41 protein-coding genes (2 of these 41 only partly in view) are annotated in these 57,671 nt (G+C 34.0%); 23 read left to right on the top strand and 18 right to left on the bottom strand.

From position 1 onward, the window contains the following. The 11 genes from QLS65_RS07045 to corA form a co-directional block, all read right to left on the bottom strand. On the bottom strand, positions 1-952 hold the 5' portion of the coding sequence (locus QLS65_RS07045) for a M28 family peptidase (RefSeq protein WP_121342377.1). Its footprint begins 428 nt before the window's first position; 952 of the gene's 1,380 nt are visible here — the first part of the coding sequence; its start codon is at positions 950-952; its stop codon lies beyond the left edge, outside the window. 236 nt (positions 953-1,188) lie between these two features. Next, positions 1,189-3,489 carry a beta-glucosidase BglX gene (gene bglX, locus QLS65_RS07040; RefSeq protein WP_282716195.1) on the bottom strand — a complete coding sequence of 767 codons (2,301 nt, stop codon included), beginning with the start codon at positions 3,487-3,489 and terminating at the stop codon, positions 1,189-1,191. Then, positions 3,479-4,192, bottom strand: coding sequence for a carboxylesterase family protein (locus tag QLS65_RS07035; protein ID WP_282716193.1), 714 nt, complete (start codon positions 4,190-4,192; stop codon positions 3,479-3,481). Before QLS65_RS07035 ends, bglX begins: the two co-directional genes overlap by 11 nt. A 12-nt stretch (positions 4,193-4,204) precedes the next feature. After that, the gene (locus QLS65_RS07030; RefSeq protein ID WP_282716191.1) at positions 4,205-5,590 is read right to left on the bottom strand and encodes a glucoamylase family protein; all 1,386 of its coding nucleotides are present in this window, start codon (positions 5,588-5,590) and stop codon (positions 4,205-4,207) included. Between the two features lie 73 nt (positions 5,591-5,663). Beyond that, positions 5,664-6,566 (bottom strand): LamG-like jellyroll fold domain-containing protein, encoded by a 903-nt coding sequence (locus tag QLS65_RS07025; RefSeq protein WP_282716189.1) that lies wholly within the window; start codon positions 6,564-6,566, stop codon positions 5,664-5,666. Positions 6,567-6,583: 17 nt separating this feature from the next. After that, complete coding sequence (locus tag QLS65_RS07020; RefSeq protein WP_282716187.1) at positions 6,584-8,038, bottom strand: RagB/SusD family nutrient uptake outer membrane protein; 1,455 nt, start codon at positions 8,036-8,038, stop codon at positions 6,584-6,586. A 4-nt stretch (positions 8,039-8,042) separates the two neighbouring features. After that, positions 8,043-11,051 carry a SusC/RagA family TonB-linked outer membrane protein gene (locus QLS65_RS07015; RefSeq protein WP_282716186.1) on the bottom strand — a complete coding sequence of 1,003 codons (3,009 nt, stop codon included), beginning with the start codon at positions 11,049-11,051 and terminating at the stop codon, positions 8,043-8,045. 242 nt (positions 11,052-11,293) lie between these two features. Beyond that, positions 11,294-14,044 (bottom strand): helix-turn-helix and ligand-binding sensor domain-containing protein, encoded by a 2,751-nt coding sequence (locus QLS65_RS07010; protein WP_282716184.1) that lies wholly within the window; start codon positions 14,042-14,044, stop codon positions 11,294-11,296. A 98-nt stretch (positions 14,045-14,142) separates the two neighbouring features. Then, the gene (locus QLS65_RS07005; RefSeq protein WP_282716182.1) at positions 14,143-15,342 is read right to left on the bottom strand and encodes an acetate/propionate family kinase; all 1,200 of its coding nucleotides are present in this window, start codon (positions 15,340-15,342) and stop codon (positions 14,143-14,145) included. Between the two features lies 1 nt (position 15,343). Next, positions 15,344-17,437, bottom strand: a complete 2,094-nt coding sequence (pta, locus tag QLS65_RS07000) for a phosphate acetyltransferase (RefSeq protein ID WP_282716180.1) — start codon at positions 17,435-17,437, stop codon at positions 15,344-15,346. Positions 17,438-17,492: 55 nt separating this feature from the next. After that, entirely contained in the window at positions 17,493-18,563 is a 1,071-nt protein-coding gene (gene corA, locus QLS65_RS06995) for a magnesium/cobalt transporter CorA (RefSeq protein WP_282712546.1), read from the bottom strand. A gap of 343 nt (positions 18,564-18,906) precedes the next feature. Here corA and QLS65_RS06990 point away from each other — a divergent pair, with 343 nt between their 5' ends. Beyond that, the gene (locus QLS65_RS06990; RefSeq protein WP_282716177.1) at positions 18,907-21,480 is read left to right on the top strand and encodes a zinc-dependent metalloprotease; all 2,574 of its coding nucleotides are present in this window, start codon (positions 18,907-18,909) and stop codon (positions 21,478-21,480) included. A gap of 171 nt (positions 21,481-21,651) precedes the next feature. Here the strand turns inward: QLS65_RS06990 and QLS65_RS06985 are convergent, their stop codons facing one another. Next, positions 21,652-22,377: a bacteriorhodopsin-like gene (locus QLS65_RS06985; RefSeq protein ID WP_282712544.1), complete on the bottom strand. Its 726-nt coding sequence runs from the start codon at positions 22,375-22,377 to the stop codon at positions 21,652-21,654. 112 nt (positions 22,378-22,489) lie between these two features. Between QLS65_RS06985 and QLS65_RS06980 the strand changes: the two genes are divergently transcribed. After that, positions 22,490-23,386, top strand: coding sequence for a Brp/Blh family beta-carotene 15,15'-dioxygenase (locus tag QLS65_RS06980; RefSeq protein ID WP_282716174.1), 897 nt, complete (start codon positions 22,490-22,492; stop codon positions 23,384-23,386). Positions 23,387-23,475: 89 nt separating this feature from the next. Here the strand turns inward: QLS65_RS06980 and dnaK are convergent, their stop codons facing one another. The 3 genes from dnaK to QLS65_RS06965 all read right to left on the bottom strand — a co-directional run bounded on the left by dnaK (position 23,476) and on the right by QLS65_RS06965 (position 26,759). Continuing rightward, positions 23,476-25,362, bottom strand: a complete 1,887-nt coding sequence (dnaK, locus tag QLS65_RS06975; RefSeq protein WP_282712542.1) for a molecular chaperone DnaK — start codon at positions 25,360-25,362, stop codon at positions 23,476-23,478. Positions 25,363-25,646: 284 nt separating this feature from the next. Next, complete coding sequence (locus QLS65_RS06970; protein ID WP_282712541.1) at positions 25,647-26,294, bottom strand: nucleotidyl transferase AbiEii/AbiGii toxin family protein; 648 nt, start codon at positions 26,292-26,294, stop codon at positions 25,647-25,649. Between the two features lie 6 nt (positions 26,295-26,300). Beyond that, positions 26,301-26,759 carry a helix-turn-helix transcriptional regulator gene (locus QLS65_RS06965; RefSeq protein ID WP_282716172.1) on the bottom strand — a complete coding sequence of 153 codons (459 nt, stop codon included), beginning with the start codon at positions 26,757-26,759 and terminating at the stop codon, positions 26,301-26,303. A gap of 353 nt (positions 26,760-27,112) precedes the next feature. Between QLS65_RS06965 and QLS65_RS06960 the strand changes: the two genes are divergently transcribed. The 6 genes from QLS65_RS06960 to QLS65_RS06935 all read left to right on the top strand — a co-directional run bounded on the left by QLS65_RS06960 (position 27,113) and on the right by QLS65_RS06935 (position 32,035). Continuing rightward, entirely contained in the window at positions 27,113-27,676 is a 564-nt protein-coding gene (locus QLS65_RS06960; protein WP_282716170.1) for an abortive infection system antitoxin AbiGi family protein, read from the top strand. Then, positions 27,604-27,936, top strand: a complete 333-nt coding sequence (locus QLS65_RS06955) for a hypothetical protein (RefSeq protein ID WP_282716485.1) — start codon at positions 27,604-27,606, stop codon at positions 27,934-27,936. The genes QLS65_RS06960 and QLS65_RS06955 overlap by 73 nt, the downstream gene beginning before the upstream one ends. Positions 27,937-28,136: 200 nt before the next feature. Next, positions 28,137-28,628 (top strand): hypothetical protein, encoded by a 492-nt coding sequence (locus tag QLS65_RS06950; protein ID WP_282716168.1) that lies wholly within the window; start codon positions 28,137-28,139, stop codon positions 28,626-28,628. A 99-nt stretch (positions 28,629-28,727) separates the two neighbouring features. Beyond that, on the top strand, positions 28,728-29,222 hold the full coding sequence (locus QLS65_RS06945) for a hypothetical protein (RefSeq protein WP_282712537.1): 495 nt from the start codon (positions 28,728-28,730) through the stop codon (positions 29,220-29,222). Positions 29,223-29,411: 189 nt separating this feature from the next. Next, a complete protein-coding gene (locus QLS65_RS06940) occupies positions 29,412-30,482 on the top strand; it encodes a ligand-binding sensor domain-containing protein (RefSeq protein WP_282716167.1) in 1,071 nt (356 codons plus the stop codon). A gap of 80 nt (positions 30,483-30,562) precedes the next feature. After that, on the top strand, positions 30,563-32,035 hold the full coding sequence (locus QLS65_RS06935; protein ID WP_282716165.1) for a serine hydrolase: 1,473 nt from the start codon (positions 30,563-30,565) through the stop codon (positions 32,033-32,035). A gap of 88 nt (positions 32,036-32,123) precedes the next feature. Here the strand turns inward: QLS65_RS06935 and QLS65_RS06930 are convergent, their stop codons facing one another. Continuing rightward, the gene (locus tag QLS65_RS06930) at positions 32,124-32,504 is read right to left on the bottom strand and encodes a hypothetical protein (protein ID WP_282712534.1); all 381 of its coding nucleotides are present in this window, start codon (positions 32,502-32,504) and stop codon (positions 32,124-32,126) included. Positions 32,505-32,766: 262 nt separating this feature from the next. Here QLS65_RS06930 and QLS65_RS06925 point away from each other — a divergent pair, with 262 nt between their 5' ends. From QLS65_RS06925 to tamL, 7 genes are all read left to right on the top strand, one after another. After that, positions 32,767-33,204, top strand: a complete 438-nt coding sequence (locus QLS65_RS06925; RefSeq protein WP_282712533.1) for an acyl-CoA thioesterase — start codon at positions 32,767-32,769, stop codon at positions 33,202-33,204. 128 nt (positions 33,205-33,332) lie between these two features. Beyond that, a complete protein-coding gene (locus QLS65_RS06920; RefSeq protein ID WP_282712532.1) occupies positions 33,333-34,343 on the top strand; it encodes an aldo/keto reductase in 1,011 nt (336 codons plus the stop codon). A 69-nt stretch (positions 34,344-34,412) separates the two neighbouring features. Further along, complete coding sequence (locus QLS65_RS06915) at positions 34,413-35,333, top strand: helix-turn-helix domain-containing protein (RefSeq protein WP_282716163.1); 921 nt, start codon at positions 34,413-34,415, stop codon at positions 35,331-35,333. 253 nt (positions 35,334-35,586) lie between these two features. Continuing rightward, positions 35,587-36,399 carry an NIPSNAP family protein gene (locus QLS65_RS06910; protein WP_282716160.1) on the top strand — a complete coding sequence of 271 codons (813 nt, stop codon included), beginning with the start codon at positions 35,587-35,589 and terminating at the stop codon, positions 36,397-36,399. Positions 36,400-36,568: 169 nt separating this feature from the next. Next, complete coding sequence (locus tag QLS65_RS06905; RefSeq protein WP_282716159.1) at positions 36,569-38,251, top strand: Na/Pi cotransporter family protein; 1,683 nt, start codon at positions 36,569-36,571, stop codon at positions 38,249-38,251. A gap of 167 nt (positions 38,252-38,418) precedes the next feature. Continuing rightward, complete coding sequence (locus tag QLS65_RS06900) at positions 38,419-43,401, top strand: translocation/assembly module TamB domain-containing protein (protein ID WP_282716157.1); 4,983 nt, start codon at positions 38,419-38,421, stop codon at positions 43,399-43,401. A gap of 103 nt (positions 43,402-43,504) precedes the next feature. Next, positions 43,505-45,799: a translocation and assembly module lipoprotein TamL gene (gene tamL, locus QLS65_RS06895; protein WP_282716155.1), complete on the top strand. Its 2,295-nt coding sequence runs from the start codon at positions 43,505-43,507 to the stop codon at positions 45,797-45,799. Positions 45,800-45,871: 72 nt separating this feature from the next. On the opposite strand, the gene QLS65_RS06890 is transcribed toward tamL, so the two are convergent. Beyond that, entirely contained in the window at positions 45,872-48,379 is a 2,508-nt protein-coding gene (locus tag QLS65_RS06890; RefSeq protein WP_282716153.1) for a M14 family zinc carboxypeptidase, read from the bottom strand. Between the two features lie 238 nt (positions 48,380-48,617). Here QLS65_RS06890 and QLS65_RS06885 point away from each other — a divergent pair, with 238 nt between their 5' ends. Together QLS65_RS06885 and QLS65_RS06880 are read left to right on the top strand one after the other, a co-directional pair. After that, on the top strand, positions 48,618-50,045 hold the full coding sequence (locus QLS65_RS06885) for an L-serine ammonia-lyase (protein WP_282712526.1): 1,428 nt from the start codon (positions 48,618-48,620) through the stop codon (positions 50,043-50,045). An 85-nt stretch (positions 50,046-50,130) separates the two neighbouring features. Next, the gene (locus QLS65_RS06880; RefSeq protein WP_282712525.1) at positions 50,131-50,301 is read left to right on the top strand and encodes a hypothetical protein; all 171 of its coding nucleotides are present in this window, start codon (positions 50,131-50,133) and stop codon (positions 50,299-50,301) included. A 91-nt stretch (positions 50,302-50,392) separates the two neighbouring features. Here the strand turns inward: QLS65_RS06880 and QLS65_RS06875 are convergent, their stop codons facing one another. Further along, positions 50,393-50,824, bottom strand: coding sequence for a Cif family virulence factor (locus tag QLS65_RS06875; protein ID WP_282712524.1), 432 nt, complete (start codon positions 50,822-50,824; stop codon positions 50,393-50,395). 101 nt (positions 50,825-50,925) lie between these two features. Between QLS65_RS06875 and panB the strand changes: the two genes are divergently transcribed. The 6 genes from panB to QLS65_RS06845 all read left to right on the top strand — a co-directional run. After that, positions 50,926-51,744 (top strand): 3-methyl-2-oxobutanoate hydroxymethyltransferase, encoded by an 819-nt coding sequence (gene panB, locus QLS65_RS06870; protein ID WP_099715002.1) that lies wholly within the window; start codon positions 50,926-50,928, stop codon positions 51,742-51,744. A gap of 28 nt (positions 51,745-51,772) precedes the next feature. Then, positions 51,773-52,462 carry an RluA family pseudouridine synthase gene (locus QLS65_RS06865; RefSeq protein WP_282712523.1) on the top strand — a complete coding sequence of 230 codons (690 nt, stop codon included), beginning with the start codon at positions 51,773-51,775 and terminating at the stop codon, positions 52,460-52,462. Between the two features lie 161 nt (positions 52,463-52,623). Continuing rightward, entirely contained in the window at positions 52,624-53,952 is a 1,329-nt protein-coding gene (locus QLS65_RS06860; RefSeq protein ID WP_282712522.1) for an aldehyde dehydrogenase, read from the top strand. Further along, on the top strand, positions 53,943-54,680 hold the full coding sequence (locus QLS65_RS06855) for a nitroreductase family protein (protein ID WP_282716150.1): 738 nt from the start codon (positions 53,943-53,945) through the stop codon (positions 54,678-54,680). The genes QLS65_RS06860 and QLS65_RS06855 overlap by 10 nt, the downstream gene beginning before the upstream one ends. 32 nt (positions 54,681-54,712) lie before the next feature. Beyond that, the gene (locus QLS65_RS06850) at positions 54,713-55,495 is read left to right on the top strand and encodes a hypothetical protein (RefSeq protein ID WP_282712520.1); all 783 of its coding nucleotides are present in this window, start codon (positions 54,713-54,715) and stop codon (positions 55,493-55,495) included. A 211-nt stretch (positions 55,496-55,706) separates the two neighbouring features. Next, positions 55,707-57,671 carry the 5' portion of a PAS domain S-box protein gene (locus tag QLS65_RS06845; protein WP_282716148.1) on the top strand. Its footprint extends 1,971 nt past the window's final position, so the window shows 1,965 of its 3,936 coding nt (coding positions 1-1,965); it begins with the start codon at positions 55,707-55,709; its stop codon lies off the right edge, out of view.

Below are 57,671 nucleotides of genomic sequence, written 5' to 3'. Positions count from 1 at the left end.
GCGTATTTTTAGGTTTATATCCTATATTCTTAAAGATATTCAATACTTCCATACTTTGCACACATCCAGCGCCATCGTCATGAGATCCGTCCCCTAAATCCCAAGAATCAAGATGTCCACCAACAACCATTATTCTATCTGGATGTTCAGAACCCGTTATTTCTCCCACAACATTATAAGACAAAACATCATCAAATGTCTGACACGATTGTTTTAAATAAAATGGAGCGTTTGGTTTTTCTTTTAAACTTTTACTTAAAAGTTCAGCCCCATTTGTACTAATAGCAGCAGCAGGAATTCGCTGTTCTTTTGAAATTTCTCCATAATTGGTTCCTCCAGTATGTGGCAAATCATCCAATCGTAAATTCATCGATCTCACGATTACGGCTAATGCACCCAGTTTCCCCGCTTCTCTCGCGCCTGATGATCTTTGGTCTACACAACTGCCGTAAGCTTTGAAAGTTTCAATAAATTCAGGGTTCATAGGTCTGTTAAAAAAGATTATTTTCCCTTTTACTTTTTCTTCCCCTAATGCTGTTAATTCCTCTATACTTTTTACTTCAATTACAGTCGCTTGTACTCCTTTTTTGGGAGTGGCAACAGAGCCGCCGAGCGCACATATTGGAAAACTGATTTTTTGATTTCCAAATTGTAAATACGCGATTTCTTTTTCGCCTCTAACCCATTTTGGCACCATCACTTCCTGAAGATATACTTTATCTAATCCAAGTGTTTCTAATTGCGCTTTGGTATACAAAACTGCTTTTTCGGCTCCGGTTGTACCCGATAATCGAGAGCCAATTTTATTGGATAAATGTTCTAGCCAAGGATAACATTTGGCATTGGTTAAGGATGATTTATAAATTTCCTTCAAGGTTTGTTCTTCTTTAGTTTGTGCAAAAAGAACAATTCCGTTAAGGAATAGTGCAACACATAAAATTGATTTTCTCATAATTTAATTCGGTGATGGTTTGAATTTTTTGGTTTCAATAGGAACGGCAATTTCGTGATTCTTAACGAATATTTGATGCCACATTCAAAAAAAATCTTGCAAATTATTTTTTCTGAATTTATAAAAAACAAATAAAGCCATTAATTTTCGTGACATTTTTATAAACACACTTTTTTATAAAAAAACCCTTCGATATAAATACCGAAGGGCTGATCATAAATAAACAAACCAAACATTTACTTAATCAACACAAAATCAACTTTATTGTCAGTGCTGGAATCCGTGCCTACAAAAACTTGAAAAGCACCCGGTTCAGCAATAAATTGTAAATCAGAATTATAGAATTTTAATTCTTCAACAGAAATTTCGAAAGTTACTGTTCGTTTTTCTCCTTTTTTAATGGATACTTTTTGGAACCCTTTCAATTCTTTTAAAGGTCTTGTAACCGATCCTACTAAATCTCTTATGTACAATTGAACTACTTCTTTCCCGTCAAAATTTCCAGTATTTGTAACGTCAACGCTAACCATTACTTTTTCGTTGAAGTTCATTTTATCAGATGAAATTTTCAAATTTGAATAGCCAAAAGTGGTATAACTCAATCCAAAACCAAAAGGATATAAAGGTTCATTTCTTTCGTCAATATAATTCGATCTGAATTTTTCGAATTTACCTTCCTTGTTCGCAAGAGGTCTTCCTGTATTTTTTTGATTGTAATAAATAGGCACTTGTCCCACACTTCTTGGGAATGTCGCCGTTAATTTTCCGGAAGGATTTTCATTTCCAAACAAAACGTCAGCGATAGAAGCTCCAGCTTCGCTTCCTGCAAACCAAGTATTCAATATTGCCGGAACAGTTTCATGTTCCTGAACCAATACCAATGGACGGCCTGTAAACAAAACCAAAATAACTGGTTTTCCTGTTTTCAATAATGCTTGTAATAAGTCTTTTTGAGCTTGTGGAATCTCCAAATTAGTTCTGCTGCTGCTTTCTCCTGACATTTCTGCTGATTCCCCTAAAGCTGCAACAATTACATCCGATTGATTGGCTATTTTCAAGGCTTCCGCCAATAATTCCTCGGTAGTTCTGCTATCACGGTGCAATGTTTTTCCGAACATAGTTGCTTTTTCCTCGAAAGCAGCATCATAATCCAGATTACTTCCTTTGGCGTAAAGCACTTTTGTAGCGTCACCGGCAACTTCTTTGATTCCTGCTATTAATGAAATGGATTTATCCATATTAGTAGCCACACTCCAAGTACCCGCCATATTTTCTTTGGCATCAGCCAATGGGCCAATAACAGCAACTGTTCCTGATTTCTTCAAAGGAAGCAATTGATTATTATTTTTCAATAAAACCAAAGATTGCGCTGAAATAGCTCTCGCTTCTGCTCTGTGGTTTTTTGTAAAAACCTCCGTTTTAGCTCTTTTTTCATCACAATATTTATACGGATCATGGAACAAACCCAAATCATATTTGGCATTCAAAATAAGGCGAGCCGCATTATCAATTTGTTCGATGCTCACTTTTCCTTCCTCTAATGATTTCTTTAAAGTAGTAAGGAAACCTTCACCCACCATATCCATTTCAATTCCGGCATTTAATGCTAAAGCTGATACCGTTTGTAAATCCCCCATTCCGTGTTCTATCATTTCAGGAATTCCTGTAAAATCAGTCACTACAAAACCATTGAAACCCCATTGTTTTCTCAACACATCAGTCATTAACCATTTGTTTCCGGTAGCGGGAATCCCATCAATTTCATTGAAAGACGCCATAACCGAACCAACTCCGGCATCAATAGCGGCTTTGTAAGGAGGAAAATAATCGTTGTACATTTTTATTCGGCTCATATCAACCGTGTTATAATCACGTCCTGCATCTGGCGCGCCATACAAAGCAAAATGTTTCACACACGATAAAATGGTATTGTTCTTCGACAAATCATTTTGTTGATATCCATTGACCATTGCTTTTGCAATTTGGCTTCCCAAAAATGGATCTTCACCCGAACCTTCTGAAACTCTTCCCCAGCGTGGATCACGAGAAATATCAACCATAGGCGAAAAAGTCCAGTTGATTCCATCGGCACTGGCTTCCTGTGCTGCAATTTGAGCACTTCTTTCAATCAATTTCATATCCCAAGTACAAGATAATCCAAGCGGAATAGGAAATGTTGTTTCATACCCGTGAATCACATCCATTCCAAAAAGCAACGGAATCTTCAATCGGCTTTTTTCGACAGCAATTTTCTGTACTTCTTTTATTTTCTGAACTGATTTGATGTTGAATAAACCACCAACTTTACCTTCTTCGATATTTTTAGCTACATTAGAACTACTGGCAGCACCAGTTGTAATATCACCAGAAGTCGGCAAATTCAATTGTCCAATTTTCTCTTCCAAAGTCATTTTCGAAAGTAACTCAGCTACGAATTCTGTTTTAGGTTTGATTGTAACTGCCTTTTTAGTTGCCTTTTTTTGGCTGTAGCCAAAAAGTGAAAAGCCAATAAGGAATATAATAAGTTTAATTTTCATTTTGTCTGTTTTTTGTTTGTTTGAACATCCAATCATAAATTTCTTGGTTGTCATATACTCTTGTCCAACTATCGTGATTTGCATCATCAAAAATCGTTAGTGCCACATTCGTATTACAGGTTTTCAATTTTTTATACATCGCAATCGAATACTCTACATTTACGACATCATCCAGTAAACCATGGAAAATCCGAGTTGGAATGGCTGCGATTTTACAATTCTCTATCATCGGAATTCTATCCACATATCCTGCAATAGGAACTAATGCAGCAAAGGTTTCAGGATGTGCAAAAACAAGATTCCAAGCGCCCCAAGCTCCCATACTAAGACCTGTAAGATAAATTTTGTTGCTATCGATATTGTTCTCTTTTTGAATTTTTAAAATCAAACGATAGAGCACTTCTTCATTCCAATATTCATTCTCAGGACATTGCGGTGCCAGAACATACGCATCTAAGTCGTGACTTTTCAAATACTTGAATGGCCCATGCGCTTTTACTTTTTCGATATCGGTTCCTTTTTCACCAGAACCATGAAGAAAAACAATCAACGGCTTTTTTTCTTTAGTATTTTTTGGAATATGCAAAGCAAAAGTTAATTCGCGTTTTTGCACGATTTCGGTTTTTATACTACCAATTTCATCCCTTTGAGCAAGAGAAACAATGGAAAATAATAACGCGACTATTGCTAATTTACATTTCATCTAAAATTTATTTTAAAATCCATATTGAGTGGACGAAAAACCTAATGTTTTCAAACCCACTTTTACCTCAGGTGCCTGCATAAATAATTTCCAAATCAATCCCGTACGATGATTTTCAATCATGGGAACAATTGTACCTTGATCAATGGCTAAATAACGTGGAGTCACCCAATTATAATGAGGCGAAAAGGCATCATAAGGTCCTGCAATCCCAACTAAAGAGCTCTTTTTTTCATCATACAAATAATGCAAAAATTTCATGCTTTCCGCAGGTGTAAAAGGGAATGAGGATAAAGCTGCCGTAGGCGAAATTACTCCCGTATCATTCAACGGTTGATGTGCCGTATATCCTGTAGTACCATCGGGATTTCTGGTGTAACTAGCTGTTAATCCCCAACATTTATCGGAATAACCCGCCCATTGTTTTGGATTAGCAATACAATATTGATTGATGATTTTAGAATGGTTCTGTGTTACTGTCCAATAATTTGCATACGCATCTGTCAATCCTCGAGGATCCATTCCCAAGTAAGAATATTGTGCCCAAAACAAAGGCCCAACATTTCCTGTAGCCCCGTTATAATTAAAAATTACCGGTATTCCATATTGAGAACTTCCGTTTGCAATTGCACCGTTACGAGCCCAAGCTTGATGATACGCTGCTGCTGGAATTGGATGTGTTGGAGAAGCTGCGCCCATAACATAAGTAATCAAACACTCGTTGTAACCTTCTAATTTGAAATTCATTTCCCAACCATAGTTAGGAGACCAGTGCCAATACATGGCATTTTCACCTTTTGTGTACCAATCCCACTCTACGCCTTTCCACAAATTATCTGCTTTGGCAGCAAGAGCTTTTTCTGCGGTATTTCCGTTTTTAAAATATTCTCTAACGGTTAACAATCCTTGGCACAAAAAAGAAGTTTCAACAATATCTCCACCATTATCTTTTGTTCCAAAAGGGATTACTTTTCCTGTTGTTCCGTTTATCCAATGCGGCCATGCACCATGAAAACGTTCTGCATTTTCTAAAAAAGTCATTGCTGTTGTAAGTCGGGAAACGGCTTCGGCTCTTGGTACAAAACCTCGTTCCACACCTACAATAAGTGTCATTAAACCAAATCCTGAACCTCCAGTTGTAATAATATTAGCTTCAAAACTAGGATCTTCAGTAAGGTAACGTTCCCGTGCCAATTTTGAATTGGTTTCGGCATATTCCCAAAAATATTTGATAGCATCTTTTTGGACTTGATCCATCGCTTCCGTATCAGTTAAAGGAACTATGGGCACTGTCGGACTCGTTGGCAATGGAGTTCCGCCACCCTTCCCTTCAGGAGATGATGAGGAACAAGAAATAAAAAGATTTAAAAAAATTAGTCCGTATAAGTACTTTTTCATTTTTATAAAATAAAAGTATTAATAATTGAAAAAACACCTAGTTTATGGAAAACTAGGTGTGTAAGAGTGCTTTTTATCTGTTGTCTTTTTCTAATTTAAATAAAGCGACAACTTCATTATCAGAAAGAGCTGCATTGTATATTCTGAATTCATCCATCATACCGGTATAATTCAACATCCAACCATCCGGAGCACCCCATGGAGTACCTAAATGTTGTTGAAATCCTCCAATAATGAATTTTGAAACATTCGAATTGGCAAGATCCCCATAACCAACACCTCCGGTAAGAGGATCACTTGCATATCTCTTAGAGATTGAAGCGGGTAAATCAAGCTTTTGTCCATCAATGTACATGCTGTAAGTAGAACTAGCTCCACTATAAGTCCACACAACATGTTTCCATTTTCCAAACATATTCGTTAAAACATTTGTACCACCATGCTCAATAAACTGACCAGACCATGCAATACTTGGCATTACATCTTTTTGAACGTGATTTTTCACTAACATTGTTGTTGCTGGACTTGTACCTTCAATCAATGAGAAAATATTTCCCCAGAAATCAGTTGTTTTTGGCAACATAAATAATGACTGTGCTCCTCCTGTGTGTGGATTTGTATTGATCCACATAGAAACGGTAATACTTTTTACATCAACCAAAGAACTCGCCACTGCATTGTAAGCAATAAAAGAACTTGAAGATCCTTTATAAGCCATTCCTTTGATTCCGTTTCCATAAGTTACATTTGTACCTACTCCACCAGTTATTCCATTTTTTGAATCTGCAATACTGTTCTCAAAACTAAATTTAGTAACTAAATTAGCGGCAGCAACGTCATCTGAACTTTCATACCCGCCAATTGCTTCATAAGCAATTGGGGCATTAACTTTATCTATACTATCCTCGTTACAGCTCACAAAAAATGGTGAAGCTAAAACAGAAGCAAATAAGAAAATATATTTATTTTTTTTCATTTTACTGTTTTTTTAAATTAATAACCAGGATTTTGTGTTGACAATCCACCTGCTTGTGTAATGAAAGCTTGTGGCAATGGAAACAATTCATGTTTGCCTGCAACAAATGTTTTTCCATCAATAGCAAAAGCAGCTACAGCTTGTCCTGTACGCACTAAATCAAAGAATCTATCGTGTTCAAATGCCATTTCTACTCTTCTTTCTTTCCAAATTGCAGTTTTTACATCGCCTTGAGAAACAGCAGTTGTGTTCCCTAATCCAGCTCTTGTTCTGATTTGGTTCAACAAAAGAATCGCAGCAGGAGTTTGATTCAATTCATTAAGCGCTTCGGCTTTCATTAATAACACCTCAGCATATCTCAAATATTTGATATTCACATCGGTTTCCCAACCATCTGTGAAAGCAGATGAATACGCTTTATAGTTGTATCTTGGATTTTCAACAGTCAATGGTACTACTCTACCATCGTATAATGTAGTTCCTGCAAAAATGATTGTTGCATTTTTTCTGACATCACCAGCTTCATAAGCATTTACTAAACTTTGAGATGGTGTGTTGAAACCCCAACCCCAACCACCGGCACCACGAGCACCTTGTGTATTAGAATATCCTGAAATTCCTTTGGCTGGCACAGAACCTGTTCCTTGGATTTCAAAGATAGATTCGGCATCATTCTCTCCTGCCAATTTATACATAGAAGCATAATCTGAAACGATAGCATATCCTGTAACCAGGTTACAGTTGTCCACTACTTTCTGCCAGTTTTTTTGGTATAAATTTATTTTTGCCAATAAAGCGTAGGCAGCTCCTTTTGAAGCTCTTCCTTTTTCAGAAGCCGCATATTCTGATTTGTTTGGCAATATCGCAATAGCATCATTCAAATCACTTTCGATATAAGCATATACTTCGGCACTTGATTTACGCGTTAATTGCATAACTCTGTCTTCTTCTGAAGAAGGATTTGGTAAATGATCGATAATTGGAACACCTCCATAGGTTTTCACCAAAGTAAAATACATAAAAGCTCTCAAAAACTTAGCTTCTCCCAATAATCTTGCTCGTAAAGCAGGATCTGCTTTATCTAATTGCGGGATAATACTTAATGCTTGATTGCATCTGTTAATTCCTTCGTAATTAGCTGCAAAAATCTCACTAGTAGATGGCGTTGAAGCGTTATAGGTTAGGGCATCCATTAAATCTTTATCGGAACCTGTATCTCCTGGAGACGATCCTTTGTCAGCATCATCAGAAGCAATACTTGACAACCCAATCCAAGAAAATGAAGTCATGTTCCAATCTAAAAACTTACTGTAGATTGCTGTTACAAAAGTGGCTGCTCCTGCATCATTATTGAATAATTCAATGTCTTTTGTAGAAATAGATTCTGTTTGATCCACATCTAAATAGTCGTTTGAACATCCCGAGAAAAAGTATGCGGATAGCGCAAAAATTGATATATATATCTTTTTCATTGTATTAAAATTTTAAATTAGCACCAATAACAACTGATCTTAATGTTGGGTATGCATCCAACTCAATACCTTGTGTTCCATAAGGATCTCCATTACCATTTAGTTCCGGAGAGAAACCTGAGAATTTTTGAGTGATAAATGGATTTATAGCATTTACATATATTCTGCAAGAATTTAAAAATTCTCCTTTCAAAGGAATTTTATATCCTAAAGTAATATTGTTGATTCTAAAGAAATCCCCAGATTCTAAATAGTAAGTAGATGCTACAGGAACTTGGTTAAACGGACCAGGTTTTGAAGCAGTTGTATTGTTTACTGTCCAAAAATCTGTTGCTAATGAATCTTCAATATTTTCTCCTGTAAAACGTTGTGCTTTTTTACCATTGTACACTTTAGCACCAGAAGTACCGTATCCATCTACTGAGAAATCAAAGTTTTTATAGTTCATTCCTAAAGTAACACCATACGTTGAATTTGGTAAAATAGAACCAACGTATTTTTTATCAGCATTCGCATCTAAAGCATCTTGAGTCACTTTGGCTCCTGTCGCAGTATAGTACAACATTTTCCCATTTGTAGCATCAAAACCAGCATACTCATACATATAGAAACTACCTAATGGTTTCCCAACAGAAGTATTATCTAATAATTTTGTCCATTGTCCATTTCCTAAATCTCCACCTGTAATTGGCGCAAGCGTAGCATCTTTCAAGCCTGTCAATTCATTTTTGTTGTTAGAGAAATTCCCTCCAACCCAGTAACTTAAATTATCGGTTAATTTATCGTCCCAACGCAAAGCAATCTCATATCCTTTATTAGACACTTCTCCAACATGTGCCGGTGAAGAATTACTTATACCAGAAGTTATGTATGGTCTTGTGTTTAAAATAACATTTGTTGTTGTTTTATCATACACATCAAATGATCCTTTCAATCTGTTGTTCAATAATTCAAAATCTAAACCTGCAGACGTTTCTTCAGTAATTTCCCATGATAAACTTGGATCTACTTGAGAATTGATGGTGGTACCTTCGTTCAATATAGAACCTCCTAAATAATACGTAAGACCAGAACTATATGCTTGGTTGTTAAGAGGTACATTTTGGTTTCCTAATTTACCCCAGCCTCCTCTTAATTTCAATAAGTCTATTCCTTTTGCATTAGCCATAAACTCTTCTTTGGTGATAACCCATCCTAAACCAAAGGCCGGAAAAGTTCCCCAACGATAATCTTTACCAAAATTTGATGAACCATCACGTCTGATTGTACCTGTAAATAAGTATCGGTCCATTAATTTATATTGGAAACGACCAAAATAAGAAGCTATTTTATTTTCATTAAAAACCTCATCTCTGTAATTAACAACCGTTCCTACATAATCAACACCTGCTAATGACCAGTAATTTGAATCTGCATTTACATTTTTTCTGGCGACAGTCAATTGTTCTCTAGCGCCTCTAACAGAAGTTTCGATCCCTGCTGTTAATTCAATATCATGAATATCAGCAAAAACTTTATTGTACGTCAAGTAATTAGATAGGTTCCAATTGAAATATTGATTTCTGCCTTTTGTCAATAAATTAATATTTTTATCCGCTGGATAAATAATACTGCTTAACTGACCAGGATTATTATTTGACTGCCAAATTGTTTTTGTGTCTTCGAAATTGTAATTTTTCCAAGAATAATATTCCCCGTTAAACTGTGAGGTGAATTTTAATGATTTTAAAATATCATAATCTAATTTCAAACCACCTTGCAGGGTTATGCTTCTTTGCTCTTCATCAAAATAATCCAATTGTGCTACAGGATTTCCAACATTGTTAAAAGAAGAACCTGAAGTGCCAGCAAAACCGTCAGCACCAACGTAAGAAACACCGTATTGTCCATTTGAAAAACGAACAGGAACAATTGGAGATTGTTTGTAAGCGTTAGTAAAAGCGCTTAATGGTTTTGGTGTTGAATTTGCTGAACCAAAACTGAAATTTTGATTTAAAGTCAGTTTTTTAGAAATTTTGAATTCGTTATTACTTCTAAAAGTAGTACGACTGTAATCCAATCCGTTAAGAATTGCTTTCTCTTGATAATTTCCTAAACTGAAGAAGTATTTAATATTCTCCGATGCTCCAGAAACCGAAACGTTATTTTGAGTATATGAACCTGTTCTGGTAATGGCATCAAACCAATCTGTGTTAACAGGTTGATCCTGTGAAAAAGTTGTGGTTTGTAAAGCAGAATTCGAATAATGTGAGTACTTATTACTTCCTGCCATTTTTACTTTTTTCAAAGGCGCTCTAAAACCTGCAAAACTTTCAAATTCTACAGAAACCTTATCTCCTTTACCTTTTTTAGTCGTAATAATAATTACACCATTGGCAGCTCTGGTTCCATAAATTGCTAATGCAGATGCATCCTTCAAAATTTCGTACGAAGTAATATCATTCGTATTAACGTTATTGATATTCTCCGTAGGCATACCATCCACAATATATAAAGGAGTTCGTCCACCTAAAGCGGTACCTAAACCTCTAATAATTACTGAAGGAGTACTTCCTGGTAAGTCTGAAGAAATTACCTGAACACCCGCCGCTTTACCTTGTATGGCTTGCGAAGCATTCAATACTTTGGTTTTAGATATTTCCTCTGCTTTTAATGAAGTAATTGCCGTAGTATTATCAATTTTTTTTCTGGTTCCGTACCCAATAATAACCACTTCTTTTAATTCCGTGTCTTTGGATTCTTGCAATTGTATACTCATGGGTGCTGCTGTTGCAGAAACAGATACAGCATCAAAACCTACCATGCTAATTTTTAATACCTCTCCTACTTTGGCATTGATATTAAAATTACCGTCAAAATCGGTATCAGTTGAAGTTTTAGAATCAGCCGCGACTATCATGGCTCCCGGAATCCCAATTCCATCCTTATCTAATACTTTTCCCTTAATTACTTGTCCAGACATGTATGCCGGTAGTAAAATGAGTGCTAAAAAGCTAAAAATAATATTTCTCATATAATAATGATTTGTTAAAGTTAGTGGAGCCAAAGTAAATAATTACAACGTTATAGTAAGCAAAACGGCGATACTACACGAATACATCAAAACAGCAAAACAAGATCATAAATCTATGTATTACTGCCTATAAGAGCGGTTACGAGATACTACACTACATCTATATGATGTAGTAATGATGTGTTGTGATTCCGTAATAAATACACTGAAATAATATATTATCTATAAAAAATAAAGCTTATTTATACAGTTAATAAAAATTTAGAGAGGTTTTCATCCTGAACAAGGTTTAATTTCTTTCTTAAGCGGTAGCGGTGGAGTTCTACACCTCTGAAAGAAATATTCATCATGGGTGCAATTTCCTTAGACGAAAGATTCATTTTTAAGTAAATACAGAGCTTAATATCCTTCGAAGTTAGGTTTGGATATTTTTTTGAAAGGTTAATTATAAATTCGTTGTGAATTTGATTCAAATTTGTTTCAAATGTTTCCCATTCATGTTTGTTAACAGCATTGATTTTTATGGCTTTTTTGATTTCACTTTTTAGTTTATTAAAATCCATATCAGAATCCAGAATACTTTGAATATTTTCAATCATTTCACTTTGTTTCGCAATCGAAAGTGATTTTCCGGCAACCTCTGAGGACTTCGATTGCAATTCCAGTTCTAAAATATGTTTTTCATATTCTTGAATATTCAATTCGTTTTCGGCCTTTAATTCCATCTCCAGAATTTTCTTTTGATGTTTTAATTCTTCATCACGCAACTCCAGTTTCTGAATGTATCGCATTTTATTCCATTTGTAATACAGATACAATATACCACCAATCACTATCAGATATAATAAAATCATCCAAAGAGAAAAATACCATGGTTTGGCCACAATAAATTGAAAGTTGGAAATTTTATCATAATTCAATCCGTCGTGAAGGTAAACCGTAATCTCATTGGAACCGCTATTTAAATTATTCAAAACAATCAAACCTTCATTTACAGGAATAAATTCTTTGGTACCATTTATTTTATAAAATAAATTAGGTCTTGTTGCTCCAAAAACACCTGATATTACATGTATGCGAAGCTCCGAATTGTATGGAATCTTTGAGTTATTTTTAACCAAATCATCATTTACAAAGGCTTCAACACTTATATTTGATGCTTTCTTGTTCGCATATTTTAATTGCAACGAGATAAAACCATCATCCAGATTCAACAGGTAATTATCTTTGTTTTTGAAAACTTTTACATTGTCATTAATGATTTTTCCCTTGTAATATTTCTCTTGAATAATAGTGCGGATAAATTTATTGTCATGCGCATAAATATGATATAAAAGCCCTTCTTGCAGTATCAGAAAGTGATTTTCATCAATAGAAACGATGTTTGATACATTTTTAAAATTAGTATTAAACAATTCATTTTCTTCTAATTGATTGGTGATTGAATTATAGGTGTACCACGATTTATTGATTAAAAACAAGATTTCATTTCTGAACTCAAATATTTTCACTCCAAAATCATTGCTTATTTTGCTGTGCTGGGTGACATTCTTGATGTCAGTTGTTTCGTATGCATCATTATACAGAATTCGATACAAACCTCTATTGTTATCGGCTGCCCAAATTTCGTTTTTTCGGTTTTGCGCAACATATTTGATAGGCTTCAATATTCCTTTTATAACTATGTTTTGATTCAAATCATTACTGTCATTATAAATGATTACGCCGCTGTATGTTGATTGCAAATAGGAATTATTAATGCTGCTTTTGACTAAATTCCAACCTCCGTTTATAGTACTTAATTTAGAAAACAACCCACTCTCGTATATAAAAGTGCCTTCGTTATGGCCTATGAGGTATTTATTATTTATTTTACTGATGTTCCAAGCTTGCCCTTGCGTATTAGGAATTAACGAAAGCACTTTGTCTTCATATTTAAAAACGCCATGATTAGAAGCCATCAAATAGCCTTTTGGAGTACTTGCCACGGAATAAACGGAACCTAAAATCCCTGAATTATCATAAAAAATAGAAATAGGGGAATTAACCTCGATATGAGCAATTCCGTTGTCTAACCCCAACCACAAATCATTTTCTTTGTCCAGGCCAATACTCAAAATAGAATTGTTCATCAACACATTATTTCGATTGATGTTTTTATACGAACCAGAATTCAAATCAAAAATATAAACCCCTTTATTAGCCGTTCCTATGATTAATTTATTGTTTTTAATGAATTTGGCGACGTTGATATTTGCTGCTTTCAAGATATCATTTAATGCACTTTTCCAAGCACTCAGAATACCATTTTCTTCCACATAAACCCCATTTTTTTTAGTAAAAAAATACGTTTTGTTTTTGTTTTTTTCAATAGCATGGATGACGTTGTTCTCTAAAACGGACCATCCTTCTATCTTTTCAAACTTGGAATTCTTCATTTTATAAATTCCTTTTTCTACCGAAGCAACCAATAATTCATTACCAACCGGAAAGCAATAGGAAACCAGAAAATCAAATTTACTTTCTTTAATTACTTTTCCGTCAAACTGGAAAAGCCCATTAAAAGACTGAAAGTAGATTTTATTATTAAATTTAAATATCTTCCAAATTTCTTCATTATCACTGTCGTCAAAAACTTTAGTTTTATTGGAGTTAGAAATAGAAACGTAATGCATCTTTCCTTCTTTTCGGAACCAATACCCAAATTCTTTATAAGAACCGGTATAAATGCGGTCACCATCAACCATTACGGAGCGAATAATTGTTTTGTTTGGCAAGCTATTTTTCTCCCACTTTACACCGTCATACCGCAATAAATAATAATTATTGGCAAAATACATGGCGTTATCATTTCCTTGTGCAACACTCCAAATCTGATTATCTCCTTGATAATTTGATTTGCTGTAATTCTCTACAAAAGGGAGTAATTCCTGTGAATAAAGTTGGAATGAGATAAAATAGAGTAGGATTATTGATGTAATTCTTGCTTTCAAAATGTGGTATTTTATATCCAAATATAATTAGATTTATCAAATAAAAGGCATAAAAAAAGCCTCTGTTTACAGAAGCTTTTTTTGAGTTGGTTATTTTCTTAATTCGTCAGTAATTCAAATACCTGATTGGCAATTTCAATTTCTTCATTGGTAGGAATGACTAATATTTTAGTCTTTGAATCTGGTGTGTTTATTTCTCTAATTTCTTTCGAACGAATTTCATTTTTGGATGCATCCAATGCTATTCCGAAATAATCCATATCGGTGCACACTAATTTTCGGATGTACGAAGAATTTTCTCCAATCCCAGCCGTAAAAATAATGGCATCGAGCCCATTTAAAACAGCCGTATACGAACCAATATATTTCTTTATTCGATACGCATTCATCGCTAAAGCCAATTGACAATCCGCATTTCCGTTCTCCGCATTGGCTTCTATGTCTCTTAAATCGCTGTACCCGGTAAGCCCCAGCATTCCGCTTTGTTTTTGCAACATCGTATTCACCGCTTCAAGCGAATAACCCAACGAATTTACCAGATAAAAAATCACAGATTGATCCACATCTCCACTTCGGGTTCCCATAATTAATCCGTTCATTGGACCAAAACCCAATGTATGATCAATACTTTTCCCGTCTTTTATAGCGGTCATACTGCAACCGTTTCCTAAATGTATCGTGATAATTTTAGAACCTGTATTCTGAGAATTTTGCTTCAAATAATGAATCGCATTTTCCGAAACGTATTTGTGACTCGTTCCGTGAAAACCGTAAACGCGTATTTTATTTTCCGTCAAAAGGTAATTTGGTACCGCATATTTGTGCGCCACAACAGGAATCGTTTGATGGAATGCCGTGTCAAAAACAGCCACTTGTTGTGCTGAATTAAAAATTTCCTCGGCAACATTTATTCCTTCTAAATTTGCAGGATTATGCAAAGGTGCTAAATCAAAAAGCTGTCTGATTTTATCTTTTACTTCATTGGTAATAACTACCGTATTCGAAAAAGCGCTTCCGCCATGCACCACACGATGCCCAACAGCTTCTATTTCATCCGTACTTTTAATCACCCCTACTTTTTCATCCATCAGTAATTTGGCAATTTTTTCCAACCCAATTTTATGGTTTGCAATAGGCAACGTTTCTTCTATTTTAGTCGTATCCGTTACATACGTTAGGTTTGAAGTTTCCAGTCCTATTCTGTCGATCATCCCCGAACAAATAACTTCATTTGCCGGCATGCTAATCAATTGGTATTTTATGGAGGAACTTCCTGAGTTTATAATTACTATTTTCATTTTATAATCCTTGTGCTTGAATCGCCGTAATCACGACTGTATTTATAATATCATCTACCGTACAACCACGGCTTAAATCATTAACCGGTTTATTCAACCCTTGTAACATTGGACCAATTGCTAATGCGCCTGTTTCTCTTTGAACCGCTTTATAGGTATTATTTCCTGTATTCAAATCCGGAAAAATTAGAACGCTGGCTTGCCCTGCCACTTCTGAATTTGGCATTTTACTTTTTCCAACAGCCATATCAACGGCTGCATCGTATTGAATAGGACCTTCAATTTTTAAATCGGGACGTTTTCTTCTCACTATTTCAGTTGCCGCTCTTACTTTATCTACTTCATCTCCTTTTCCTGATGAACCAGATGAATACGAAAGCATGGCAATTTTTGGTTCAATACCAAAAGCCAAACTGGAATCGGCAGAGGAAATGGCAATTTCTGCCAATTGTTCCGCAGTAGGATTTGGATTAATGGCACAATCTCCAAAAACAGAAACCCTATCTTCTAAACACATGAAAAATATAGAGGAAACTACAGATGAATTGGGTTTGGTTTTAATGAATTGCAAAGCAGGCAAAATAGTATGCTGTGTAGTATGTGCCGCTCCGGAAACCATTCCGTCCGCGTGCCCTTTATACACCATCATGGTTCCAAAATACGAGACATCTTCCATTAAATCCTTAGCCATTCCTATGGTTACATTTTTTGCTTTACGCAACTCATAATACGTATTTACATAATCATCATAATGTTCCGATTCTATCGGATTTATGATTTGTACTTTAGAAAAATCAAACGGAAGTCCCAACTCCGCTACTTTATTTTCAATTTGTTTTTTGTTGCCAATAATCGAAATATCAACCACATCCATCGTCAATAATTGTGAGGCTGCAATAATGATTCGTTCGTCATTTCCTTCCGGTAAAACAATGTGTTTTCTATGTTGTCTGGCTCTTTTTACTAAATTATATTGAAACATTTTTGGTGTCATTCCTTCCGCTTCAAAAGTGATTAGCTTTTCAGCCAAGTTATCTAAGTCGACATATTTTTCGAAAGTAGTAATAGAAATTTCAATCTTCTGCTTGTTGTTTGCGTAAATTTTGGACTTAATGGAACCTATTTTATTCGTAATATAATACGTTCCTTCTTCCACCGCAATAATTGGAACAATGGTAGAAAGTCCTTCTATCAATTTCAAAATACTGATTTCAGGCAAAATATTTCCTGTCAAAACAATTCCGGAAATGGTTGGATAATTTACGGATTCATTGGCCTGTAAAGCGCCAAGAATAATGTCTGCTCGGTCTCCGGGAGTAATCACCAGACTATTCTCTTTTAAATGCAACAAATAATTGCACAATTGCATGGCGCCTACACTAAAATTTCCGGTTTGATTGTTCAAGTGTGCCGAGCCAAATAAAACTTTGGCATCCAACTCATTTACAATTTCCTGTACGGTTGGATTATTCAATTTATGAATCAAAGGAATAGAATTCACTAATATACTTTCGGGCAAACTTTTCTTTAGACCGTTAGTAACCAATTCAATATTCTCTGGCTGCACTTTATTGGCGATTACAGCCAAAACCTCAACATCTTTAACCTTGAATGAGTCGTAAGCTAAGTAAAGACTATCAATTAATTCCTCTAATGTTTTTCCCACTCCGGAACCCACGATAATTGTTGGAATACCAAGATTTTTAGCAATCAGAACATTCATGTCCAATTCGATAACAGTTCCTTCCCCTGTAAAACTGGTTCCTTCAACCAAGACAAAATCGAAACGTTCCTCTAATTTCTTGTATTTTTCAATAATCAAATCGAGAACCTCTCCTATTTTTCCCTTGTTCTTCTTTTTGATTAACTTACTTTTTGTAATGGCATACGCATCTTCAAATTCAATATCCATCCCAAAATGACCAATCACAGTTTCAATATGATTATCAAATCCTCCTTCTTCAAAATCTTCTACAATGGGTCTAAAATAACCTACTTTGGCCATCTTACCAATAAGCATACTCATCAATCCCAACGTAATAATTGACTTCCCACTATTTTGTTCGCTTGTTGCAATATATATGGCCTTGTTCATTTTTTTATTTTTTAAATTTAATTTCAAATGAATTGGATATAATCCTTTTCTATCACTAAAACCAACGGCGTTTTTTAAAATAAACAATCATTCCAACCACTATTAAAGACATAGCTCCCATAACGGTATGATAGCCATAATGACGCTTGAGTTCCGGCATATAATCAAAATTCATTCCGTAAACTCCCACAATAAAAGTCAGCGGAATAAATATCGCAGATACAATGGTCAGGGTTTTCATAATCTCATTCATCTTATGCGTTTGTGCCGAAAAAAAGAAATTAGACGCACTTTCCAAAGAACTCATATCAGATTCAATTTGTTCCAAAAGTTCTAAACTCTTTTGATGCAATCGGGCAAAAAAGCTAAAAGTATCTGCTTCCATAACATTAAATATGGTATCGTCTTTTATGCTTTTTATATCATACAATGAATCCCGAAGCGGAATGATAGAACGTTTCAAAAAATTTAAATTATCCCTGTGTTTCTCTATTTTTTCTAAAATTATAGGATCTACACTTTCCTTGGTAAGATTGATCAATTCCTCTATTTTATCTTCCTCGCTTTCTAAAGTGATGTAGAAATTTTCCATGATGGCATCCAGAAGGATGTACAACAAATAATCCGCTTTCTTTGTTCTTACGATTCCGGAATGCGTTCTAATGCGTTCTCGAATATGGGTAAAAAAATCACTTCGCTTTTCCTGAAAAGAAATTAAAACCCCATCTTTTAACAAAAAACTAATTTGTTCGACACTTATGTTATCAGAGTGTTCCGCTGGTAACAATGATTTTATGTTGAAAAATAAATAATCATGAGACTCTTCCAGTTTTGTTCTTCGGGTGGTATTTAAAATATCAGCCAACATAAAATTATCAATTTTAAAATAATTCCCAATCGATTTTAGCCACTCCACATTATTTAAACCGTGAATATTAATCCAGTTTGTTTTTTGTCCCTCAATATATTTATCTAAATCCGAAACCTTAAAATCCTCATACTCGGTAAGATCCAAATCATCATAAACAAACAACTGCAGCTCTGATTCCTTACTTTTATGAATACCAGTATATTCTAAATTATAAGGTTGTGTTTTCTTTCCTCTCTTGTACTTAATTTTTCTCATTCCAGCTGATTTAAGTAGTAATATTACAAAAAACTTTTACAAAAAAATCGTTTTTTGGCACTTTTGACATTCCTAAAAATGAAAAAAACAGGTTTAATTTAATATTTAAAAAAGCAAAGATACCTCGAAATAATAATTCCTTACATGAGAAAAATCATGTTGTGACATGGAAAAAGCAATTAATAAACGATTGTTAATTATTGTTAATTATTTAAAATCGAACCTCAAAATGGTCTTTTTATAAAAATATATCAATAAATTTGGACGTAAGTCGTAACAAAATTCAACAAAAAGCGACTTACCGACTATATCCAATTATAAACTTTATTAATAAATTAACTAAATGGTAAAAAAAAAACTAACCCTAATTATTACCTGTCTGTTATTTTGTTTTGCGCAAGCCACATTTGCACAAAGCAAAAAAAAGAAAAGAGCAGACAAAAACGCCCCAGCTAAAGTAGAAGCTAAAGCACCCGAATCTAAAGACGGTAAAAAAGAACCTAAACCGTACAAAAAAGTTATTGACTCAACCGCAGTAACACAAAAAGGATTAATTGACATTCATAAAATTAATGACAAATATCTTTTTGAAATTCCAGACTCCCTTTTAGGAAGTGAAATAATGACAATAACCCGATATTCTAAAACTCCAGCCGGAGGAGGAATTTTTGGAGGAGAAGAAATCAACAGACAAGTGGTTCGTTGGGAAAAAGGACTAAACAACAACATTCTTCTTAGATCAATTACTTACGTTATTATGTCTCCGGACGGTGACAAACCAATGGCACAAGCGGTTAAGAATTCAACTTCAGATCCAATTATTGGAAACTATGATATCTTGGCATTCAAAAAAGATTCAACTGGAAAAAATAATGCTGGATATGTGATCGATTTAACGAGCACTTTCGATGGTGATATTCAGACTTTTTCATTAGATCCAATTAAAAAACAATTGTTAAACATTGTAGCTTTTCAAAAGGATAAATCATTCATCTCAAAAATAAGTAGTTATCCAATAAATACTGAGATTAGAACTGTAAAAACATTTACAACTACTCCACCGCGTATTTCAATTACTCCAACACCACAAATTGGAGTTAATTTACCTTCTGCTTTAGATGCAGGAGTAGTAACGGTTGAGATGAATACTTCGATGATTTTATTGCCAAAAACACCTATGCGCAAAAGAGAATTTGACGCACGTGTAGGATATTTTGCAAATGAATACGGAGTTTTTGAAGAAGAATCTCAAAAATCAGACACTAAAACTTTTGCTGTAAGATGGCGCTTAGAGCCAAAATCTGCCGAAGATGCTGCAAAGCAAAAAAAAGGGGAATTAATTGAGCCACTAAAACCAATTGTATACTACATTGATCCAGCTACACCTGACAAATGGAAAAAATTCATTAAACAAGGTATTGATGATTGGCAAGTAGCATTTGAAGCTGCAGGATGGAAAAATGCTATTCGTGGCGAATATTGGCCAGAAAACGATCCAACAATGAGTTTGGAAGATGCCCGTTTTTCAGTATTGAGATATTTTGCTGCTGAAATTCAAAATGCATACGGACCAAATGTACATGACCCTAGAAGTGGTGAAATTTTGGAAAGCCACATTGGTTGGTACCATAATATCATGAGTCTTTTAAGAAACTGGTACTTGATTCAAACTGCGGCTGTAGATCCTGCAGCAAGAACAAAAAAGTTTGATGATAAATTAATGGGAGAATTAATCCGTTTCGTTTCTTCTCATGAAGTAGGACACACTTTAGGATTACGTCACAACATGGGAGCAAGTTCTGCCACTCCGGTTGAAAAACTGAGAGATAAAGCGTACCAAGATAAAAACGGACATACTTCTTCTATCATGGATTATGCACGTTTTAATTATGTGGCACAACCAGAAGATGGTGTTACTGCCTTATTCCCAAGAATTGGGGATTATGACAAATGGGCTATTAAATGGGGGTATTCTTATTTTGACGGAGCTAAAACTGAAACTGAGGAAAAAGCGAAGTTGAATGAAATGACTAAGGAAGCTTACAAAAATAACCGTTTATGGTTTGGTACAGAAAGCAGCCCTTATGACCCAAGATACCAAACAGAGGATATTGGAGATAATGCAATGAGAGCTTCTGAGTACGGAATCAAAAACCTAAAAAGAATTTTGCCTAATTTATTAGAGTGGACAAAAGAAAACGGAGAAAGCTATGCTGAACTAGACGAACTTTACGGAGCACTTACAGGACAATTCAGAAGATATATGGGCCATGTTACTAAAAACGTAGGTGGAATCTATGATTCTCCAAAAACGTATGACATGACAGGAAATCAATTTGAAGTAGTTCCAAGAGCTATCCAAAAAGATGCTGTATTATTCTTAAACACTCAATTGTTCACCACACCAAAATGGTTATTGGATCAAAATATCCTTTCGAAAATAAACCCAGAAAGCGGTGTTGAAGCAATCAAAGGAATGCAAGATGCTACCTTATCAAGTTTATTAGCTGGAGATAGAATTGTTCGCCTTATAGAAACTTCTTCTATGAGTAAAAACAACTATACCGCTGATGAATTAGTAAGCGACTTAAAAAATGGAATCTTCTCTGAATTGAAAGGAAGCAGCTCCATTGATGTGTATCGCAGAAACATTCAAAAATTGTATGTTGACAAAATGATCGAATTACTTAAACCAGGTACAGCCATGGTTAGATCGGTTCCTGTAGGTGTTACTTACGGTTTCACGACAAGAAGAGTAAATCTTGCTCAAACTGACTTACCTTCTATTGCAAGAGGTCAATTGAATAGTTTGAAAAATGAGATGAAGTTAGCCTCATCAAGAATGACTGATCGAATGAGTAGGTATCACTTACAAGATTTAATTTCTAGAATAGGACAAGCTTTAGATCCTAAATAATCAATTAAAAAAGGGAAAATGTTCAATAACATTTTCCCTTTTTTTATGATGTATTTGATATGATTTCAATACCTACATACTGTAGATATTTAATGGATATGATACTAAAACAAAAAACCGAACTATCGCTAATCCGGTTTTAAGACTAAATATAAAAAATAAAAAAAGTAGTTAATCTTTTTGAGACTTAACAGCTAGACTATAGATAACCAAACCAAATCCAATTTTATTAATAGCATCTGCAATATTATATGCTACATCAATATTACCGGCGGGAATTAATCCATTATACCATCCAGTTGTTCCCATCATGTATCCTAATGGATAAATGGACCACCCAACAAGTACAAACCAACATAAAATCTTGTGTGCTTTTTGAATTTCTCCTCCAGCTGTAGCAGCTAGTTTTGAAGCTTCTCCAAACCAAATCTCATAAACTATTGCAAAATAAGCAACTCCTGAAATGAATCCCCATAGCGCAGCACTATCCGTAAATACCACTTCACCAAAGTAACCTGTAACTAACATTACTAAAGAATAAATAATCATCTTCCATAACAAAGATGTTTTGGCACCAGCTACTTTTAGTATGAGATAAAATTCTAAACACATTAATGGTACTGTAAGAACCCAGTCTACATATCGAAAGAACGTAGGCGATTCTCCAAATGATGCCCAATAATCTCTCATGTAGAAATAATGTACGGCAGCAATGAAGGTTATCAGACCTGATACTAACACTGAAGTACGCCACTTTTTATCAAACTGGCTTAAGGATAAAAAGAAAAAAGCTGATGCAGCCATCATTGCCATACAGCCTACAAAGAAGGTAAACCCTACGTAATCGGTTGGTGATAATTTTCCGACTAAACCTGAAATAAAAATAAAATTTGTCATAAATAAATAATTTTAATGGTTTTTTGTTTAATCAAATGTAATAAATATTAAACAATAAAAAATAATTTTTGTTTACTTTTTTTTAACTATTTTTAAACAATAATTAAATTTCATGAAAAAATATTTGAATTTCGCAATTGTAGCAAGCTTTATCGGGTTATGGATGGATTCCTTTCTATCTAACAAATACCAGATAATATTGGGTTTTCTTTTGATTTTTACTTTTGGAATTTTGCATGGAGCAAATGATTTAGTACTAATTAAAAATATGAAAGCCAAGAAGCAATCGAGTTCATGGTTTAAAATATTAGGATATTACGTAATGGTGGTTTTAATAGGTGCCCTTCTGTTTTATACAATTCCTCAACTAGCACTACTTTTATTCATACTTATAAGTGCCTATCATTTTGGAGAACAGCAATGGCAAAATTTACTAGAACACGTTGCGAAATCGTTCCTAATATTATTTCAATTTTTTTATGGATTCATTATATTACTATTACTTTTTGTTTTTCACTCCAGTGAAGTGCAAAGTATTATTTTGAACATCGCAAATATCAATATCCCAAGCTTATACTTTAATTTACTGTTACTAATTTCATCAATCGTTTTTATTGTTTTAAGCACCTATTTGTACTGGAAATTAAACAAAATTAGAAAAAAACTACTTTTAGAATTCTTTTACTTAGTCCTCTTTGCAATCCTTTTTAAGTCTTCCAGTCTGATTTGGGGATTTGCTATTTATTTTGTTTTATGGCACAGTATTCCGTCGATAATTGACCAGATTAAATTTTTAAATGGTTCGTTTTCAATAAAATATTTTATTACTTATTGTAAAACAGCGGGAATTTATTGGTTGATATCTTTAGTAGGAATTACACTCATTTATTACTGGTGTAAAGAGGAACAACTTTTTAATGCGTTGTTTTTCTCTTTTTTGGCAGCCATAACTTTTCCGCATGCGGTAGTGATTACTAATATGTTTGGCACAAAACAAACTAAAAAATAGAAATGCATAAAAAAAACCGTTCACCAATGGTGAACGGTTTTCTAAATCAATAGTAGCGATGCACCGCAGTGCATCGCTACAAGAATTTATTATTTTACTTCTTCGAATTCAACGTCTTCAACATTGTCTCCTTGAGCAGCATCACCTTGTGGTTGTGCTTCACCTTGACCTTGTTCTCCTTTAGCATACATTGCTTCAGTAGCTGTTTTCCAAGCTGCGTTGATGTTATCCAGCGCCGTTTGAATTGCAGGTACATCTTGAGATTGGTGAGCCATTCTCAATTCAGTTAATGCATATTCTACAGCAACTTTATGATCATCAGCTAATTTAGCTCCAAGTTCTTTCAATTGAGTTTCAGTTTGGAAAATCATTGAGTCAGCCTCATTAATTTTCTCCGCTTTAGCTCTTAAAACTTTGTCAGACTCTGCGTTAGCTTCAGCATCTTGTTTCATTCTTTCGATTTCTTCAGAAGTTAATCCAGAAGAAGCTTCGATACGGATATCGTGAGATTTTCCAGTTCCTTTATCAGTTGCAGAAACTTTGATGATACCATTAGCATCAATATCAAAAGTTACTTCAATTTGAGGAACTCCTCTTGGTGCTGGTGGAATACCATCTAAGTTGAAACGACCAATAGTTTTGTTATCAGCAGCCATTGCTCTAGCTCCTTGAAGAACGTGTAATTCAACAGTTGGCTGAGAATCAGCAGCAGTTGAGAAAACTTGAGATTTTTTAGTTGGAATAGTTGTGTTAGACTCAATTAATGTAGTCATTACTCCACCCATAGTTTCGATACCTAAAGACAAAGGTGTAACGTCTAATAACAATACATCTTTTACATCTCCAGAAAGAACTCCACCTTGAATAGCTGCTCCAATAGCAACAACTTCATCAGGGTTAACTCCTTTAGATGCTTTTTTACCAAAGAATTTTTCTACTTCCTCTGCAATTCTTGGCATACGAGTAGAACCTCCTACAAGGATAACTTCATCAATATCAGAAACAGTTAAACCTGCATCTTTCAAAGCTCTTGCAACTGGTGCCATAGAACGTTTTACTAAATCGTCAGTTAATTTTTCAAATTGAGAACGAGATAATTTTTTCACTAAGTGTTTAGGTCCTGAAGCAGTAGCCGTAACGTATGGCAAGTTGATTTCAGTTTCTGCAGAAGAAGACAATTCAATTTTCGCTTTCTCAGCAGCTTCTTTCAAACGTTGCAATGACATTGGATCAAGACGTAAGTCAATACCTTCTTCAGTTAAAAATGCATCTGCTAACCAGTCAATAATTTCGTGGTCAAAATCATCTCCACCTAAGTGAGTATCTCCATTAGTTGACAATACTTCAAAAACTCCGTCTCCTAATTCAAGAACAGAAATATCAAATGTACCTCCACCTAAATCGTAAACAGCAATTTTTTGATCAGTTCCTTTTTTATCCAATCCGTAAGCTAGTGCTGCAGCAGTAGGCTCATTGATAATACGCATAACTTTAAGACCTGCAATTTCACCAGCTTCTTTAGTCGCTTGACGTTGTGCATCATTAAAGTAAGCAGGAACAGTAATAACTGCTTCAGTAACTGTTTGTCCTAAATAGTCTTCAGCAGTTTTTTTCATTTTTTGAAGTGTCATTGCTGACAATTCTTGAGCAGAATATAAACGACCATCAATATCCACACGTGGTGTATTGTTGTCCCCTTTTACAATTTTGTAAGAAACTCTTTTTGCTTCAGCCGAAACTTCAGAAAAAGAATGCCCCATAAAACGTTTGATAGAAGCAATAGTCTTAGTTGGATTAGTTACCGCTTGTCTTTTAGCAGGATCTCCTACTTTGATCTCTCCACCTTCAACAAAAGCGATGATAGATGGTGTTGTTCTTTTTCCTTCTGCATTAGGAATAACAACTGCTTCATTACCTTCCATTACAGAAACACAAGAGTTGGTCGTACCTAAATCAATTCCGATTATTTTACCCATTTTTAATATATTTAATTTTATTGTATACTTGTTTCAATGACTCGAAGTCGATAAGTCAATCTTTGTGCCAATACAAAACCAACTATTAAATTGTCAGTTTATGTTAAAATTGGCGTAAAAAAATCTGACAAGATGACATTTCAGCGGGTTTGTCATTCTGGCGGAAGTCGGAATCTGGAGCTCTCTCCCGCTCTCCGCTGTATCTTTATGTTCTTAAAGAAAGAACATAAAGGATGCCGCTACTATCAGGGCTAGGCATTTAGGTTTTAATCCCCTTTTTGGAATTAGGAATTCCTATTTATACTTTCAAAAAAATCCAATTTAATAAGCTCCCAAGATTTAACCCGTAAACACAATGGGTCAAAATCCAAATCAGCTGATTCAAAATTTACAAATTGGCTTTTAATAGTCGAACAATCAGTATAAGGATAACGCTGTTCATAAAACGAAATCATTTCATCAATAGGTACTTTATCAAGATAATAATGTAAATCCCAAAAATCTTTTTTTCTACCGCCTCTCAGAACAACATCTAATTTCATTGCAATAATTTCATTTTCAGAAGCCATACGAATAGAATCCTTATTAATTTCTTCGAAAATAAAATCATCCGTATAATACAAATCTACTTTAACTAACTCGCTTTCAGAATATCCTATCTCAAAATAAGTCCCAAACGCAACATTATCAAGATTCCTGGAAAGACAAAAGGGATATTTATTCTCCAGAAAACTTCTAATTTCCTTAAAATCAATGGAACCATATTCAGCCGCTGTAAACAAATCAATATCAATCGACATTCTATGACCAATTTGTAAACTTAAAGCAGTTCCTCCAACCAATCTGAAAGGAAAAAATAAAGGCTCATCCATCAAATCGATAAGAATCTCTTTGAGCAAAGGCGAAACCGTATTCCAATGAAGCTTTTCCATTCTATATTATAACTGGTGTTTTAATAATTTAACCTTATCAACCACTTCTTTTCCATAAAAACGAATAATTTCCTCCTGCTCCATTTCTATTCCTCTAGAAAAAACACGTTTAATGACTGCCACCCTATTTTGTTTCCAATCAATCTTATCAAAAGTAGTATCCCAAAAGGTAACTTTTCTTAATTTTGAAAGATCCGGTTTATAAGTACTATCTTTCTTTGCTTCCTTTATGTCATAAAAAACTTGAAGCGTCATCAGGAAACCTTCTTCTAATTCTAGTTTTTCCTCCATTTTAAGAGACAAATCAACATTCATCCTCCTATTACCCTTTATTATAGCACCCAAAGTTTGAGGATGTTCACCAACAGAAAGCGCAAATTGCCTTTGGTTGATGTTCCTTTTCTTCAATTCCCGCTCCACAATTTTACCGGGATGAATTCCTTTTATGATGTCAATCGTTTTCATAGTACAAATATAAACAAAATTGTTTATATTTTTCGACTTTGAAATTTGGAAAAGTCAAGTACTTTGAAAAGCAATAAAAACGGGTAAAACAGTAGGCTATGGAAAACTGAAGAAACGATGCCGCTACTATCTGGGCTAGGAAATCTGATTCCTAAGTTCATTTGTTTTCATTCGATTACTTTACCAATTTCAACACCAATAATTCGTAATAATTTAATTACATTAGCAGAACTGTAAAATGCTATTTGTAGCGCAAAGCATCCTGATTTTGGATGGATATGCGCTAGTTTGTAACGGGCATATACAAGTTGGCAGCAAGTAATTTGCGTGGAACGAAAGAACTTTAGTTAATCATGAAGAAAAAATCTGATATAGAAGTAATAGAAAGTGACTTTAATCAAAAAAAAGTTAATCATATTGTTCATTATCTTGACAACTTTGATACACTTCTAAAAATCTTGAAAGACGGATTTGCACCTTCTTATTGTTTAGAAATTATTAATGAAATTGATTATTACATTCCGATGACAAGTTTCTGCAATATTCCATTAAAAGATGTCGATTTATATATGCGATATGGAAAATATGGAATTGGAATGAGTTTAGATTGGGCTTTAAAAAATTCAATCTCTCCAGTTATTTATATACACAAAACAACACCTTTTAAAGAATTACATTCAAGAATAAATAGTATCCATCTGGACAAAATGTTTCAAAAAATATTCAATAATAGAAAGATTGAAGATTTAGACAACATAATAGAAAATTTTGACTATTCAGAATATGAAAAAACTTTTAAAGAAATAAATAATATCACTGTACCTGCACTGCAATTTTTTAAAAATTGGAAAACTACATACAAGGGAAAGAAATTATTACCTATCATGAAAGAGAATGGAGATATATTCCTAGACTAGAAAATCAAAATTTACTTCTTAGTGATGAATTTAAGGATTTGAAAAAAAGCATATTCGCAAAAAAACCACATTTACCGCAGTTTACTCTTTCCTTAACTTCAATTGACGACATTAGATATGTTTTGATTAAGGACGAAACTCAAAGAAAAAAAGTGTTACGCGTTTTGAGAACAAAATTTGGAGAAAATGTAGTTGTTGATTCAATTCTTTCTGGAAAACTGATGATAATAACTGAAGATTTAATTAAGAACGATTTTTAGTTCTACCTGCTGCCAACAGCGGTTTCTCGCAATTGCGAATTTTGTTGTGAATTCAAGTTTGCGTTTCGCAAGAATTTTTATCTTTAACAGAAAATAATTAGTTCCGAAGTTCGCAACCTCGCCAAGCGCGAGAACGTTAGGCGTCACTTTACCGCAGAGTCAAGAAAAATACTTTTTTGATTTTAACATAAATTATTCTAATGAAAAGAATTGTATTGACATTAATAGTTTTATTGCTTTTTAACTGCGCGAAAAAAGATCAAAAAGATAAACATTTTCAACCAACTACACTTTTAAAAGAAATAATAAAAAATGAACGAGTAAAGAATATAATTTGGGATTTTAAACTTACCAATCTTGAAATTAATAGAAGTGGAAAACAAAACAAAGAGTATGAAATTTTTCGCAACAATCTAACTGAAAAAGAATTAGTACAAATTACAGAATGTGAAGTTCCTTTGTTACGTTGTATTGCTTTTAAAACTTTAGTCGAACAAGATTGCATAAATATTAGGAAAATATTTAATAGACACTTAAATGACTATGATTTGGTTAAAGGACATTATTACGACGTGCTTATTAGTGAGCCAGTTAAAATTTTCATGCTTAATCAATTAAGTCCTTATTCAAATTCGAAATTTAAATTTTCAAAAAAAGAGTATAGAGCAATGCAAGATGAATATTATAAGTAGAAATTAAGTAAATGAAAAAAGCGAACGCCTAATAACTACTACAACGGATTTGGTCAATAAAACTGAATTATAGAAACTAATTAAGTAATAAAACAAAAAATGGGACAATATAAAGCAAACTCCATAAACTCTAAAAGTTTCATTTTGACAATAGAAAATACCAGAATTGGAGAATTAAATTATACAGAATGGTATTCGTTTAAAGCAGAAATAAAGTTGGCTGACAATTCAATTTATCAACTTGAACCAAAAGGATTTTGGGATTCTAAAATTGAATTAAAAAAAGCAGAAAAGACACTATTAGAATTCAAAATGGGTTGGAAAGGAATTGTAATTAAAACTAATTTTAATGAAAATGAAAAAAATTATTTGTTAAAATTGAAAGGACTGCTTAGTAATAAATTTATACTTGTTGATGCCGAAGAAAACGAGATACTAGTTGTGGATACTGATTTCAAATGGAATAAATTTAACTTTGATTATACAATTGAAACTTCGACAGAATTTGATACTATGGAAAATAAAGAACTTATGCTGTTGACTATTCTTCACTGTGTAAATTATTATTTGACTATTATTGTTGCCGTTACTTAAACAACATAAATCAGATAGTTTGGATTTATAAATCAATACTCTCAAGATTTTTATTCGTATTTTCGTTTAGCCCAAAACATTCGTTTTCATAACCTTGCAAACAACTACATGCCGCGAAACGTTAGCAGTCAATGCAGAGCGACACCCAAACCAACAAGTAGATACAAAACTTCAATACCGATTTGAACAATGAAAAAATATTTCTCACAAGCCCGAGTTTTTACTTTTCTGATACTATTACTTTTTGGCACTGCCTGTAACGGACCAATTGAAAAAAACGTACCAAAAGAAAAGGGAAATGAATCAAACATACTAGCTGTTGCACATCCTAAACTTATAAAAACCATAGGCTCGCCTAAATATGGCAATGTACAATCCGCGCTGCAGGACAAAGCCGGTAACCTTTGGTTTGGCACCACAGAAAATGGTCTTTATAAATATGACGGAAAATCCTTCACTCAATTTTTAGTCTCCGATGGTCTAAACAGTAATAATATTAATGCCATTTTGGAAGATAAAGATGGTAAAATTTGGATAGGTACTCCAGCGGGAGTTTGTCTTTACGATGGTAAAACATTTGCTAAAATCGAGATTCCTTTACGAAAAAACCTGCCTCCCAACAAGTTTAAAAAAACGCAGGAGGTATTCAGTATCATGCAGGACAAAAACGGAAAACTATGGTTCGCAACAATTGATGGTGTTTACTTCTACGATGGTAAAACTTTTACTCCGTTTGTAATTGATGAGAGCGGAGTTGGCTATATGAGCAGTAACAATAGCGTTGAATATATTTTAGAAGATAAAGCTGGTAACATTTGGTTTGGTGGACGAGGTAATAAGGGTGTGTTTCGTTACGATGGTAAATCTATAACCAATCTTAAACCAAATGGTGACAATTGGGCTTGGCCCGCATTGCAAGACAAGAACGGAAATATTTGGTTTAGCAATTGGAGCGGTGCTTACCGTTATGATGGAAAATCATTTACAAGTTTTACAAAAAATGATGGCTTGCTAAGTGATTCGGTTATGCGAATTATAGAAGACAAAAACGGCAATATTTGGTTTGGTGGCGGTGGTGGCATTTGCCGTTACGATGGAAATTCTTTCACTTGTTTTACAACAAAAAATGGACTAATCAATCAGGGGATTTGGGCAATTTTGGAAGATAAAACTGGAAATCTTTGGATAGGTACGAGAGAAACAGGTCTCTACCTTTACGATGGAAAAACATTTATTAATTATTCGGAATATAAACACTAGCTTGTAACGGATAAACAAAATTTGCAACAACACATAAAAATGAACAAAAAAAACATCAATCACTAAAACCAACAATCATCATGAAACAACGATCTAAGCATTTTGCAGTAAAGACAATCCTAATTGGTCTATTCATCCAGCTAATTACAATACCGGTTTCCTTTGGGCAAACCAAAACAGAACAAATCGATAAGTTAATGAACCTGTATTCAGAATACGGGCAGTTTAACGGCTCTATTCTTGTCGCTGACGCAGGTAAAGTCATTTATAAAAAAGGATTTGGAATGGCAAACATGGAGTGGAATATTCCGAACCAAGCGGATACCAAACACCGATTGGGTTCTGTTACCAAACAATTTACCGCTATGTTGATACTTCAATTAGTTGAGCAGGGAAAATTAAAGTTGGATGCTCCTATCTCAACCTACCTTCCTGATTATCCTAAAGCATTGGGCGATAAAATCACCATTCATCATTTACTGACGCACACCTCTGGAATTCCTAATTACACTTCGTTTCCTAATTTCGTGAAAGATTTAAGCATCAATCCGTATAGTCCAGAAGCTTTTGTGAAAAAATTTGCTGACTTACCGCTGGAATTTACACCAGGTGAAAAATTTGCGTACAGCAATTCCGGTTATTTTTTATTGGGATACATTATAGAGAAAGTTTCCGGCAAAACCTATGAGCAGAGTTTACAAGACAATATTCTTACGCCACTAAAAATGAATAATACAGGATTCGATCACCATGAAACGATTCTGAAAAACAGAGCTTCCGGGTATGAGAAAAACGGCAAAAACTTCATCAATGCCAGTTACCTTGATTTATCAATCCCATACGCAGCCGGCTCTTTGTACTCTACTGTAGATGATTTGTATTTATGGGATCAAGCACTTTACACCGAACAGTTACTTTCTAAAAAAAATAAAGAACTTTTATTTAATTCCTATATCCCTGCAGGACCGGGACATTATGGTTACGGATGGTTCATCAATAAGGCTTTCAATGGAGAAAAGAATGAAAGTATTATAGTTATTGAGCATGGCGGTGGAATAAATGGATTCAACACCTTGCTTTCCCGTATTCCGTCTGACAAAAATCTAGTGGTTTTATTAAATAATACGGGCGGTACCAACTTAAACGAGATGAATAAAGCGATTAGAAATATCCTTTATAATAAACCGTACAGTTTACCTAAAAAATCATTAGCTATTGCTTTCGTAGACGTAATTCTGGAAAAAGGAATTACATCTGGATTAACTTATTTTAAAGAAAATAAAAATTCAAATACTTATGCTATCAACGAAAATGAAATGAATAGCGCAGGATATCAATTATTACAAACCGGAAAAGTAAAAGAAGCAATAGAAGTTTTCAAACTAAATGTAGAAGCGTTTCCAAAATCAGGAAATGCATATGACAGTTTGGGAGAAGCTTATTTAAAAAACGGAGATAAAAAGCTTGCTATTCTAAATTATAAAAAATCCATAGAACTAGATCCAAACAATGAAAACGGGAAAAAAGTATTGGAAGAAATTTCAAAGTCTTAAATTATAAAACTTATAAAAAACCGCACGTATCCTGTTTCATTTCGAGCATGACCGTGCGGATAATAAAATCCTACTTGTGAATTCCTTTTTAATTTACTGCCTTAGTTGATTTCCCTACCGTCAAATAAATATGATTATTAGGAAACAGAAATTCAATTTTTGTATGCTGCTGGTTTACTCTCATTTCTACTTGTTCATTTTCATTTTCTAAAGTATAAAAGGTGTAATTTCTATCCAGATGAAAAATACCGGAGTCAACAATTTTATATTTCATTTTCGTAGCCGTGAGGAAGAAAACTACATCGCGCTTTTGAGTGTCTAAGAATACAAAAGAGTATTCATTTCCAGTAATATTACATTCGCCTTGCTTAAAAGGCTGCTCATCTATGCAATACCGCTGCACATTAAACACTTGTTCTTGAGCATACAAACCACTCGTTAGCAACAACAATACAATTATTTTTTTCATACACATGGTTATTTCTGTTATCCGGAATTAGACAATCCTTTTTTGTTATACAAAAGACACGCCACAATATTTTTTGAGATAAAATAATCCACAAATACTCCTTTTACATTTACTTGCTTATCATAAAAAAGCCTTAAAAAGCAATGTTTACCGTAATCAAATTCCGTTTTTATTTGTATTTTCGATTTTCTAAAACCTACCTGCTTTCATTGAAATACAATCCTGAAAGCGCCCCTAAATTAATTTTAAAAATAAAACAACAATGACTTCATTTAGCAAAGAATTATCCTTCCGTTGGTCTGATCTTGACCCTAATTTTCATGTCCGACATAGTGCTTATTATGACTTTGGCGCACAACACCGTATCGAAATTCTGGAAAGCCTTGGATTAACGATGAAGGTGATGCAAGCACAAGGCTTTGGCCCTATCCTTTTTAGGGAAGAATGTGTGTTTAGAAAAGAAATAAAACTCTCGGATAAAATTTCCATGCACACCAAAACTTCAAAAGTAAATGCAGATGCATCCCGCTGGTCGATTGTACATGAGTTCATCAATGAAGAAAATAAACTATGTGCAACCATTACTGTCGATGGCGCTTGGATGGATCTTAAACTGAGAAAACTAGCCTCTCCTACTCCCGAAATTGCTATTGAAGCCCTGAGTATTTTTCCTAAAAGCAACGATTTTGTAAACCTTTAAAGGAATTTAAATAGACAAACCCAATTTCCTCATTTTGGATACAATTTTAGGAGATTGGGTTACTTTTAATTTTAGTATCATACTGACATTTGCATTGTTAATTTAAATTCACAATTAAATAAAAAAGTATGAATACTAATAAAAAAATCGAACTGGGAAGTCAAGGACTTTTTGTTCCAAAAGTAGGATTGGGTTGTATGGGAATGACCCAAATTGCAGGAATGGATGTTTATGGAAAAGCAGATGAAACCGAATCTATCGCTACTATCCACCGTTCATTAGAACTAGGATACAACTTCCTGGACACTGCAGATTTATACGGCCCTTTACTAAATGAAAGGCTTGTCGCCAAAGCCATTAAAGGAAACAGAAATCAATATACCATTGCCACAAAATTTGGTTATGAAATTGATGACAAGGAACAACTGACTTGGCAATTCAACGGTACAAAGGATTATGTAAAAAAAGCAGTGGAGCGTTCGCTTAAAAACTTGGGAACTGATTATATTGACTTGTATTACCTCCATCGTTTAGACCCAAACACGCCTATTGAAGAAACTGTTGCGGCTATGGCTGAATTGGTAAAAGAAGGAAAAATTGGTTACATCGGACTTTCAGAAGTTTCATCGCAAACCATAAAAAAAGCCCATGCTATTCACCCTTTGACTGCGGTACAAACAGAATATTCTTTGTTTGAGCGTGGTGTAGAAGAAACGGGGATTTTAAAAACGCTTCAAGATCTTGGAATCGGATTTGTGGCTTATTCTCCATTAGGTCGAGGATTCATTTCTGGCGATATCAAAAGCCCTGATGATTTTCCTGATACTGATTTTAGAAAAAGTTTACCCCGTTTTCAAGGCGAACAATTTTACAAAAACATTGCCTTGGTTAATGAAATAAAAAAATTGGCTACCGAAAAAGAAATAACACCTTCACAATTAGCCATTGCCTGGATTGTTTCAAAAGGTATTTTACCAATTCCGGGTACAAAAAGAGTGAAATATATCGAAGAAAATAATGCTGCTGCAGAGATTAAATTAAGCATTAAAGACCTAAACCGTTTAGAAACCATCATCCCTTTAGGAACTATCACAGGTGCTCGTTATGATGTTGTCAATATGGTAGCCATCGATCAATAAAACAACATTATTCAGTAGGAAAAGCTATCTTTACAATTCGCTTTTCTTACTGAATTTATAATTCGCATCATGAAAAAAAAGACCCATTCTCCGTATATCATCAATTCCATTTCTGAGTTGCATCGTTTATTGGAATTACCTAAACCAAAACATCCATTGGTTAGTGTCATTAATCTGAATGAAATAAAATGTAATTTTGATGAAAGCATAAAAAGTTTCGTTTATAATTTTTATTCCATTTGCACCAAAAAGGATTTTAAAGGTAAATTGAAATATGGACAAAACTATTATGATTTTGACGAAGGTATAATGACTTTTTTTTCGCCGGGTCAGGTAATCTCGACTGTTGTTGATGAGGATATAGCGCTTTCAGGAATATGGTTAGTCGTTCACCCAGATTTTATCCAAAATTATGCTTTGGCAAAAAGCATCAAAGACTATGGCTTTTTCTCCTATGCTGTAAATGAAGCGTTACATCTTTCGGATAAAGAAGAAGCAATGATTACAAACATTATGCAAAATATTAATGCCGAATATTGTTCTGTAATAGACGGTTTTAGTCAGGATGTTATACTCTCACACATTGAATTATTGCTCAATTATTCCAACCGATTTTATCACAGACAGTTTATTACCCGTAAAAATGCCAGTAATGATTTGTTGAGTAATTTAGAAAAATTGCTTTTGGATTATTTTAATAGTACAAAAGTTCAGGAATTTGGCCTTCCAACTGTTCTATACATTTCAGAGCAATTGAATGTCTCTCCAAATTATTTGAGTGATATGCTCCGATCACTCACCGGACAAAGTACGCAACAGCACATTCAGAATAAATTAATTGAAAAAGCCAAAGAAATTTTGACCACAACTTCTTTATCCGTTAGTGAAATAGCATACCAATTGGGTTTTGAATACCCGCAGTCTTTTAACAAATTATTTAAAAGTAAAACCAATGTTTCGCCTTTAGAATTTAGGAGCTCGTTCAATTAAACATGAGATGTAGTATTGATAGCCTATTGTATTTGTAAAAACTAATGATACATTTATCGAATATTATATATGTAAGAAAAAAAATGAAATTATTTCCATTAAAAGGGATAAAACCCAATGCAACAAACTTACATTCTATTTTGATGAACACACAAGTAACATTCCCAAAGTAACTGTCTACCGCAACTACTGAGACATCTTTCCCTTTCGCTATTTTTACTAAAAAAATCAAATTTAAATCAAAAAAACTAAAATGAAATTAACCAAATTACTTTTTCTAATAGTTGTTACTTTAGCAATGAGCAGCTTTAAAAAAAAAACTACAGATTATACAACTATAGAAAAACCAGAAGTTCTTTCCAGAGAATTCTACCAAATAAAAACCTATATTTTCAAAACGGAACAACAAGTTGAAACCACTGAAAAGTATTTGAAAGAAGCATTTCTTCCGGGTTTGAAAAAACTTGGAATTAAAAATATTGGTGTGTTCAAACCAAGACCAAACGCTACCGACACGATAAAAAAAGTGATGTTAGTGATTCCATTTTCATCCATGACTCAATTTCTAGGATTGGAAGATAAACTGGCCAAAGACAAAACCTATTTGGCTGCAGGAGCAGATTATTTAAACGCTTCCTATAAACAAGCACCATATTTGCGTATCGAATCTATTTTATTGAAAGCTTTTTCAGATCATCAATTTTTGTCAACTCCCGTTTTGAACAGTCCAAGAGCAAATCGAGTGTATGAATTGAGAAGCTACGAATCAGCAACCGAGGCGATTTATAAAAACAAAGTTGATATGTTTAATGCTGGTGGTGAAGTAAAACTCTTTGACCGACTTGCCTTTAATGCGGTTTTTTATGGCGAAGTTATTTCGGGAGCAAAAATGCCAAACTTAATGTACATGACCACTTTTGCAGATCAGGAAAGTAGAGATTCGCATTGGAAAGCCTTTGTAGATTCGCCGGAATGGAAAGGATTAATAGCTATGGAAAAATACAAAAACAATATTTCTCACATAGACATTACTTTTTTATACCCAACTGATTATTCTGATTATTAGTTTAAAAAATCATAATTTCAATCCTAAACTACAACTCTTAAACAGTTGTAGTTTTTTTTTATTTAAAACTTAAAATTTTACTTTTTTCCCAAATCAAAACAAGTACAAATCCCTCATTAAGAAAAGATTAAATCATTAATTTTAAGTATCTTTAGTTCTATTTTTAACTATGGAAACCCTCAATATAATATTAAAACTTTCCGCTGGCGTGGGACTGTTCCTTTTCGCCATGTATCTTGTGGAGGAATCCTTAAAAAATCTTTCGGGTAGAAATTTCAAACTGTTTCTGCAGCGAATCACAAAAAACAACATTGGCGCGGTGGCAGGCGGAACAATAGTAACTGGTATTCTACAGAGCAGTTCTATGGTTTCGTTAATGGTTTTGGCATTTGTGGGCGCCGGAGTTTTCACCATGAAAAATGCTATGGCCATTATTCTGGGAGCAAATCTGGGAACAACACTAGCCAGTTGGCTAGTGGCAACACTTGGTTTTAAAACCAATATAGAAGTGATTGCTTATCCGGCAGTTTGTTTAGGAGGTTTTCTCCTAATCCTCCTTGGAAATCGTAAAACCATAAAATATGTTTCCTATTTTCTTCTGGGATTTGGTTTAATGTTTATCGGGCTTTCCTTCATGAAAACAGCTATGGAAACGCAGGTTCACTATTTTGATTTTTCACAATATGCATCGAAGCCATTAGTTATTTTTTTGATAATTGGATTTTTGATTACGCTGGTTGTTCAATCTAGCTCTGTAACTATGGCACTAACATTGAGTGCTCTCAACGCAGGAGTAATAGGGTTTCCCATGGCAGCCGCAATTGTTCTGGGCAGTGAAACGGGTACCATTATTAAAATAGTGTTGAGCGCTATTGGCGGAAATGCTTCCAAAAAACGAGTGGCACTTGGTAATTTATTATTTAATATTTTCATTACTGCCATTGCTTTTGTATTGCTTAGACCTATTCTTTTACTGATAACCGATATTATAAAAATCAAAGATCCACTCATTGGGTTGGTTACTTTTTCAAGTCTAATAAATCTGTTGGCTATTGTATTATTTCTTCCTGTTTTGGATTTATTCACCTCATTTTTAGAACGTTTTTTCAAAAATACAGATGGTTCGACAGCAGCATTTATAAACCACGCATCAATTGCAGAACCAGAAACCGCTTTGGATTTATTCCGAAGAGAGACTCGATATTTCATCCATAACTCGATGCTTTTCAATTTGGAACTATTTAAAATCGAAACCCATGAACTTGATCAAGAAATTAATTACACGGAAATCAATGATAAAAGAAATTTTGATTCAAAAACTACTGAAGAAAAATATGAATTCCTAAAACAGTTGCAAGGCGAGTTACAAGCTTTTTATTTGAAATTAAGAGCCAAATTAAATAGTGATGAAAATTCAGAATTGAACCAATTAATTTCGGCAGTGCGAAGTTCCATGCATGCGGTAAAAAGTATAAAGGATATTGGAAGCAACATTACGAATCTCAGCAGCTCATCAAAAGAGATTAAATATCAATTTTTTCTGCATCATAAAAAAGAAACTCAAGAACTCTACATGAAATTAAATACATTTTTGAATACGGATAAAAAGTCGGGTTTTGAAGAACTGAAAACTCAATTTGACACCATTCAAAAAAATTACACCTCAGCACTCAACACGTTTTATACTGAGGCGCAACTTGCACCTATTGAAGATATTGACATTACAACCGTAATAAACTTCAACAGAGAACTTTTTACCTCAAACAAGGCAATGCTAATGGCTGTAAAAGACATTTTATTAGATGAAAAACAAGCTCAAAATTTTAATGAAATTCCCATCTACAAAACATAAAAATTGCGCTTTGCCTTGTTATGTAATCTAGTAATTTTGCAATATTATTTTTGAATTTTATAATGTATTTCGTTTTCATTTTTTAATCTTTGTACGTAATCCCATTTGCAGACAAGATTGCAATTCTTATTTAAATTGGTTAATTTTAACCAAAAAATACACCTCATTTGAAAACATACGTAAAGAAAAGTTTAAAAATTTTCCTTTGGATAATAGGAATTATAATCCTGTTGTTCTTAATTCTTTTTGTTGCTATTCAAATTCCTTCTGTTCAGAATTATGCCAAAGATAAAGCAGTAACGTACCTGGAAGGAAAAATCAAAACCAAAGTAAGTGTTGATAGTCTTGAAATTGAATTCCCCAAAAAAGTAATTCTTAAAGGCGTTTATTTTGAAGACCAAAAAAAAGACACTCTTTTTGCGGGAGAAAAGTTAGCTGCTGATATCAGTCTGTTTCAATTGATAAACAATAAAGTCGAAATCAACTCCTTAGAATTAGTGGGGATTTCGGCACATTTAAATAGAGATTCTAAAGCTGTTTTCAATTTTGATTACATCATAAAAGCATTTGCTTCGCCAGAGAAACAAAAGAGTGATTCGCCACCCATGCAGTTTTCTGTAGAAGAAATTAAGCTCGACCGCATCAAGTTTAAATATACTGATGCCGTCACAAAAAATGATCTTTACGCTAATCTAAAGCATTTTGAAACGAGAATTAAAACTTTCGATTTGAACGAAATGAACTTTGAAATTCCGAAAGCAAAAATCAATGGATTACAATTTAAATTAAAGCAAGGTTTGGTTCAAATATCCAATGCGACCAAAGCGGCAGCAATAAAAAACGAATCGGAACCCATCTTAAAATTAAAATTAGGCGAAATTGATTTAGCAAAAATTGATTTTGATTATGAAAGCGAAGAAACCAATTTATCCACAAATTTTTATTTGAAAAAGCTACTTGCTAAAATTGACAAAATTGACCTTAACAATCAATTCGCAATTATAGAAAGTCTTGATTTAACTGGCGTAGAAGGTACTTTGACTTTTGATAGATTAGATGTAATCAAACCTAAAAGCGAAGCTACAAATACCGAATCTAACAACTGGGACGTCAAAATAAAGAAAACGGAATTCAAACGGGTAAATTTCCGTTACGATAATAATAATAATAATAAGGCTGCAGTTCAAAAAGGAATTGATTACAACCATTTGAATCTTACCAATCTAAACTTACAGGTAGATGAACTGAATTACAATTCTGAAAATATTTCCGGAGTTGCCAATTCATTAACCGTTAAAGACAAAAGCGGTTTAAATATTCAATCCTTTAATGCGGAATTTTTCTATGGCAAAAAGAATGCTTTCCTTAAAAAATTATATTTAAAAACTCCGCAAACGGAACTGAAAGATGAAATTAGAATTGGCTACCCTTCTATTGAATCTTTAGCTAAAAATCCGGGAGAATTAGGTCTTATTGCCAATTTAAAAAAGAGCAAGTTGGGGATTAAAGATATTTTGCTTTTTGCTCCAACTTTGAATAATACGAATCCATTTATGAGCAATCCCAATGCAATATTGCTGATTAATGGAACTGTAAAAGGAAAACTAAAAAACATTGAATTTCCAAGTATAGAAATTAGTGGCATTGGAACTACAAAAGTTGCGGCAAGCGGGAGAATCATAGGCTTACCAGATGTAAACAAAGCCTATTTTGATTTGAATATTAAAGACTTGCAATCCGGTTCGAAAGATTTTGTTGGCTTTTTGCCAAAAGGAACCATTCCAAATTCGATTCAGTTGCCGGCAAAATTCAGCGCCAAAGGAATTTTTAAGGGAACCATTGCTAATTTCAATACCAATATGAATATCGTAAGTAGTTTTGGAAATGCAAAAATCAAAGCTACATTTGACCAAAGCAGAAAAAATTACGAGAAATACGATGCCCAAACCGAACTTACTAATTTTGATTTAGGGAAATTTATCAAAAACGACTCCATTGGAAAAGTAACTTTAAAAGCCAATATAAAAGGAACAGGATTTGATCCAAAAACAGCAACTGCATCATTAAACGGAACTGTTCTAAAAGCGTATTATAATAAATATACGTACCAAAATGTAGCCGTAAAAGGAAATATTCGCAACGGAAATTTCAATGCAACTGCTTTCGCAAAAGATCCTAATCTAACTTTTGATTTGGTAAGTAGCGGCAGTTTTAAAGACAAATATCCTACCGGAAAACTAAAACTGAATGTGGATATCGCTGATTTGGAAAAACTGAATCTGCACGCTGGTCCATTGAAAATAAGAGGCGTTGTAGATGCTGATATTCAATCGGTAAATCTTGATTACCTCAACGGAGCGGTACATGCGCACAACATTACCATAGTTAATGCCAAAGAAGAATTTGTAATTGATTCCATTAGCGCAGTGGCAACCTCCACCTCTGAAAAGAATACATTCGTATTGAAATCACCGTTTTTGGATGTGGACGCCAACGGAAAATACAAGTTATCAAAAATAGGAACAGCTTTATCAAATTCTATTGCAAAGTATTATGACAGCAAACCAAGTTCCAGAAAAACAGCTGTGGAAAAACAAGAATTTGTTTTTAAAATTGGCGTAAAAGACAGTCCAATTCTATTAAAACTAATTCCTGAATTGAAAAGTCTGGAACCCATTAATATACAAGGGCGATACAACTCTGTCAACGACTCTATTGTTTTGAATGGTACAATTCCGAAATTAATTTATGGCGAAAACACCATTACAAATGCTGTCCTTAAAGTAGATACCAAAGACAATTCGCTTGCTTACAGCTTTATTGTGGATGACATTCAAAACAAACAAATTCAATTGCCACATACCAGTATTTCAGGTAAAGTGCAAAACAATATTGTGGATTATACGTTGCAATTAAAAGATTCAAAAGACAAAGAAAGATACTTAATTGCAGGTACATTAAAAGCTGCGAACGGCAATAATGATATCAATCTTGATCCAAATAATTTATTGCTGAACTATGAATCTTGGAAAATAACGCAAGACAATTTAATTCGCTTTGGCAAAAAAGGAGTTTATGCCGATAATTTCGAATTGAGTAAAGATGGAAGTAAAATCCTGATACAATCACAATCGCAGCAGGCAAATGCACCAATCGCAATTGATTTCAAAGATTTTGACATAAAAACCATTACCAGTATCGTTGAGAAAGATGATTTGCAAATGAGCGGTAAAATCAATGGAAATGCATTGGTTAAAAATATAAGTACTACTCCTCTTTTTACTTCAGACTTAAACATTGAAAATTTTACTTTCAAAAAAGATACAATCGGAAACATCAGTATCAAAGTGAATAATGCGATTGCTAACCAATATGACGCTGCAATTGCCATTACAGGTCAGGGAAATCAAGTCAATTTAGAAGGAAATTACAAAACGAGTGACAGCAGTTTTGACATGAATCTTGATATTGATAAATTGAATTTAAAAAGTATTCAGGGTTTCACTTTGGATAATATTACTGAAAGCACAGGATTCTTGACAGGGAATTTTAAAATAACAGGAAATACTACCCAACCCAAAGTAGTTGGCGAATTACAGTTCAATGAAATTGGTTTCAAAGTGAAGCAGCTTAATGCAAAATTCAAGTCTTTAAACGATAAAATTGTTTTTACACCTAATGCTATTCTTTTCGACAATTTTATAATTAAGGATGAAAAGAACAATGATTTAGCTATCAACGGAAAGATTGACAGTGAAAATTTCAGCAATTTTGGTTTTGATCTAGCCATCGATGCTGATAATTTCAAAGCCGTCAATTCTAAGGCAAAAGACAATGATATGTATTATGGTGAATTGTACTTGGACAATCATTTGCAACTATCTGGAAGTTTAGACAATCCCGTTGTTGAAGGAAACATCAAAATTAACAAAGACACTAAATTTACTATTGTTTTACCACAATCAGATCCATCAATTGCCGACAGAGAAGGAATTGTAGAATTCATTGACCAAGACAATCCGAAATTAGTCGAGACCATTGTTATGGATGAATTGGACAGTGAAATGGACATAAAAGGAATCAACGCTTCGGTAAATATTGAGATTGATAAAGATGCTGAATTGTCGTTGGTTATTGATAAAGCAAACGGGGATTTCCTAAAATTAAAAGGAGAAGCGCAATTGAACGGCGGTATTGATCCATCCGGAAAAACAACTTTGACAGGAAGATATGAATTATCTGAAGGTAGTTATGAAATGAATTTTAATGCTATCAAAAGAAAATTTGACATCAAAAAAGGAAGTTATATCCTGTGGACTGGTGAACCTACAACGGCTGACATCAATATCACTGCGGTTTATAAAACTGAAGCTGCTCCAATTGATTTGATAAATGATCAATTAGGAGATGTCACTGCCGAAGTGAGAAACACCTACAAACAAAAAATTCCTTTTGAAACCGAATTGAAAATGAATGGCGAATTGATGAAGCCAAACATTTCTTTTGACATCATTCTACCTGATGGAAACAACAGCGTTTCAACAGAAATTATCAATGCGACACAAGCTAAATTGACGCAATTGCGTCAGCAACCGGATGAATTAAACAAACAGGTTTTTGCCTTACTGCTTTTGAATCGTTTTATTGGAGAAAACCCTTTTGCCAGTGAAACCGGAGGCACGAGCGTTTCGTCACTAGCAAGAGAAAGTGCCAGTAAAATTTTGTCACAACAACTTAATAATTTGGCGGGGGATTTAATTGAAGGCGTAGAACTCAATTTCGATTTGAATACTTCTGATGATTACACCACCGGTCAACGAGAAAATAAAACCGATTTGAGCGTAGGAATTTCGAAGAAATTATTGAATGACCGATTGAAAGTTACGATAGGAAGCAGCTTTGGAATTGAAGGTCCGCAACAAGTAAATCAAAACGCCAATAATATTGCAGGCGATGTATCGATTGATTATCAACTTTCAAAAGACGGTAGATATAAAATACGAGCGTACCGAATTAATAAATACCAAGTGGCGCTTCAAGGGGAAGTTGTGGAGACAGGAATTGCTTTTATCATCACTATGGATTACAATAAATTCAGTGAATTATTTCGCAAAAGTGAGGCAAAAAAAGCAAGGCGGAAAAATAAATAAAAGTTTTTGCACCATTAAGAAATTAAGAAAACAGACCAATTGATTTTCCTTAATGAAACTTAATTCCTTAATGGTTTAATTTTTTTTAATAAATAATAAATTGATGAACAAGAGCCATATACTATATTTTCTTTTTTTAGCATTGTTCGCTTCATCGTGTAGCAATACGAGATTTCTGCCCGAAGGAGAACTATTGTATACGGGCGCAAAAGTAACTGTGGAAGGAAAAGAAACCTCTAAGAAAGAAAAAACAGCATTAAAAACAGCATTAAAAGAAGTTCTTAGACCGAAACCAAATTCTTCAATTTTAGGATTTAGACCGAAACTATACATCTATAATCTGGCTGGGACGCCAAAGAAAGAAAAAGGATGGCGTTATTGGCTTAGAACCAAAGTGGGCGAAGCTCCTGTTTTATACAGCCAAGTAGATTTAGAATACAACAAAAGTGTTTTGCAAAACTTTGCCGAAAACAGTGGCTATTTCAACACAAGAACATCGGCAGATTCAACCCGACATGGTAAAAAAGCAACCGCAGAATACATTGTAAAACCCGGAAAACAATATAAAATTAAAGAAGTAAAATTCCCCACAGATTCCTCTATAATTTCGACTGCCGTTCGCAATACCAGACGAAGAAGTTTGTTAAAAAAAGACGAAGGTTATAGTCTTGACGCCATCAAAGAAGAAAGAATTCGCATTGATGCCAGACTAAAAGAAAAAGGATTCTTCTATTTTAATCCTGATTATCTCAAAGTGCAAGTAGATACAACTGTTGCAGACCATCAGGTGGATCTTATTGTAAAAGTAAAAGACGAAGCTCCAAAACGAGCAGAGACACCATACAAAATCAATAAAATTATCGTTTATCCAAACTATTCCATAGGTTCTGACAGTGTAAAAAACAATATGGATTCCATCAAAAAATACAATGATTTAACCATTATTGATCCGGAGAATTTATTCAAACCCCGCATTTTTGACAGAGCATTGTATTTCAAAAAAAATGATTTATACAACCGTACCGACCATAATTTATCCTTGAATCGATTAGTAAATCTGGGGACTTTCAAATTTGTAAAAAATCAATTCAGAGTTTCTGACACAACAGGAAATTATCTGGATGCGTATTATTATCTGACGCCATTACCAAAAAAATCAATCCGACTGGAATTATTAGCCAAAACAAATTCCGCTAATTATACCGGAACGGAACTCAATTTAAACTGGAGCAATCGAAATACTTTTAGAGGCGCTGAATTGCTTACCATCTCTGCTTTTGGCGGTGTTGAAGTACAAGTTTCCGGGCAAAACAATGGGTTTAATGTATACCGCATAGGAACCGAAGCAAATTTAGTTTGGCCACGATTAGTCGCGCCTTTTAAACTAAATTCTCCAAGTGGTTTTGTTCCAAAGACGAAGGCAACATTAGGATATGAATTCCAAAACAGAACCAAATTATATTCCCTGCAAACCTTCAAAGGTTCTTTTGGCTATTTATGGAAAGAAAACGAACGAAAAGAACATTTATTCAATGTTACTGAGATTACATACGCCAGTCCGGAAAACGTCACTGCTTTGTACCAAGAACAAATTCTGAAAAATGAATCTTTAGGAAAAGTCATTGAAAAGCAATTGATTTTTGGACCAACTTATTCCTATACCTACACCAATACACTTCAAAAAAGAAAGAAGAATACCTTTTATTACAAAGGGAGTATCGACTTAGCAGGAAATGTGGCAGGATTAGTTTCGGGAGCAAATGTTCGAAAAGGCGATACCATTAAATTATTTGATGTTCCGTTTAGTCAATTTGTCAAAATAGAAAATGATTTTAGACATTACTATAAATTAGGTCCAGATTCTCAAATAGCCAGCCGAATTATTGCAGGTGTTGGATTTGCTTACGGAAACTCCCGTGAAATGCCTTTTATCAAACAGTTTTTCATTGGTGGAACCAATAGTTTACGAGCCTTTAGAGCACGTTCCATTGGTCCGGGAAGTTTTGATGGCGCATCAACCAACACCAATACTTTTTTGCCCGATCAATCCGGTGATATAAAATTGGAATTTAATACCGAATACCGTGCTAAAATTTACGGATTGGTGAAAGGTGCTTTGTTCTTAGATGCCGGAAACATCTGGCTATTGAATGAGAATCCGGATAAACCCGGAGCCAAATTTTCAAAGAAATTCCTGAACGAAATAGCTGTTGGAGCCGGAGCCGGATTGCGTTTCGATTTCTCGTTTCTGATTCTGAGAACAGACCTCGCCTTCCCTATTCGGAAACCATACTTGCCTGATGGCGATCGTTGGGTTTTAGATCAAATTAACTTTGGAAGTGGCGCTTGGCGAAAAGAAAATTTAATTTTCAACTTGGCTATTGGCTACCCTTTTTAAAACCATACAATCTGGATAAAAAAAAGAGCACGATAATTATCGTGCTCTTTTTGTATGATAAATATTCAAATTTTAGTCCACCAAGAATAATGCATTGCTGAACAATAGATTTCCGTTTTCCCAGAAACCTCTAAACAACGGATTATCAACCATATAAATTACTTCGCCATTTTCTTTCTTATCGACAGCAAAGCTTACGGTATTATTCAATTTCTTTTTGATTTCATTACCAACAAAACCGTAACTCTTATAATCTTTAGGTACGTAAACAACATTTGTTGCTTTTTTCAATAATGAATAATGTCTGTCATCCGTTTTTAAGCTGAAATATTTATCTCCTAAACCAAAAGACATTGGATGTGTTTTATTCAAAAGATTCTCAATGATAGCACCAGGAATTGATTTAGAAATATACCTGCGTTCAGTATCTTGGAAATCTAAGAATCGTTCTTTTAATTCATTTTCAGAGTCCTCTTTTTCAGAGCTAAGTTTGTCTTCATCCGTAGCAAAAGGACTCAAAGCATATCCTTCTTTTCCTTCAAATAAACTAAGTGCGCTATTCATGGCAATCACTTTTCCACCATTTTTAACCCATTCTGCAATTTGTTTCTGTTGTTCTTCAGAGAAATTGTAATAACCATCAGGCAATATCAATGTGTTATAATTGTATAATTTTATTCTTTTAAAATTATCCGCATCCACAACACTTACCGGATACCCCACTGTTTCTTCCAGATAATACCAAACAGAACCAAATTCAGTAGAACCAACTCCTTTGCCTGACAATAAAACAATTTTTGGAGCTTTTAATAAATTGAAATTTTCACCACCAACATCTTTAGAATTCGAAGAAAAACCAATTAAAATATAATTAAAATCTGTTTTTATTTTCACGAGATCAGTAATCGTTTTTTCAAAGTCAGCTACATTAGGATTGTCAGTTTTGGTAACCAGTAAGCCTCCCGGCTCAACAGTTGTATCACCAAAAATAGCTTTTTTCATCGCTGATCGCACCTTGATATTATTTTGGTGCAACAAAGACAAAACCTGAGCTGAGATTCTGTTATTCCACGGAATATGAAACGCATATACATTTTTAGGAATCGTTTTTTCCAGCGCTTCAATTGACGCTTTTGTTTTAATGGCTAAACTATTTTTCACCGCATATCCCTCAACTCCATACGCCAAAGGCAATGCCCAAGAGGTAATGTCATACGATAAACTGTCATTCAATTTTTGGTTCGGTTCAAAAAGAACTTGTGCAAAAACGGCTTTTTGTTGGTCTACTTTTACAATCAAATCATTCGGTTCAATCGTAAAACCTTTCTCTGACTTGGTGTTGTAATTGAATCCTGAAGCTTTTTGACTGGCATCGGCATAACTGAATTCTACATTATTTTTTTTCAACAAATCCGCCATTTGAATTAATTTCGGATTGTTTTTCATCACATACATTTTATAATTTCCCTTAACTGTTTTTCGAGAATTATTCATAAAACCTCTGAATCCTTTCAGCAAAACATCCGCTTGTGATGCCGCCGATTCCACAACCGTTAAAACAGCCGTTGCGTGATGCGTCAATCGGTCTTTTATAGTCAAATTGATTCCGTTGCTCATCACAACTTCTCTTCCTGCTCCTATTCCTCCTTGTTCCAATGTCATTCCGACTGCTCCGTTGTAAGTAGGATATGTATCGCCATAACTTGGATAAAACAAATCAAAACGTTCCCCCGTATTGTACATCCAGTTTTGAGCATCGAATTTCTTAGAAATATTTTTTCCTAAAGTGTAATGAAAATCTTTTTGATACTTTTCAATGTATTCGTGCAAAGGTTCTGCTGATGGGGGAAAGAAATACGGAGAATTATATCCCATTTCGTGAACATCTGTATGAACTTGAGGCATCCATTGGTTGTATAATGCAATACGCTGTTGGGTTTCCGGTTGTGTTTGCCACGCCCAGTCTCTATTTAAATCAAAAATATAATGGTTGTATCTACCACCTGGCCAAACTTCCATGTGCTCTCTGTCTGACAGTTCCGGATGCGTTTTTTTACCTGAAATCTCTCTTAACCAATTTCCGTATCTGGAATATCCATCAGGATTAATGCATGGATCAAGAATTACAATAGTATTCTCTAGCCACTTCTTAGTTTCTGCATTCGAAGGATTTACTAATTCGTAAGCCACTGTCATCGCGCTTTCGGTTCCTGCAAATTCATTGCCGTGAACATTAAAACTCAACCATACAATTAACTTATCGCCAATCATTTGCGATTTATTCTCGGATAAACCAATGGCGGCTAAATTGTTGTTTCGAATTTGTTCTAAATTAGCCAAATTCTCCGGACTGGAAATAAAATACACATTCAAATCCCTTTGTTCCGGTGTTACACCATATTTCTGGTGTTTTATAAAAGTAGACTTTTCCGTAAGATGCTTGAAATAATTTTCAGCCTGATGATAATAGGTAATTTGTTTTCCGTAATTGGGTAAAAATTGAGAAGGACTTTGCACTTGCGAATGAACACTTAGCACCAAAGTTAGCATTAGATAAAAAGAAAAAACGGTCTTTTTCATATTTTTTTGGGTTAGTTATGCTTCAAAAATAGCCATTTAACAAGTATTGCACAAGCTAAATTTCGGATTAGTGAAATATTGATTTTACTAATCCTCAAGTTTTTATTAATTCATTTTTTCTTGAAGAATAATAACAATACGGCAATATTCATTATTAAATAAACAATATTATTCTATTTTAGATTAGTATCATTGCTACATTCTATTATATTTGCAGACAACAAAATTCACACTACAGATGGAAGAATGTATCTCAGTTTTTGACATGTTAAAAATTGGTGTTGGACCTTCGAGTTCGCACACACTTGGACCTTGGAGAGCTGCCGAACGCTTTCTTAGTGAATTGAGAAACCAAAATTTACTTCATACTGTAAACCGGGTAAAAATAGATTTATACGGCTCCCTTTCCTTAACCGGAAAAGGACACGCCACGGATTTAGCCGTAATGCTGGGTTTAAGCGGGCAAGATCCGGAATACATTCCTGTGGAAAATATTGATGCAATCATTAAATCCATAGAATCCAAAAACGAAATCAATTTAGGAAACGAAAGACCAATTCCTTTTTATTTCCTCCAAGACATCGTTTTCAATAAAAACTTCCTTCCTTTTCATGCCAATGGAATGACTTTTACAGCTTATATGACGGATGATATCGAATACGTTTCTACCTTTTATTCTATTGGTGGCGGATTTGTGGTCAAAGAAGAACGCATCAACGCCAAGAAGAAAATCCAGATAAAATGTGCTTTTCCGTATCCTATTGACAAAGCCTCCGAACTATTGGATTATTGCAAAAAAGAAAACAAATCCATATCGGAAATCGTTTATGAAAACGAAAAATCAATGCGTACCGAAGCCGTTATTGATCATGAATTGATGCGCATTTGGAAAACGATGCTCGAATGCATGTACATTGGTTGCCATTCTGAAGGGATTCTTCCAGGCGGATTAAACGTGCGCCGCCGTGCTTTTGATATGCACCAAAACCTCATCGGTTTAGCCAATTATGATTCGCCTCAAAGCTGGCTCGAAGAAATTAGAAAAACAGAAGTAAAATTTCGCCAAATCCTGAAATGGGTTTCTTGTTTTGCCCTTGCGGTAAATGAAGTAAACGCTGCTTTAGGGCGCGTGGTTACTGCTCCAACGAATGGAAGTGCAGGAGTTATTCCAGCTGTTTTGATGTATTATTTAGTGATTGAAAACCATAATGCCGGAGAAAAGGAAATCAAACAATTCCTGATGGTTGCCGGAGAAATAGGCAGTATTTTCAAGAAAGGTTCTACAATATCCGCAGCAATGGGAGGTTGTCAGGCCGAAATAGGCGTTTCTTCCTCGATGGCCGCAGCCGCTTTATGCGAATTGATGGGCGGAACTCCCGAACAGGTTTTAATGGCTGCCGAAATAGCCATGGAACATCATTTGGGATTGACTTGTGATCCTATTGGCGGTTTGGTTCAGATTCCGTGTATCGAAAGAAATACAATGGGTGCCATAAAAGCAATTAATGCTGCTGAACTAGCCTTGGAAACCGACCCAAAAAACGCAAAAGTACCTTTAGACAAAGTGGTAGACACAATGTGGCAAACTGCCAAAGACATGAATAACAAGTACAAAGAAACTTCCGAGGGAGGATTAGCCATTGCCGTAAATTTGGCGGATTGTTAAATTTAATAATACAAATTTAAAACACTGATAATCTATAATTCAACTATTTACAGTATATTTAATACCTATTCTTAAACCAGAAATAATGGAAATTAATTGGGTAATAATCAGCATTATAATCATTTGTGTGCTTATTTTGATTGTATTTCTTATTAGAAAAAATCAAAAAGATAAAAAGAAATACACTCATTTCTTGAACAATGATTTCAAAAAAGCAAAGGAAGAAGAATCAGACTTGAATGACGACACGTATTGATTTATATTGTTAAACTCTTTTGAAAACCCATAGAAATCATTTCACTTTTCATGAAATAAAATTCATTATTTCATGAAAAGTGAAACCAAAACTACTTTCTTCGGGTATCAATAAGATGAACGATTTTCCAAATGTTATCTTTTTTGAAAAGCGTAAAAGCATTCACCCCTTTATGACTTAATTTGCCATTCACATAAAACTCATAAGGCGTCCAAGCGTGCGCCATGCTTCCATCCACTTGAATAGAATAACTCAGAATTTTTTCTTGAAACTTTAATTCAGCAGGAATAGAAGCTATCGATTTAAAAAATACTTGTGGCTTTTCATTGGATAATTTGGTGCCTTTAGCATTCTCACTAATAGATTGTAAAATCATTGTATCCTCACAAAGAGCCTGTAATTTCAGAGTATCTTTGGCATGAAAAGCCTCGAAAAAAGTATCAACCACTTTTTGAATTTCTTGATTTTGAGCCTGAGAATTTGCCGAGAAGAACAATACTATCAATACTACTATTTTACGCATAATTACTTTTTTAATAAATTGGTATTACAAATAACATTACTGTTACATTTTTGAGTTAAAAATATACATTTTATTACCTTTACAATCTTAAAACAACAAATATGTCTGTCGCAAAAAAAGATTATAAAAGGATTACTACAAAATCACTGATTGAGATGAAAGCTAATGGAGAGAAAATTTCCATGCTTACCGCATACGATTATACCATGGCAAAAATCGTTGATACTGCCGGAATTGATGTCATCTTAGTGGGTGACTCTGCATCGAATGTAATGGCCGGTCACGAAACGACTTTGCCAATTACTTTGGACCAAATGATTTATCACGCGTCATCTGTGGTGAGAGCTATAGAAAGAGCATTGGTTGTCGTGGATTTACCTTTTGGAAGTTACCAATCAGATCCTAAAGAAGCGTTGCGTTCTGCCATCAGAATTATGAAAGAAAGTGGTGGTCATGCCGTAAAACTGGAAGGTGGTAAAGAAATTAAAGATTCGATCAAGAAAATATTAAACGCAGGAATACCAGTTATGGGACATTTGGGTTTAACACCACAATCTATTTATAAATTTGGAACCTATACGGTTCGTGCCAAAGAAGAGGAAGAAGCTGATAAACTTATTGAAGATGCTAAATTATTGGAAAGATTAGGTTGTTTCGGATTAGTGTTAGAAAAAATTCCTGCTCATTTAGCCGAGAAAGTTGCCCAAAGTATTTCTATTCCAGTAATTGGGATTGGTGCAGGTGGCGGAGTTGACGGACAAGTATTGGTAATTCACGACATGTTAGGAATGAACAATGAATTTAGCCCTCGTTTCTTGAGAAGATACATGAATTTATACGAAGGAATGACAACTGCCATCGGTCAATATGTTGCCGATGTGAAATCCAGTGATTTCCCTAATTCAAGTGAACAATATTAAGCTCCTAAACCCCAAGGGGAATTGAAAAATGAAAATAGTTTCCAATAAAAGCAACCTTCAAGTGCTACACGAAGACAATCACCTCATTGTGGTAAACAAGCGTGTGGGCGATATTGTTCAGGGCGATAAAACTGGCGATAAACCATTGTCTGATGTTGTGAAAGAATTTATTAAAGACAAATACAACAAACCTGGCGAAGTGTTTCTGGGAGTCGTACATAGGTTGGATAGACCGACGACTGGAATAGTCGTTTTTGCCAGAACTAGTAAAGCGTTGACGAGAATGAATGAGTTGTTCAGCAACCGTGAAACTCAAAAAACGTATTGGTGCATTGTGAAAAACAAGCCTTCTAATACCGAGGATAAATTGGTCCATTTCCTAAAAAGAAACGAAAAAAACAATACCTCAAAAGCGCATTTAAAAGAAGTTCCAGACAGTAAATTAGCCAGTTTAGATTATAAAATCATCAAGGAACTCAATAATTATTTTGCTCTGGAAATTAATCTTCACACGGGAAGACACCATCAAATTCGAGCTCAACTTTCGGCTATTGGTTCACCGATAAAAGGCGATTTAAAATATGGTTTTGACCGAAGTAATCCAGATGGTGGTATTCATTTACATGCTCGAAAATTAGTTTTTGTCCATCCTGTTACCAAAGAAAATATAGAAATTATCGCACCAACACCAGATGATGTGATTTGGAATGCAGTTTAATCTGATCATTATGTTTCAATTAAAAATGTAACAAAAACAATACTTTACATACTTATACATTATAAAACAGGAATAGTTATTCCTGTTTTTTTATTTTTTTATTTTATGATCTACAGCTGGTTTAAAATAATATTTATGTAATTTTAAATTAAAATCATTCAATGAGCTATCATACAGAAATTGCTTTCCGAAAAGAATCCCTTAAAAAATTATTGCATAACATTATAGAAAATGAAGAGGCAATCATTAAGGCTTTGTATGATGATTTTAAGAAACCTGCTTTTGAAGCTGTTTTAACAGAAACTAATTATGTGATTAGTGACTTGAAGGAAACTATAAAAAATATCGATTCTTGGGCAAAGCCGAAGAAAGTTTTTGCTTCTCTTTTAAATTTCCCCTCTTCGGATTTTATTTATAGTGAACCATACGGGAATGTATTGATTCTTTCTCCTTGGAATTATCCGTTTCAATTGGCTTTGTGCCCGCTCGTTGCTGCAGTTGCCGCCGGGAATAAAGTAACTTTAAAACCCTCTGAACTTACACCAAATACTTCGAATATCATTTCTAAAATTATCACTGAAACTTTTGCTGTAAAAGATGTTGTGGTTATAACTGGAGATGCCAAAATTGCACAAGAATTATTAAATCAACGCTGGGACTATATTTTTTTCACGGGAAGTGTCGCTGTTGGAAAAATAGTGGCAAAAGCTGCTGCCGAAAACCTAACGCCCGTTACCCTTGAATTAGGCGGAAAAAGTCCTTGCATTGTTGACGAAACCGCTAATTTAGAATTAAGCGCTCGACGTATTCTATGGGGGAAAATCATAAACGCCGGACAAACCTGTGTTGCACCCGATTATATTTTGGTACACCATAAAATGAAAGATACTTTCGTAAAATTATTAATTCAAGAAATTCAAAAAGCACTTGGAACAAACCCGGAAGAATCATCTGATTTTGCGAGAATCATCAATTTGAAAAATTGGGAACGTCAATTACGTTTATTGGAAAATCAAGAAATACTTTTTGGCGGACAATCTAACAAAGAAACATTATACCTTGCTCCTACTTTACTTGACGAGCCAAAAATGGATAGTTTAGTGATGACAGAAGAAATTTTTGGCCCAATACTCCCAATACTTTCTTATGAATCAAAAGCTGATATTGAAAAAATAATTTCGAGCTTCGAAAAACCACTATCACTGTATTTATTTTCCCAAAACAAATCCTTTATCGATGAAGTGTTGCAAAAATATTCTTTTGGTGGCGGTTGCATCAATGATACGGTAATTCATTTGGCTAACAATCGCCTGCCTTTTGGCGGTGTTGGAAATTCCGGAATGGGAGCGTATCATGGAAAATTAAGTTTTGATATTTTTTCCCATAAAAAAGCAATTGTAAAAAAAGGGACTTGGCTCGATTTACCTATGCGTTATGCGCCCTATAAAGACAAATTAAAAACCATTCAAAAAATATTAAAATGGTTGTAACCAATGAAAAATCAGTAAGCGAGGCCATAAAATACAGGCGATCCGTTCGGGTTTTTAAAAACGAAGCTATTGATGCGCAAAAAGTAAAAGAATGCATTCAATTAGCAACTCTGGCACCCACGAGCAGTAATATGCAACTTTGGGAATTCTACCATATTGTTTCGCCAGAAATAATACAACAAATAGCAAAAGCCAGTTTTGATCAGAATGCTGCAAAAACAGCACAACAAATAGTGGTTGTTCTGGCGAGGAAAGATTTATGGCGCAAAAGAGTCCAATCGAATATTGCTCATTTAAAAATTCAATATGGTAATAAGCCTGAAGCAGATTATTCGAAAAGAGAAAAATTTGCTTTGAATTATTATCAGAAAATTATTCCGACCCTTTATTTTGATTTTTTAGGAATTATCGGAATGATAAAATTTCTTGCTTTTCAAGTTATTGGAATCTTCAAACCCATCTACAGACAAGCCAGACAAAGCGATATGCGCATTGTAGCACAAAAAAGTGCGGGACTTGCAGCACAGAATTTTATGATAAGCATGGCAGCCATAAATTATGATACATGTCCAATGGAAGGTTTTGATTCGCTGAGAATTAAAAAAATATTACATTTACCTGCTCGTTCAGAAATAAACATGATTTTAGGCTGTGGAATAAGAGAAGAACAAGGCATTTACGGGGAACGATTTAGAGTTACTTTTGAAGAAGTCTATTTTAAAAAATAAAAAACTAACAAACCAAATAATACCAAAACCAAATGATTAAAACTACACAAGACCGTATTGAGGAAATAAAAAAGAATGGATATACCTTAGATTTTGGAAATGTTTTCAACCATGCATTCGAAAATTATAAAAAAATTGCGTTGTACGGCGGCTTAATGATTTTTGTCATTTTTGTTCTCCTCAGTATTTTGGCATTTGGAGTAGTAATTGCAATTTTTGGAAGTCTAGCAGTGGTAGATTTTTTAAAACCGGAAAATTTAAAACCGGAAGAATTTAGTTTAGATACCTTACTGATTTTCTCTGGAATTTCTATAGTAATCTCTTGCTTACTAAGTCCATTGACAGCAGCACTAATAAAGATGGCATATTGTGCTGAGAGAGATGAAGAGTTCAATATTTCAACGATGTTTGAATATTATAAAGCACCGTACTTCAAGGAAATTTTCATCGCTACATTTCTTATTTCGCTAATTAGTTCTATTTTCTCTACTATAATTAATTACACACAAATACCCGGTATTAGTTTTGTTATCACAGTAATTATAGAATTATTTACCATTTTAATGATTCCACTTATTATTTTTGGAAAACTAAAAGCTTTAGAAGCTTTAGAAGCTAGTATTCTAATTGTTTCTAAACAACCTTTAATTCTTCTAGGATTAATTGTTGTTGGATCTATCGCTACATTGGTAGGGCTTATTGGATGTTGTATCGGAATTGTTTTTACGCTTCCCTTCTTAAATTCATTGTATTATGCTATTTATAGCGAAATAATAGGATTTGATTCTCAAACTGAGATTGAAAATAGAAACTAAAAATATTTTTTACAGCTAAAAACCAAAATTTAATTTTACTGAATTTTGGTTTTTATTTAAAATAAATCCTTACATTGAAATCTATATCGAGGTAAAAACCCAAATCTAGTCATTCAAATCTAATCAAAATACTTCTATGGTGTCATACTGTAGCCTATTGACTATTTTCAACTCAAAATTAGTTTTATTTTGGGCTTCTAATTTTTTTACAATGAATAGTCTTTTATGGCTAACAATTGCTACTTTATTTATTTTTCTAGCGTATAAAATTTATACTATAAAGTCTACTTTAAGAAGCAAACTATTAGACAAAGGAGTAGAAGCTGTTACTAAAAACAAAGAATATCAGCTCTATTTACTCTTTTTAGGAATCATACTTCCTGCGATAGAAGTCATTTTTGAAATTTTTAAAATTAGGCCTGTTAGTTTATTAATACCCAATTGTTCTATTGGCTTTTCTTTAATTTTATTGTACTTAGTAAGTACCAGATCTACTATTGTATTTAGATATATCAAACAAATTTTTATTGCGCTATTCATAATTTATTTTTGTTTTATAGCCCGTAATCTAATTTATTCTCCAAGTGATGTTATCCCTATAACCGCTTTTGTAGTTTGTTTTTACTTTGCGTACAATGTATTACGACCTATAAAAGTGTATTGGTTTTTTGTTACATCCGTTTTTATCTTCATAGGTGTCTCTTATGTTTTAGAAGTAATACCATTAAAAACTAATATTTCACTATTTATTTATTGTTCTATAATTCTGATTATAAATTACATTCATCACGTATCATTATTAAATATTGATGTTGAATTTCGTTTTAACAATCAAATTATCAATAAAGGAAATTCACTTATTCTGGCAACAAATAAAAAGGGTGAAATTGTTTTTTGTAGCGAGAATGTGGAAACTATTTTAGGATATACTGTAGATCAGGTTATGGGATTGGGTTACTGGAAGCTAACCGAAGACCCTGAATTTTACGGAGAAGATTATCATACTAAGTTTAAGGTAGACAGAATCTTTATCCGAAAAATTAAATGTAAAAATGGCGAATACAAGCACATACAATGGAATGACAAAAGATTTTCAGACGATTTAATTATAGGCATTGGTCAGGATGTAACTAATGAAGTCCATTTACAAAATCAATATAAAAATTTAATTCAAAATGCTATCGATCTTATTTTTGAGGTAGATGACAACGGTAATTTCACATTTGTGAATGCATTTACTATTAAAACTTTAGGCTTCAAAAAGAAAGAAATACTAAACAGACATTATCTAGAATTCATACGTGAAGATTACTGTACTAGCATAATGGATTTTTACCAAAACTTGTTAGAAAATGAGCAAAACTTCCCAACGATTGAGTTTCCATTATTAAAGAAGAACGGAGAAGAACTATGGGTTTCTCAAAAGGTGATCATTAATCGAAATGATACTGGGAAAATAGTAGGATACTCCGGTATTGCAAGAGATATAACTAAATTCAAGGATATTGAATTTGAAAATAAAATTCGTCAGAAAAAAGTAGAGGAATATAACAAAACGATTAAAAAGTTATCGACTACTAACTTTAGAAATTACAAAAATCTGGACCTTAGTATAATGCAAATTATTGAATCGGCATCAAAAGTTACTAAATGCTGTCGCGTTAGTTACTGGAGTTATACCGAAGATGTCATTACTTGTGAAAATTTATATGAATTAGAAATCAATACCTACAGCAAAGGATATGTATTAAAAAAAGAAAATTATCCTATTTACTTTGAATCTATAAAAAGTAAAAAGCAAATTTGTGCGCCTGATGTTTTAGATAAAGTGGAACTATCTGAATTTATAGAAAATTATTTTCTAAAATACGATATCAAATCACAACTTGACATTCCCATTTTTATCAGTGGAGAATTAATGGGAACCATCAGTTTTGAAACTTCAAAAAACAAAAAAAATTGGGATAATGACGATATCATTTTCGCCAGAACAATATCGGATATTATATCATTGACCATAATTTCACACAGTAGATATGAAGCTGAGAAAAAATTAGAATACAAGAGCGACCTTTTATCAGCAATGGCGCTCTGTACAGAGAAGTTTTTAAACAGTAAAGATATAAATGATATTTTCTCAGACGTACTCATTATTATGGGAAAAGCAACAAAATCT

The sequence above is a fragment of the Flavobacterium algoritolerans genome (genome assembly GCF_030010385.1).
Classification (GTDB): Bacteria; Bacteroidota; Bacteroidia; order Flavobacteriales; family Flavobacteriaceae; genus Flavobacterium; species Flavobacterium algoritolerans.
This window is presented reverse-complemented; position numbering and strand designations above follow the sequence as displayed.

Coding starts and splice junctions, on each gene's coding strand:
- bglX (WP_282716195.1), bottom strand. CDS start 3,489: ATGAAAATTAAACTTATTATATTCCTTATTGGCTTTTCACTTTTTGGC.
- QLS65_RS06940 (WP_282716167.1), top strand. CDS start 29,412: ATGAAAAAATATTTCTCACAAGCCCGAGTTTTTACTTTTCTGATACTA.
- QLS65_RS06950 (WP_282716168.1), top strand. CDS start 28,137: ATGAAAAGAATTGTATTGACATTAATAGTTTTATTGCTTTTTAACTGC.
- corA (WP_282712546.1), bottom strand. CDS start 18,563: ATGAGAAAAATTAAGTACAAGAGAGGAAAGAAAACACAACCTTATAAT.
- QLS65_RS06920 (WP_282712532.1), top strand. CDS start 33,333: ATGAATACTAATAAAAAAATCGAACTGGGAAGTCAAGGACTTTTTGTT.
- QLS65_RS07005 (WP_282716182.1), bottom strand. CDS start 15,342: ATGAAAATAGTAATTATAAACTCAGGAAGTTCCTCCATAAAATACCAA.
- QLS65_RS06925 (WP_282712533.1), top strand. CDS start 32,767: ATGACTTCATTTAGCAAAGAATTATCCTTCCGTTGGTCTGATCTTGAC.
- QLS65_RS06915 (WP_282716163.1), top strand. CDS start 34,413: ATGAAAAAAAAGACCCATTCTCCGTATATCATCAATTCCATTTCTGAG.
- QLS65_RS06990 (WP_282716177.1), top strand. CDS start 18,907: ATGGTAAAAAAAAAACTAACCCTAATTATTACCTGTCTGTTATTTTGT.
- QLS65_RS06905 (WP_282716159.1), top strand. CDS start 36,569: ATGGAAACCCTCAATATAATATTAAAACTTTCCGCTGGCGTGGGACTG.
- QLS65_RS07015 (WP_282716186.1), bottom strand. CDS start 11,051: ATGAGAAATATTATTTTTAGCTTTTTAGCACTCATTTTACTACCGGCA.
- QLS65_RS06985 (WP_282712544.1), bottom strand. CDS start 22,377: ATGACAAATTTTATTTTTATTTCAGGTTTAGTCGGAAAATTATCACCA.
- QLS65_RS06890 (WP_282716153.1), bottom strand. CDS start 48,379: ATGAAAAAGACCGTTTTTTCTTTTTATCTAATGCTAACTTTGGTGCTA.
- QLS65_RS06855 (WP_282716150.1), top strand. CDS start 53,943: ATGGTTGTAACCAATGAAAAATCAGTAAGCGAGGCCATAAAATACAGG.
- panB (WP_099715002.1), top strand. CDS start 50,926: ATGTCTGTCGCAAAAAAAGATTATAAAAGGATTACTACAAAATCACTG.
- dnaK (WP_282712542.1), bottom strand. CDS start 25,362: ATGGGTAAAATAATCGGAATTGATTTAGGTACGACCAACTCTTGTGTT.
- QLS65_RS06880 (WP_282712525.1), top strand. CDS start 50,131: ATGGAAATTAATTGGGTAATAATCAGCATTATAATCATTTGTGTGCTT.
- QLS65_RS07030 (WP_282716191.1), bottom strand. CDS start 5,590: ATGAAAAAGTACTTATACGGACTAATTTTTTTAAATCTTTTTATTTCT.
- QLS65_RS06945 (WP_282712537.1), top strand. CDS start 28,728: ATGGGACAATATAAAGCAAACTCCATAAACTCTAAAAGTTTCATTTTG.
- QLS65_RS07035 (WP_282716193.1), bottom strand. CDS start 4,192: ATGAAATGTAAATTAGCAATAGTCGCGTTATTATTTTCCATTGTTTCT.
- QLS65_RS07020 (WP_282716187.1), bottom strand. CDS start 8,038: ATGAAAAAGATATATATATCAATTTTTGCGCTATCCGCATACTTTTTC.
- tamL (WP_282716155.1), top strand. CDS start 43,505: ATGAACAAGAGCCATATACTATATTTTCTTTTTTTAGCATTGTTCGCT.
- QLS65_RS06930 (WP_282712534.1), bottom strand. CDS start 32,504: ATGAAAAAAATAATTGTATTGTTGTTGCTAACGAGTGGTTTGTATGCT.
- QLS65_RS06970 (WP_282712541.1), bottom strand. CDS start 26,294: ATGGAAAAGCTTCATTGGAATACGGTTTCGCCTTTGCTCAAAGAGATT.
- QLS65_RS06965 (WP_282716172.1), bottom strand. CDS start 26,759: ATGAAAACGATTGACATCATAAAAGGAATTCATCCCGGTAAAATTGTG.
- QLS65_RS06860 (WP_282712522.1), top strand. CDS start 52,624: ATGAGCTATCATACAGAAATTGCTTTCCGAAAAGAATCCCTTAAAAAA.
- QLS65_RS06980 (WP_282716174.1), top strand. CDS start 22,490: ATGAAAAAATATTTGAATTTCGCAATTGTAGCAAGCTTTATCGGGTTA.
- QLS65_RS06910 (WP_282716160.1), top strand. CDS start 35,587: ATGAAATTAACCAAATTACTTTTTCTAATAGTTGTTACTTTAGCAATG.
- QLS65_RS07025 (WP_282716189.1), bottom strand. CDS start 6,566: ATGAAAAAAAATAAATATATTTTCTTATTTGCTTCTGTTTTAGCTTCA.
- pta (WP_282716180.1), bottom strand. CDS start 17,437: ATGAACAAGGCCATATATATTGCAACAAGCGAACAAAATAGTGGGAAG.
- QLS65_RS06850 (WP_282712520.1), top strand. CDS start 54,713: ATGATTAAAACTACACAAGACCGTATTGAGGAAATAAAAAAGAATGGA.
- QLS65_RS06865 (WP_282712523.1), top strand. CDS start 51,773: ATGAAAATAGTTTCCAATAAAAGCAACCTTCAAGTGCTACACGAAGAC.
- QLS65_RS06960 (WP_282716170.1), top strand. CDS start 27,113: ATGAAGAAAAAATCTGATATAGAAGTAATAGAAAGTGACTTTAATCAA.
- QLS65_RS06885 (WP_282712526.1), top strand. CDS start 48,618: ATGGAAGAATGTATCTCAGTTTTTGACATGTTAAAAATTGGTGTTGGA.
- QLS65_RS06935 (WP_282716165.1), top strand. CDS start 30,563: ATGAAACAACGATCTAAGCATTTTGCAGTAAAGACAATCCTAATTGGT.
- QLS65_RS06875 (WP_282712524.1), bottom strand. CDS start 50,824: ATGCGTAAAATAGTAGTATTGATAGTATTGTTCTTCTCGGCAAATTCT.